Origin of the sequence: Alkalimonas delamerensis (genome assembly GCF_030717955.1) — a bacterium.
GTDB lineage: Bacteria > Pseudomonadota > Gammaproteobacteria > Enterobacterales > Alteromonadaceae > Alkalimonas > Alkalimonas delamerensis.
This window is the reverse complement of the sequence record NZ_JAUZVY010000002.1, coordinates 683,680-741,350: the sequence shown is the minus strand read 5'-3', so window position 1 is coordinate 741,350 and position 57,671 is coordinate 683,680. Positions and strand designations below refer to the sequence as shown.

At 52.6% G+C, this 57,671-nt stretch carries 46 protein-coding genes and 1 tRNA gene (1 of these 47 running past the window's edge); 31 read left to right on the top strand and 16 right to left on the bottom strand.

The window, feature by feature from the left end; all coding sequences use genetic code 11:
- Positions 1-94, top strand: the 3' end of a protein-coding gene (locus tag Q3O59_RS07870; protein WP_305945031.1) for a TIGR01621 family pseudouridine synthase. It extends 608 nt beyond the left edge of the window; the window shows 94 of its 702 coding nt (coding positions 609-702); its start codon lies off the left edge, out of view; it ends in the stop codon at positions 92-94.
- 2 nt (positions 95-96) lie between these two features.
- Positions 97-918 carry a tRNA cyclic N6-threonylcarbamoyladenosine(37) synthase TcdA gene (tcdA, locus tag Q3O59_RS07865; protein ID WP_305945030.1) on the top strand — a complete coding sequence of 274 codons (822 nt, stop codon included), beginning with the start codon at positions 97-99 and terminating at the stop codon, positions 916-918.
- Positions 919-939: 21 nt separating this feature from the next.
- Here the strand turns inward: tcdA and Q3O59_RS07860 are convergent, their stop codons facing one another.
- The 3 genes from Q3O59_RS07860 to gltA all read right to left on the bottom strand — a co-directional run bounded on the left by Q3O59_RS07860 (position 940) and on the right by gltA (position 3,695).
- Entirely contained in the window at positions 940-1,782 is an 843-nt protein-coding gene (locus Q3O59_RS07860) for a phosphotransferase (RefSeq protein WP_305945029.1), read from the bottom strand.
- Positions 1,783-1,850: 68 nt separating this feature from the next.
- Entirely contained in the window at positions 1,851-2,300 is a 450-nt protein-coding gene (locus Q3O59_RS07855) for a SufE family protein (protein WP_305945028.1), read from the bottom strand.
- Between the two features lie 111 nt (positions 2,301-2,411).
- Complete coding sequence (gltA, locus tag Q3O59_RS07850) at positions 2,412-3,695, bottom strand: citrate synthase (protein WP_305945027.1); 1,284 nt, start codon at positions 3,693-3,695, stop codon at positions 2,412-2,414.
- Positions 3,696-4,067: 372 nt separating this feature from the next.
- Between gltA and sdhC the strand changes: the two genes are divergently transcribed.
- The 10 genes from sdhC (at position 4,068) to glnS (ending at position 18,419) form a co-directional block, all read left to right on the top strand.
- Entirely contained in the window at positions 4,068-4,445 is a 378-nt protein-coding gene (gene sdhC, locus Q3O59_RS07845) for a succinate dehydrogenase, cytochrome b556 subunit (RefSeq protein ID WP_305945026.1), read from the top strand.
- Complete coding sequence (gene sdhD, locus Q3O59_RS07840) at positions 4,436-4,783, top strand: succinate dehydrogenase, hydrophobic membrane anchor protein (protein WP_305945025.1); 348 nt, start codon at positions 4,436-4,438, stop codon at positions 4,781-4,783. Before sdhC ends, sdhD begins: the two co-directional genes overlap by 10 nt.
- The gene (sdhA, locus tag Q3O59_RS07835; protein ID WP_305945024.1) at positions 4,784-6,556 is read left to right on the top strand and encodes a succinate dehydrogenase flavoprotein subunit; all 1,773 of its coding nucleotides are present in this window, start codon (positions 4,784-4,786) and stop codon (positions 6,554-6,556) included. It begins immediately after the preceding gene.
- Positions 6,557-6,568: 12 nt separating this feature from the next.
- On the top strand, positions 6,569-7,288 hold the full coding sequence (locus Q3O59_RS07830) for a succinate dehydrogenase iron-sulfur subunit (protein WP_228590679.1): 720 nt from the start codon (positions 6,569-6,571) through the stop codon (positions 7,286-7,288).
- A 111-nt stretch (positions 7,289-7,399) separates the two neighbouring features.
- Positions 7,400-10,225, top strand: coding sequence for a 2-oxoglutarate dehydrogenase E1 component (locus Q3O59_RS07825; protein WP_305945023.1), 2,826 nt, complete (start codon positions 7,400-7,402; stop codon positions 10,223-10,225).
- Positions 10,225-11,754 (top strand): 2-oxoglutarate dehydrogenase complex dihydrolipoyllysine-residue succinyltransferase, encoded by a 1,530-nt coding sequence (odhB, locus tag Q3O59_RS07820; protein ID WP_305945022.1) that lies wholly within the window; start codon positions 10,225-10,227, stop codon positions 11,752-11,754. The genes Q3O59_RS07825 and odhB overlap by 1 nt, the downstream gene beginning before the upstream one ends.
- A 229-nt stretch (positions 11,755-11,983) precedes the next feature.
- Positions 11,984-13,150, top strand: coding sequence for an ADP-forming succinate--CoA ligase subunit beta (gene sucC / locus Q3O59_RS07815; protein WP_228590675.1), 1,167 nt, complete (start codon positions 11,984-11,986; stop codon positions 13,148-13,150).
- Entirely contained in the window at positions 13,150-14,022 is an 873-nt protein-coding gene (gene sucD, locus Q3O59_RS07810) for a succinate--CoA ligase subunit alpha (RefSeq protein WP_228590673.1), read from the top strand. Before sucC ends, sucD begins: the two co-directional genes overlap by 1 nt.
- A gap of 205 nt (positions 14,023-14,227) precedes the next feature.
- Positions 14,228-16,627 (top strand): TonB-dependent receptor, encoded by a 2,400-nt coding sequence (locus Q3O59_RS07805; RefSeq protein ID WP_305945021.1) that lies wholly within the window; start codon positions 14,228-14,230, stop codon positions 16,625-16,627.
- Positions 16,628-16,754: 127 nt separating this feature from the next.
- Positions 16,755-18,419 carry a glutamine--tRNA ligase gene (glnS, locus tag Q3O59_RS07800; RefSeq protein ID WP_305945020.1) on the top strand — a complete coding sequence of 555 codons (1,665 nt, stop codon included), beginning with the start codon at positions 16,755-16,757 and terminating at the stop codon, positions 18,417-18,419.
- A 54-nt stretch (positions 18,420-18,473) separates the two neighbouring features.
- Here the strand turns inward: glnS and Q3O59_RS07795 are convergent, their stop codons facing one another.
- Complete coding sequence (locus Q3O59_RS07795; protein ID WP_305945019.1) at positions 18,474-18,674, bottom strand: DUF3185 family protein; 201 nt, start codon at positions 18,672-18,674, stop codon at positions 18,474-18,476.
- A gap of 184 nt (positions 18,675-18,858) precedes the next feature.
- Between Q3O59_RS07795 and Q3O59_RS07790 the strand changes: the two genes are divergently transcribed.
- The 4 genes from Q3O59_RS07790 to efp are packed head-to-tail and all read left to right on the top strand — an operon-like array spanning position 18,859 to position 21,520.
- On the top strand, positions 18,859-19,401 hold the full coding sequence (locus tag Q3O59_RS07790) for a hypothetical protein (protein WP_305945018.1): 543 nt from the start codon (positions 18,859-18,861) through the stop codon (positions 19,399-19,401).
- Entirely contained in the window at positions 19,401-19,775 is a 375-nt protein-coding gene (locus Q3O59_RS07785; protein ID WP_305945017.1) for a hypothetical protein, read from the top strand. Before Q3O59_RS07790 ends, Q3O59_RS07785 begins: the two co-directional genes overlap by 1 nt.
- Positions 19,776-19,778: 3 nt before the next feature.
- Positions 19,779-20,960, top strand: a complete 1,182-nt coding sequence (earP, locus tag Q3O59_RS07780; RefSeq protein WP_305945016.1) for an elongation factor P maturation arginine rhamnosyltransferase EarP — start codon at positions 19,779-19,781, stop codon at positions 20,958-20,960.
- Positions 20,960-21,520, top strand: coding sequence for an elongation factor P (gene efp, locus Q3O59_RS07775; protein WP_228590685.1), 561 nt, complete (start codon positions 20,960-20,962; stop codon positions 21,518-21,520). Before earP ends, efp begins: the two co-directional genes overlap by 1 nt.
- An 86-nt stretch (positions 21,521-21,606) precedes the next feature.
- Here efp and Q3O59_RS07770 read toward each other — a convergent pair whose 3' ends face one another.
- Together Q3O59_RS07770 and Q3O59_RS07765 are read right to left on the bottom strand one after the other, a co-directional pair.
- Positions 21,607-22,545, bottom strand: coding sequence for a GGDEF domain-containing response regulator (locus tag Q3O59_RS07770; protein WP_305945015.1), 939 nt, complete (start codon positions 22,543-22,545; stop codon positions 21,607-21,609).
- Position 22,546: 1 nt separating this feature from the next.
- A complete protein-coding gene (locus tag Q3O59_RS07765; RefSeq protein ID WP_305945014.1) occupies positions 22,547-29,098 on the bottom strand; it encodes a trifunctional serine/threonine-protein kinase/ATP-binding protein/hybrid sensor histidine kinase/response regulator in 6,552 nt (2,183 codons plus the stop codon).
- A gap of 191 nt (positions 29,099-29,289) precedes the next feature.
- Between Q3O59_RS07765 and Q3O59_RS07760 the strand changes: the two genes are divergently transcribed.
- Positions 29,290-31,524: a TonB-dependent receptor gene (locus tag Q3O59_RS07760; RefSeq protein ID WP_305945013.1), complete on the top strand. Its 2,235-nt coding sequence runs from the start codon at positions 29,290-29,292 to the stop codon at positions 31,522-31,524.
- 8 nt (positions 31,525-31,532) lie between these two features.
- Here the strand turns inward: Q3O59_RS07760 and Q3O59_RS07755 are convergent, their stop codons facing one another.
- From Q3O59_RS07755 to Q3O59_RS07735, 5 genes are all read right to left on the bottom strand, one after another.
- Positions 31,533-32,195: an exonuclease domain-containing protein gene (locus tag Q3O59_RS07755; RefSeq protein WP_305945012.1), complete on the bottom strand. Its 663-nt coding sequence runs from the start codon at positions 32,193-32,195 to the stop codon at positions 31,533-31,535.
- Between the two features lie 2 nt (positions 32,196-32,197).
- On the bottom strand, positions 32,198-34,021 hold the full coding sequence (locus tag Q3O59_RS07750) for a putative nucleotidyltransferase substrate binding domain-containing protein (protein ID WP_305945011.1): 1,824 nt from the start codon (positions 34,019-34,021) through the stop codon (positions 32,198-32,200).
- Positions 34,022-34,089: 68 nt separating this feature from the next.
- Positions 34,090-34,608, bottom strand: coding sequence for a hypothetical protein (locus tag Q3O59_RS07745; protein ID WP_305945010.1), 519 nt, complete (start codon positions 34,606-34,608; stop codon positions 34,090-34,092).
- An 82-nt stretch (positions 34,609-34,690) separates the two neighbouring features.
- Positions 34,691-36,457, bottom strand: coding sequence for a sodium:solute symporter family protein (locus tag Q3O59_RS07740; RefSeq protein ID WP_305945009.1), 1,767 nt, complete (start codon positions 36,455-36,457; stop codon positions 34,691-34,693).
- Positions 36,458-36,460: 3 nt separating this feature from the next.
- A complete protein-coding gene (locus tag Q3O59_RS07735; protein WP_228592474.1) occupies positions 36,461-36,724 on the bottom strand; it encodes a DUF4212 domain-containing protein in 264 nt (87 codons plus the stop codon).
- Between the two features lie 167 nt (positions 36,725-36,891).
- Here Q3O59_RS07735 and Q3O59_RS07730 point away from each other — a divergent pair, with 167 nt between their 5' ends.
- The 9 genes from Q3O59_RS07730 to Q3O59_RS07690 all read left to right on the top strand — a co-directional run bounded on the left by Q3O59_RS07730 (position 36,892) and on the right by Q3O59_RS07690 (position 47,965).
- Complete coding sequence (locus Q3O59_RS07730) at positions 36,892-40,440, top strand: PAS domain-containing hybrid sensor histidine kinase/response regulator (protein ID WP_305945008.1); 3,549 nt, start codon at positions 36,892-36,894, stop codon at positions 40,438-40,440.
- A gap of 86 nt (positions 40,441-40,526) precedes the next feature.
- On the top strand, positions 40,527-41,306 hold the full coding sequence (pabC, locus tag Q3O59_RS07725) for an aminodeoxychorismate lyase (protein WP_305945007.1): 780 nt from the start codon (positions 40,527-40,529) through the stop codon (positions 41,304-41,306).
- Positions 41,291-42,304: an endolytic transglycosylase MltG gene (mltG, locus tag Q3O59_RS07720; protein ID WP_305945006.1), complete on the top strand. Its 1,014-nt coding sequence runs from the start codon at positions 41,291-41,293 to the stop codon at positions 42,302-42,304. The genes pabC and mltG overlap by 16 nt, the downstream gene beginning before the upstream one ends.
- Positions 42,297-42,941 carry a dTMP kinase gene (gene tmk / locus Q3O59_RS07715; RefSeq protein WP_305945005.1) on the top strand — a complete coding sequence of 215 codons (645 nt, stop codon included), beginning with the start codon at positions 42,297-42,299 and terminating at the stop codon, positions 42,939-42,941. Before mltG ends, tmk begins: the two co-directional genes overlap by 8 nt.
- Complete coding sequence (holB, locus tag Q3O59_RS07710) at positions 42,925-43,821, top strand: DNA polymerase III subunit delta' (RefSeq protein ID WP_305945004.1); 897 nt, start codon at positions 42,925-42,927, stop codon at positions 43,819-43,821. The genes tmk and holB overlap by 17 nt, the downstream gene beginning before the upstream one ends.
- Positions 43,822-43,834: 13 nt before the next feature.
- Complete coding sequence (locus Q3O59_RS07705; protein ID WP_228589609.1) at positions 43,835-44,161, top strand: PilZ domain-containing protein; 327 nt, start codon at positions 43,835-43,837, stop codon at positions 44,159-44,161.
- 16 nt (positions 44,162-44,177) lie between these two features.
- Positions 44,178-44,957, top strand: a complete 780-nt coding sequence (locus tag Q3O59_RS07700; RefSeq protein WP_305945003.1) for a TatD family hydrolase — start codon at positions 44,178-44,180, stop codon at positions 44,955-44,957.
- 453 nt (positions 44,958-45,410) lie between these two features.
- Positions 45,411-46,463 (top strand): NAD(P)H-quinone oxidoreductase, encoded by a 1,053-nt coding sequence (locus Q3O59_RS07695; protein ID WP_305945002.1) that lies wholly within the window; start codon positions 45,411-45,413, stop codon positions 46,461-46,463.
- A 23-nt stretch (positions 46,464-46,486) separates the two neighbouring features.
- A complete protein-coding gene (locus Q3O59_RS07690; RefSeq protein WP_305945001.1) occupies positions 46,487-47,965 on the top strand; it encodes a hypothetical protein in 1,479 nt (492 codons plus the stop codon).
- On the opposite strand, the gene Q3O59_RS07685 is transcribed toward Q3O59_RS07690, so the two are convergent.
- Both Q3O59_RS07685 and metG read right to left on the bottom strand, forming a co-directional pair.
- Positions 47,962-49,524 (bottom strand): MFS transporter, encoded by a 1,563-nt coding sequence (locus tag Q3O59_RS07685; protein WP_305945000.1) that lies wholly within the window; start codon positions 49,522-49,524, stop codon positions 47,962-47,964. The genes Q3O59_RS07690 and Q3O59_RS07685 overlap by 4 nt on opposite strands.
- A gap of 22 nt (positions 49,525-49,546) precedes the next feature.
- Complete coding sequence (gene metG / locus Q3O59_RS07680) at positions 49,547-51,604, bottom strand: methionine--tRNA ligase (protein WP_305944999.1); 2,058 nt, start codon at positions 51,602-51,604, stop codon at positions 49,547-49,549.
- Positions 51,605-51,733: 129 nt separating this feature from the next.
- Here metG and apbC point away from each other — a divergent pair, with 129 nt between their 5' ends.
- The 4 genes from apbC (at position 51,734) to Q3O59_RS07660 (ending at position 54,200) form a co-directional block, all read left to right on the top strand.
- On the top strand, positions 51,734-52,657 hold the full coding sequence (apbC, locus tag Q3O59_RS07675; protein ID WP_305944998.1) for an iron-sulfur cluster carrier protein ApbC: 924 nt from the start codon (positions 51,734-51,736) through the stop codon (positions 52,655-52,657).
- A gap of 46 nt (positions 52,658-52,703) precedes the next feature.
- Positions 52,704-53,303 carry a dCTP deaminase gene (dcd, locus tag Q3O59_RS07670; RefSeq protein ID WP_305944997.1) on the top strand — a complete coding sequence of 200 codons (600 nt, stop codon included), beginning with the start codon at positions 52,704-52,706 and terminating at the stop codon, positions 53,301-53,303.
- 166 nt (positions 53,304-53,469) lie between these two features.
- A complete protein-coding gene (locus Q3O59_RS07665) occupies positions 53,470-54,048 on the top strand; it encodes a glutathione S-transferase family protein (RefSeq protein ID WP_305944996.1) in 579 nt (192 codons plus the stop codon).
- Positions 54,049-54,123: 75 nt separating this feature from the next.
- Positions 54,124-54,200, top strand: a tRNA-Pro gene (locus tag Q3O59_RS07660).
- Positions 54,201-54,306: 106 nt separating this feature from the next.
- On the opposite strand, the gene Q3O59_RS07655 is transcribed toward Q3O59_RS07660, so the two are convergent.
- Positions 54,307-55,395, bottom strand: coding sequence for an MJ1255/VC2487 family glycosyltransferase (locus Q3O59_RS07655; protein WP_305944995.1), 1,089 nt, complete (start codon positions 55,393-55,395; stop codon positions 54,307-54,309).
- Between the two features lie 7 nt (positions 55,396-55,402).
- Complete coding sequence (locus Q3O59_RS07650; protein WP_305945128.1) at positions 55,403-55,918, bottom strand: phosphatase PAP2 family protein; 516 nt, start codon at positions 55,916-55,918, stop codon at positions 55,403-55,405.
- Positions 55,919-56,103: 185 nt separating this feature from the next.
- Between Q3O59_RS07650 and Q3O59_RS07645 the strand changes: the two genes are divergently transcribed.
- Positions 56,104-57,246 (top strand): 1-acyl-sn-glycerol-3-phosphate acyltransferase, encoded by a 1,143-nt coding sequence (locus Q3O59_RS07645; protein ID WP_305944994.1) that lies wholly within the window; start codon positions 56,104-56,106, stop codon positions 57,244-57,246.
- Between the two features lie 76 nt (positions 57,247-57,322).
- On the opposite strand, the gene cspE is transcribed toward Q3O59_RS07645, so the two are convergent.
- Positions 57,323-57,532: a transcription antiterminator/RNA stability regulator CspE gene (gene cspE / locus Q3O59_RS07640; RefSeq protein ID WP_091340618.1), complete on the bottom strand. Its 210-nt coding sequence runs from the start codon at positions 57,530-57,532 to the stop codon at positions 57,323-57,325.
- Between the last annotated feature and the right edge of the window lie 139 nt (positions 57,533-57,671).

The following is a 57,671-nucleotide window of genomic DNA, read 5'->3' as shown; positions in this document are numbered from 1 at the left end:
TTTGGCTGCCAGTCCGGCCTTACCTGAGCCATGGTCCAGCCCATGGCAGCTTAGCTGGCCGGGGTATCAGCAACCCAACAGCGATGACAACTGACTATGCAACTGATTGAACAAGCAACTGCAAGCATCGAGATCCGCGACGAGGAGCGTTTTGCTGGCATTGCCCGGCTTTATGGTCGCATTGCTTTGGCGCATTTCCAACAAGCGCATGTTGCGGTGGTGGGAATTGGCGGGGTAGGCAGTTGGGCGGCAGAGGCGCTGGTTCGTTCAGGCATTGGCCGTATTACCCTGATCGATTTGGATGATATCTGTGTCAGCAACACCAATCGTCAGTTGCATACCAGCAGTGCGACCATCGGTCGAGATAAAGTGGAAGTGATGGCAGAACGTTTGCAGGCGATTTGGCCGGATTGTCAGGTGAATGCGGTGTCCGACTTTGTGTCGAAAGACAACCTCAATGAGCTGATCCTACCCGAGCTGGATTATGTGGTGGATGCCATTGATTCAGTAGCGGCTAAGGTCGCTTTAATTGCCCATTGCAAACGACATAAAATACCGGTGATCACCACCGGGGGCGCTGGTGGCCAGACCGACCCGACCCAAATCCAGATTGCGGATTTAACCCAGACCACCCATGATCCCTTATTGGCCAAAGTCCGCAATACCTTGCGTCGTGATTATCACTACAGTCGCAACCCCAAACGCCGTTATGGCATTGATTGTGTTTACTCGACCGAGCAATTGAAGTATCCGAGGCCGGATGGCACTGTCTGTCAGCAAAAGCAGAGCGGTAATGGCCCGATGCGGCTGGATTGCAGTGGTGGTTTTGGCGCTGTGACTGTGGTGACTGCCAGCTTTGGCATGGCGGCCGTGGCGCGGCTGTTGCAAAAGCTGGCAAAAAAAGCCGCCAGGCTTTAATCAAAGACTTTGTTGCTCACGCTAGTCAATATGGTTAGCTAGGGTAAAGCATAAACCAAGGCTGGTGATAATAAGCCAGCGGATCCGACTGCGACGTTTGGCTTGCTCACTGCGAAGGGTACGAAGCATGTAGTAAGCCTGGCGTACATCTTTACCCGCCACAGGAGTCAGCAGCTGGGTCAGACGATACAGCAGCCACATGCTATCCACCAATTGCACACTTTGCTGCCAGACAGCCATCGGTGCCAGCTGCTTGTAGCGGGCAATGGTGTCGGCAATGATAGGACTGTTGGCGGGTAAATAGCGGTACAAGCCATGCACAAACACCAGCAGATCCCGAACTTGACACTGCGCCGGCGTCATCACCCGACCAGGGTCTTCTTCAAAGTCCAAAAAACGAATTTTCTTGCCATCCCAGGCCATATCGCGCAAGGCGGGTCGGCCATGCCAACGTCCTGACTGGTGCAGGGCGGCCAGTGCTTCGGCAGCGGCCAGCAATAATTGCTTTTTCTCTGAGTCTGAAGTGGCAGCTGCAAGCAACCAGGATTTGAGCGAGGGTCCTGCATCGGCTAACGCCAGCCAGTCATCTTCAGCTGCAATTAACTCAGGTACAGGAACATCCAGCGCGCACAGGTAGCGCAAGCGCTTGGCTTCATCGACGATAGCCTCTGGGCCGGCAGCGGCCTGAGTTGGGATAAACAATGGGTTTTTGCTAAACCGCGACAGAAGCTTACCCAGCCAGCTCCAACGTGGCTGCACAAACTCGGCACGCTTTACCCAGACTTTGCGGCCTTCAAACTGGCAGCTAAAAGTTCTGGTTTGGGTGGCATTAATTTGCCGGCGAAGGGAGTCAAAGCGATCCATTTTGACCTGAGTTTAGGGGATGACTGTTCCTAGATTATAGCAGCTTAACTGAACCAAGGCTGAATTTGTTAGCTTTGCTGAATACTTTGCAACCTTTTGATAACAGCAGTTAAGCCTCGAGCTCTGGACTGGCTCAGGTGCTGTGTCAGGTGCAGCCGTTGCAGACAGTGTTCTATATCAGTTGCTTTCAGTTCTTTGGTGGTCATGCCGTTAATCTGACACAACAGCACAGCCAGCAAAGATTTCACGATACGGGCATCGGATTCAAACAGGAAAAAGTGTTGATCGCTGGACTGATTGTGATAGTGCAGCAACCAGGCCCGGCTTTCACAGCCAGCGATCAGCCCGCTGTTCGGTCGGTGTTGCTCTGGTATTTGTGGTAGTCGTTTCGCCTGCTGCATCAGGAAGCGGTAGCGCTCTTGCCACTGACCTGGTTGCATTAACACCGGCAACTCTTGCTGCAGCTGATTCAGTGCTGCTTGCGTGCTGTTGATGGTGTCGGTCAGTTGAAAAGTCATGCAAGCTCCGGCTGCAAAGAAAAAGATCCAAATATACTAACACAACTTTGATTGGGCTCAAGGGATAAAAAAAGCGACCCTAAGGTCGCTTTTTTTAATTAGAACAGTGTATTAACGTTCGTTAATTGCTTTCAAGTCGCGGCTGGCGTGACCGGTGTACAGCTGGCGGGGACGGCCAATTTTGTGGCCTTTTTCGCTGAGCATTTCATCCCAATGCGAAATCCAACCGACGGTACGTGACATCGCAAAGATGACGGTGAACATGCTGGTCGGGATACCGATGGCTTTCAAGATGATGCCGCTGTAGAAATCCACGTTCGGGTACAGCTTTTTCTCGATGAAATACGGATCTTCCAGCGCAATACGCTCCAACTCCATCGCGACATCCAGCAACGGATCTTTGATGTTGAGCTCTTGCAGCACTTCATGGCAGGTTTCCCGCATCACTTTGGCGCGTGGGTCAAAGTTTTTGTAAACGCGGTGACCGAAGCCCATCAGACGGAATGGATCGCTTTTGTCTTTGGCACGGGCGACAAACTCAGGAATACGGTCTACTGAGCCGATTTCCTGCAGCATCTTCAAGCAGGCCTCATTGGCACCGCCATGGGCAGGGCCCCACAAAGAGGCTACACCGGCAGCAATACAGGCGTAAGGGTTGGCACCAGAAGAACCAGCCAGCCGCACTGTGGATGTTGAGGCGTTTTGCTCATGGTCTGCATGCAGCATAAAAATGCGGTCCATGGCTTTGGCCAGTACCGGGCTGACTTTGTAGTCTTCTGCCGGAACCGAGAACATCATGTGCAGGAAGTTTTCAGCGTAGCTCAAGTCATTGCGTGGGTACACAAATGGCTGACCAACGGTGTATTTGTAGGCCATGGCTGAAATGGTCGGCAGCTTAGCAATCAGACGGTGGGCACTGCGTTTACGCTGCTCCGGGTCATTGATGTCCAGATCGGAATGGTAGAAAGACGACAAGGCACCAACCACACCACACAGCATGGCCATTGGGTGGGCATCAACCCGGAAGCCCTGGAAGAAAGAGGCGATTTTCTCATGCACCATGGTATGGCGCGTGATGGTGTTGGCGAACTGATCGTACTGCGGTTGGTTTGGCAGTTCACCTTCCAACAGCAGGTAGCACAGTTCCAGGTAGTTTGATTTTTCAGCCAGTTGCTCAATAGGGTAACCCCGATGCAGCAGCACGCCTTTGTCACCGTCAATGTAGGTTATCTTCGATTCACAAGAACCGGTCGACATAAAACCGGGATCGAAGGTGAAATAACCATGCTGACCCAAGGCGCGAACGTCAATTACGTCGGTGCCGGCCGTACCTGAATAGATAGGCAACTCGAACGATGTGTCATCGATCTGCACGACGGCTTTTTTATCTGCCATTGGATTTCTCCTATTAATTGATTTAAGTATCAGAAGGGGATGCTGCGGCTATTCTAACTGCAAAGCCACCCCAAAAGTCAATTTTAATGCGTTTTTGCACAATAAGTATACGACTCTGGTCGTATTGCAGAACGACATCCTTTATGGCAACGTTCCGCCGCAGGATTTTTTCCTGTAAAACCAAACAAAAATTGTAATAACAAGGCATGAAATATATACTATTGCCGGTGCTGAAACAGTTCACCTTCCTCAGTATTTCTCGCTGAACCATGCCAGGTTTCCGGCAGTATATGCTTGGGGTGATGACTGATTATTCAGTTCTTCAATAATCACAACTAAAGCTCGTGTACGGGCGTCGATGGACAAGAAACTGTGAAAAAGCAAAGACCTGTAAACCTCGACCTGACCACAATTTCACTTCCGGCATCTGCCAAAGCCTCTATCCTGCACCGTGTAACCGGCGTGGCAATGTTTATTGCCCTGATCCTGGTGGTATGGGCCTGGGCCGTCTCACTGTCTTCACCTGAAGGCTTTGAACTGGTGAAATCTGTAATGACCTCTCACTTTGCCAAATTCCTGGCTTGGGGCACCATCACGGTGCTGTTGTATCACCTGATTGGTGGTATCCGCCACATGATTATGGATTTGGGTTACTGGGAAGAGCTGTCTTCCGGCAACACCAGCGCACGTGTTGCTATTGGCCTTTGGGTAGTATTAGCCGTTCTGGCAGGAGGTTGGTTATGGTTTTAAATCAAGCATCCTTAAAACGCGATGGCGTACAGGATTATGTGTCTATTCGTGCAACCGCGACCGTCTTGGGTTTGTACGTTCTCTTTATTCTGGGCTTTTTTCTGGTAACGCCTGAGGTTACCTACGAGGTTTGGGCTGGTCTTTTCTCCCAGCTGTGGATGAAAATTTTTACGCTTCTGGCCTTGCTGGCGGTTGCCATTCATGCCCGCATTGGTTTGTGGCAAGTGGTGACCGATTACATTAAAAGCTCGCGTCTGCGTGCTGTGGTGCAGTTTTTGGTCAGCGTTGTTGCTTTCAGCTACGTTGCTGTTGGCCTCTTTGTGTTGTGGGGTGTGTAAATGAGTATTCCAGTTCGTGAATTTGATGCCATTGTGATTGGTGCTGGTGGTGCCGGCATGCGTGCTGCCCTGCAAATCACCCAGTCCGGCTTAACCTGTGCTCTGTTATCAAAAGTATTTCCAACCCGCTCACACACGGTATCTGCCCAAGGTGGTATTACCGTAGCGTTAGGCAACTCTCACCCAGACAACTGGGAATGGCACATGTTTGATACCGTCAAAGGCTCCGATTACATCGGTGATCAGGACGCCATTGAATACATGTGCAAAACCGGCCCTGAGGCCATTACTGAATTAGAAAACATGGGCTTGCCATTTTCCCGTTTTGAAAACGGCCGGGTCTATCAGCGTCCTTTTGGTGGTCAGTCGAAAAATTTCGGTGGCGAGCAGGCCGCTCGTACTGCCGCTGCGGCGGACCGTACCGGTCATGCCTTGTTGCACCTGCTGTACCAGCAAAACGTTAAGAACCGCACTCAGGTATTCAGTGAGTGGTATGCGCTGGATCTGGTGAAAAACCAGGATGGTGCTGTGGTCGGTTGTACCGCCATTGATATTGAAACCGGTGAAATCGTTTATTTCAAAGCCCGTGCTACTGTACTGGCAACCGGCGGTGCTGGCCGTATTTATGCCTCCACCACCAATGCCCACATCAATACCGGTGATGGTGTTGGTATGGCGCTGCGTGCTGGTGTGCCGCTGCAGGATATGGAAATGTGGCAATTCCACCCAACCGGCATTGCCGGTGCCGGCACCCTGGTGACTGAGGGCTGCCGTGGCGAAGGGGGTTACCTGCTGAATAAAGACGGTGAACGTTTTATGGAGCGTTACGCGCCGAACGCCAAAGACCTGGCGGGTCGTGACGTGGTTGCCCGCTCGATGATGACTGAGATTCGCGAAGGTCGCGGCTGCGATGGTCCTTGGGGCGTGCACATTAAACTGAAGCTGGATCATTTAGGCGAAGAGGTGCTGGAAAGCCGTCTGCCCGGTATTTGTGAGCTGTCACGCACCTTTGCCCACGTCGACCCGGTCAAAGAGCCAATCCCGGTTATTCCGACCTGCCATTACATGATGGGGGGGATTCCAACCAACGTGAATGGTCAGGTTATTAAGCCGACGGCCGATGGCAACGACGCCGTGGTCCCTGGTTTGTTTGCTTGCGGTGAAATTGCTTGTGTCTCGGTGCATGGTGCCAACCGTCTGGGCGGTAACTCCTTGCTGGATCTGGTGGTGTTTGGTCGTGCTACCGGTCTGCATTTGGGCGAGGCGCTGGCGGCAACGTCTGAAGGCCGTGCCGCTTCCGAGTCCGATTTGGATGCTGCCCTGGCGCGTACCCGCCGTTGGGAAGACAGCAAGCCTGGCCAGGGCGAAGACCCGGTGCAAATTAAGAAAGATCTGCAAAACTGCATGCAGCTGAACTTCTCGGTGTTCCGTGAAGGCGAAGCCATGGCGGAAGGTTTGCAAGAGCTGAAAACCATTCGTGAGCGCTTGCAGTTTGCCCGTTTGGATGACAAGAGCTCGGACTTCAACACCCAGCGTATTGAGTGTCTGGAGCTGGATAACCTGATGGAAACGGCGTACTCCACGGCGGTTGCAGCGAACTTCCGGACCGAAAGCCGTGGCGCGCATGCCCGTTTTGACTTCCCGGATCGTGACGATGAAAACTGGTTGTGCCACAGTGTGTACAGCCCGGATACCGAGTCGATGTTTAAGCGGAAAGTCAATCTGGAGCCTAAGTTCCGGGAAGCCTTCCCACCCAAAGCGCGTACTTACTAAGAGGGCCATGCGATGAAGAAGTTAGTATTCTCCGTCTATCGTTACAACCCTGATGTCGATAATGCACCTCGCATGCAGGATTACACGCTGGACAACCCGGAAGGCCGGGACATGATGGTGCTGGATGCACTGTTAAAATTGAAAGAACAGGACCCAACCTTGTCGTTCCGCCGCTCTTGCCGTGAGGGCGTTTGCGGCTCCGATGGCCTGAACATGAACGGCAAGAATGGCCTGGCTTGTATCACTCCGTTGTCGGCTGTTGGCTTAAAGGGTGGCAAAATTGTCATCCGGCCTTTGCCGGGACTGCCTGTGGTGCGCGATCTGGTGGTCGATATGAGCCAGTTCTACACCCAGTACGAGAAAGTGAAGCCCTACTTAATCAACGACAGCAAACTGCCACCCGCAGGTGAGTTTTTGCAGTCGCCGGAAGAGCGGGCTAAGCTGGATGGACTGTACGAGTGCATCTTGTGTGCTTGTTGTTCGACCTCGTGCCCGTCGTTCTGGTGGAATCCGGATAAGTTCATTGGCCCGGCCGGTTTGCTGCATGCTTACCGTTTCCTGGCAGACAGCCGCGATACCGCGACCGAAGAGCGTTTGAACGACCTGGATGATGCCTTTAGCGTATTCCGCTGTCATGGCATTATGAATTGTGTCAACGTTTGTCCGAAAGGCCTGAACCCGACCAAGGCCATTGGCCAGATCAAATCCATGTTGTTAAGCCGGGCGCTGTAAAGCGCCCCTGTTGAGCAAGTAACTGATGCACGCAATCAACGAATGGTACAGAGGCTATACTGTTCGTTTTTTGCCGTTTTTTTCCAGGTGCGCAGAAATAAGGGAAACTAAATGCACGAAGGTGTGATGAAGGCTTGGCTGGAGTCGTCTCATCTGGGCGGTGGCAACATGGCCTATGTTGATGAGCTGTATGAATCCTATTTGGCAGAACCTACCAGCGTAGGGGATGAATGGCGAGAGTTTTTTGCTCAGCTGCCGAAACTTGACGGCGTCGATTTGGAGGTCCGTCACACGGACATCCGACAGCAATTTGCCGAATTGGCCCGCAACAAACACCGTGAAGTCGTGACGGTGCAGGGTGCTCAGGCGGCGGATTCCCGTCAGGTCAAGGTACTGCAACTGATTAACTCCTATCGTTTCCGTGGGCATCAGCATGCCCGGTTGGACCCTCTGGATTTATGGAAACAGCCTCGGGTACGCGATCTGGAACTGTCGTATCACGACTTGTCTGAAGCTGATTACGATACAGAGTTCCATGTTGGATCATTCGCCGGTGGTCCTGAAAAAATGAAACTGGGTGATTTGCACAAGGCACTGGAAAAAACCTACTGCGGTTCCATTGGTGCCGAGTACATGCACATCGTTTCGACCGATGAAAAGCGGTGGATCCAACAGCGGCTTGAGAGCATTCACTCCACACCTTCGTTTGATAAAGAAACCAAGACCCGCATTCTGAAAAACCTGATTGCTGCCGATGGCCTGGAAAAGTACCTGGGTTCGAAGTTTCCGGGTGCCAAGCGCTTTGGCCTGGAAGGTGGCGATGCGATGATCCCAATGCTGAAAACCATGATCCACCGTGCTGGGGAGCAGGGTGCTAAAGATTGTGTGATTGGCATGGCACACCGCGGTCGTTTAAATACCTTAATCAATGTGCTTGGCAAAAATCCATCGGATTTGTTCGATGAGTTTGCCGGCAAATACACTGTGGTGGGTGCTGGCGATGTGAAGTACCACATGGGCTTCTCATCCGACTTTGCCACCGCAGGCGGCAATGTCCACCTGGCTTTGGCCTTTAACCCGTCGCATTTGGAAATTGTGAATCCGGTGGTGATGGGCTCGGTGCGTGCTCGTCTGGATCGCCGTGGTTGCAGCGATGGTACTCAGGCGCTGCCTATCACCATTCATGGTGACTCGGCCTTTGCCGGTCAGGGGGTGGTGGCGGAGACCTTCAATATTTCGCAAACCCGTGCTTTTAAAGTGGGGGGCACCGTTCGCATTGTCATCAACAACCAGGTGGGCTTTACCACTTCAAACCGCGAAGATACCCGCTCCACAGAATACTGTACCGATATCGCTAAGATGGTGCAGGCACCCATCTTCCATGTCAATGGCGACGATCCGGAAGCTGTGGTGCTGGTTTCTCAGCTGGCGGTGGATTACCGCAACACCTTTAAGCGCGATGTGGTCATCGATCTGGTGTGTTACCGCCGCAATGGTCATAACGAAGCCGATGAGCCGAATGCGACTCAGCCGTTGATGTATCAAAAAATCAAAAAACACCCAACGCCGCGTGAGCTTTACGCTGACCAATTGCGTCGTGAAGGCTTGCTGAGCGATGACGATGTCAAAGCCATGATGGATGGCTACCGCGATGCACTCGACAAAGGCGACTGCGTGGTGGATGAGTGGCGTCAGATGGACCACACCAGCTCGGTGGATTGGACCCCATTCTTAAATCACGATTGGGACAGTGCATACGATGCCAGCATGCCACTGGAGCAGTTGGTAGCGCTGGGTGAGCGTGCCATCGATATTCCGGCCAGTCATACGTTGCAGCGCCAGGTTGGCCGGGTGTACGAAGACCGTGCCAAGATGCTGAAAGGCGATAAGAAAATCGATTGGGGTTTTGCTGAAATTCTGGCCTATGCCTCTGTTGTCGATGAAGGCAGCCGTATCCGTATTGTTGGGCAGGACTCTGGGCGTGGTACCTTCTTCCATCGCCATGCGGTGCTGCACAATCAGACCGATGGCAGTACCTATGTGCCACTGGAGCACATCTCAGATAAACAAGGCCCGTTCCAGGTGTACGATTCGGCTTTGTCGGAAGAAGCCGTATTGGCATTTGAGTATGGCTATGCCACCGCTGAGCCACGTGCACTGGTGATCTGGGAAGGCCAGTTCGGTGATTTTGCCAACGGCGCTCAGGTGGTGATTGACCAGTTCCTTAGCTCGGGTGAGCAAAAGTGGGGACGTTTGTGCGGCCTGACTTTGTTGCTGCCGCATGGCTATGAAGGGCAGGGGCCTGAGCACTCGTCAGCCCGTTTGGAGCGTTTCCTACAGCTTTGTGCCGATCACAACATGCAAGTCTGCATACCGACCACACCGGCGCAGGTCTTTAACATGATCCGCCGTCAGCAAGTGCGGCCAATGCGTCGTCCTTTGATTGTGATGTCACCCAAGTCCTTGCTGCGTCATCCGTTGGCCACCTCCACCCTGGAAGAGCTGGCTTCTGGCCGCTACTACAATGTGATTGGTGAAATTGACGACATCAAACCGGCTGATGTGAAGCGGGTGGTGTTCTGCAGTGGTAAAGTGTATTACGAGCTGCTGGAAGAGCGCCGTAAGCGTGAGATCACCGATATCGCCATCATCCGGGTTGAGCAGCTCTACCCATTCCCGCACGATGAAATGGCGCAAATTTTGTCTCAGTACAGCCATGTTACCGACTACGTCTGGTGTCAGGAAGAGCCACAAAACCAGGGCGCCTGGTATTGCAGTCAACACCACTTCCGTCATGCCATTGGTAAAGCTGGTTATCTGACGTACGCTGGTCGTGAAGCTTCGTCTTCACCGGCTGTTGGTTATTTGTCTGTGCACAACAAACAGCAGCAAGCACTGATCAACGATGCTCTGACGCTGAATCACGAGGAAAAGTAATGGCGGATATTAAAGTACCAGTCCTGCCCGAGTCGGTTGCTGATGCAACTGTGGCCAAGTGGCATGTGGCAGAAGGCGATTCGGTCAGTCGCGATCAAATCGTGGTGGACATTGAAACCGATAAAGTGGTGCTGGAAGTCGCGGCTCCGGAAGATGGGGTTATTGAGTCCATCCAGCATCAGGAGGGTGATACCGTCACCGCCGAGCAAGTTTTAGCAACATTGGGTGCTGGTGGTAAAGCCGCTGGCACTGAAAAAACTTCTGCAGCTGGTGAAGATGCACCAGCGCAATCCTCTCAAACTGAACAATCCGCAAAAGGTGAACAAGTGGACATTCAAGTACCTGTACTTCCTGAATCCGTAGCTGATGCAACCATCGCCACCTGGCATGTTAAGCCAGGGGAAGCTGTGACCCGCGACCAGGTCCTGGTCGATATTGAAACCGACAAAGTGGTACTGGAAGTGGTCGCTCAGGCCGATGGTGTGATGGGCGAGATCCTGGAAGATACCGGCGCGACCGTTCAGGCTGAGCAGGTGATTGGTAAGCTGGAAGCCGGTGCGGCCCCAGCCAAGTCTGAAAGCAAATCAGACGCCAAAGCTGAAAGCAAAACAGAAAGCAAAGCCGACGCAGCTGATGAGGGCAGCGACGATGCGCTGAGCCCGTCGGTCCGTCGCCTGATTGCTGAAAAAGGTCTGGATGCCAGCAAAATTAAAGGCAGTGGCAAGAATGGCCGCGTTACCAAAGAAGATGTGGAAAAACACCTGGCTTCTGCTGGTAGCAAAGACGCTGCCAAGCCTGCGGCTGCAGCGCCTGCGCCGGTCAGTGGCGATCGGACTCAGAAGCGCGTACCGATGACGCGGCTGCGTAAAACCATTGCCAACCGCTTGCTGGATGCGAAAAACTCCACCGCCATGCTGACGACTTTCAACGAAGTCAACATGAAGCCAATTATGGATCTGCGCAAGCAGTACCAGGAGGTTTTCGAGAAGCGCCATGGCATTCGCTTAGGCTTTATGTCTTTCTACGTCAAAGCCGTAACCGAAGCTTTGAAGCGCTTCCCGGAAGTCAACGCTTGCATCGACGGTGACGATATCGTTTACCACAACTACTTTGACATCAGCATTGCGGTTTCAACGCCGCGCGGCCTGGTCACGCCGGTACTGCGTGACTGCGACAAGATGAACCTGGCTGAAAGTGAAAAAGCCATCAAAGATTTGGCCATCAAGGGCCGCGATGGCAAATTGTCGATGGATGATCTGCAAGGCGGTAATTTCACCATCACCAACGGTGGTGTTTTTGGTTCCCTGATGTCCACCCCCATCATCAACCCACCACAATCTGCTATCCTTGGTATGCATAAGATCCAGGATCGTGCCATGGTGGTGGATGGCAAGATTGAGATCCTGCCAATGATGTATCTGGCGCTGTCGTACGATCACCGCATCATCGATGGCAAAGAGTCGGTCGGTTTCCTGGTAACCATTAAAGAGTTGCTGGAAGACCCAACCCGTATCTTGCTGGATATCTAACAACCGCAACCGGGTTAAAGCTTGCTTTAACCTTCAGTGGTCATGCGAGCAGTCCCTGGTGACTGCTCGCGTCGTTTTGGCTTGTTATGCCAAAAAAATGCGAAATAATGCTGCAGTCAGACGTATGTAGCATTCCGAATCAGGCAGTGAAGCGCTATACTATGCGCCGATCTGTAGGTCAGGCTGTGCCATTAGGCCAGCTTTCATTCATAAAGAACGGAAAATAGCCATGAATTTGCACGAGTATCAGGCAAAACAGCTGTTCCGCGAGTACGGGTTACCAGTCTCTGAAGGCTTTGCGGAGGAAACTCCTCAGGCTGCTGCTGAAGCTGCAGACCGTATTGGTGGCAATCGCTGGGTCGTTAAAGCACAGGTTCACGCTGGTGGCCGCGGTAAAGCGGGCGGTGTGAAACTGGTTTCTTCCAAAGAAGAAATTCGTAATTTTGCGCAGCACTGGCTGGGCAAAAACCTGGTGACCTACCAAACTGATGAGAAAGGCCAACCGGTCAGCAAAATCCTGGTTGAGTCTTGCACCGATATCGAGAAAGAACTCTATTTGGGTGCTGTGGTCGATCGCTCCAGCCGTCGTATTGTCTTCATGGCATCGACCGAAGGCGGTGTGGACATCGAGAAAGTGGCTGAAGAAACCCCGGAAAAAATTATCAAGGTTGCGGTGGATCCTTTGGTGGGTGCTCAGCCTTTCCAGGCGCGTGAAATTGGTTTCAAGCTGGGCTTAACCCCAGAGCAAATCAAGCAATTCACTAAAATTTACCTGGGTCTGGCACAGATGTTCGTTGATCTGGACATTGCGCTGATCGAAGTGAACCCTCTGGTGATCACCTCTGCTGGCAACCTGCACTGTCTGGATGCCAAGCTGGTCGTTGACAGCAATGCGCTGTACCGTCAGCCAAAGCTGCGTGATTTCCACGATCCATCGCAGGAAGACGAGCGTGAAGCCCGTGCTGCTCAGTGGGAACTGAACTACGTAGCACTCGAAGGCAACATCGGCTGTATGGTGAATGGTGCTGGTTTGGCCATGGGCACCATGGACATCGTCAAGCTGAGCGGCGGTAAGCCGGCTAACTTCCTGGATGTTGGCGGTGGCGCGACCAAAGAGCGTGTTTCTGAAGCCTTTAAAATCATCCTGTCGGATTCTGCTGTGAAAGCTGTGTTCGTCAATATCTTCGGTGGCATTGTGCGCTGTGACATGATCGCAGAAGGCATCATCGGTGCTGTGGAAGAAGTGGGTGTCAATGTGCCTGTAGTGGTTCGCTTAGAAGGCAACAATGCCGATCTGGGCGCGAAGAAGCTGCAAGACAGCGGTCTGAACATCATTGCAGCCAACTCACTGAGCGAAGCGGCTCAGGCTGTCGTTAAAGCTGCAGGAGGCAACTAATGAGCATTCTGATTAACAAAGACACCAAGGTGATCTGTCAGGGTTTCACTGGCAGCCAGGGCACTTTCCACTCCACGCAAGCTATCGAGTACGGTACGCAGATGGTCGGTGGTGTCAGCCCGGGTAAAGGTGGTTCTACCCATCTGGGCCTGCCGGTATTCAACACCGTGCGTGAAGCGGTAGAAGCCACAGGCGCCACTGCGACTGTGATCTACGTGCCAGCACCATTTTGTAAAGATGCCATTGTGGAAGCAGCTGATGCGGGTATTGAGCTGATCGTTTGTATCACTGAAGGTATCCCGACCATCGACATGCTGTTTGCCAAAGAGTACATCGACCGTAAAGGCGTGCGGATGATTGGTCCAAACTGCCCGGGCGTGATCACGCCGGACGAGTGCAAAATCGGCATCATGCCAGGCCATATCCACAAAGCCGGTAAAGTGGGCATCGTGTCCCGCTCTGGTACCCTGACCTATGAAGCGGTCAAGCAAACCACCGACGAAGGCTTTGGCCAGTCGACTTGTGTTGGTATTGGTGGTGACCCAATCCCAGGCTCAAACTTCATCGACATCCTGAAGTTGTTCCAGGACGATCCGAAAACCGAAGCCATCGTGATGATCGGTGAAATCGGTGGTACCGCAGAAGAAGAAGCGGCTGCTTACATCAAAGAGCATGTGACCAAGCCTGTGGTTTCTTACATTGCTGGTGTGACCGCTCCTCCGGGTAAGCGGATGGGCCACGCTGGTGCCATCATTTCTGGTGGTAAAGGCACGGCCGATGATAAGTTCCGCGCGCTGGAAGACGCTGGTGTTAAAACTGTGCGCTCCCTGGCCGATATCGGCAAAGCACTGCGTGAACTGACTGGTTGGTAAGCTGACGCTTTGTTTTAAAAACCCGCTGACTCAGCGGGTTTTTTTGTCACTTTTGTCGGAGTATGTAACCATCACTGAAACAAAAAATTCTCATTGTATAACCCTTGCATAATTTGATGTTCAATATACTATGAGATTGTTGCACCAATGCTTTCAGTGTGACAGTCGGATTATAAATACAAAGAACAGCTACCAGGAACAAGCTATGCACACCTTTCAAAAATCTCTTGTTTACACGGCCCTTGCCGGGGCTATGTCGTTAACCTCTACCTCAGTTTTAATGGCTGATGAAATGGATGCGACAGATGATAATGTTGAAGTGATTACAGTGACTTCGCGCAAGCGGGTTGAAACCATTATTGAAGTTCCAATGAATGTTTCCTCGGTATCAGCGATGGAAATTGCGGACCGTAACCTCATCACTAAAGACGATTTGCAACGGACTTTAGCAGGTGCTGCCTCACCGACCGGCGTGCTGATTTTGCGGGGGCTATCAGGTGGAAACAGTGCAGCCCCGTCGACAACCTCTTCGTTTACTGACGATATCCCATTTAACTTTGTTGATTTGTATGACATCGAAGCGGTTGAGGTGTTACGCGGACCGCAGGGAACTTTATGGGGCTCAAACGCCATTGGTGGAACCATTCGGGTTATTACCAAAAAGCCGATGCTCGATACCTTCGAGTTGAATGCTTCAGTGCAAGCACGTTCAACTAAAAATGTCGATGGCACGAATCTACAGGCCTGGACGGCAATCAACCTGCCTTTGATTGAAGACACGCTTGCCATGCGGGTTACTGCACACAGCAGTCATAAACCCGGTGCTATTGTGAATGCCGGAACCGGTACACAGCGCAAAGTTGAAGATCAATATGTGCGTTCTCAGCTTTTATGGCAACTGAATGACGATACCAGCTTTAACCTCAGTTACTACAATGTGCAGTCCAGCACTGTGGGTACCCGAATTGCTGACTTGTCACGCCCGACTGGCCGCTTGTTTGCCAACACCACAGAGAACCCGGATTCCATCTACGGTTACGATGTTGATTATGGCTTCTCGCCTTGTGCGGAAGGACAAAGCCGAGCTGAGTGCTTTGGAAATGTTTCATCGAATCGTCCCAGCAAGTACATGATTTGGGAGAGTCTGGATGGTTGGTCAAAAAATGAAACCAATCTGTTTTCACTAAGTGCTAACTTTGACAATGTTCTTAATTTTGCAGATGTGACTTATGCAGGCTCTTATCGCCAAAATCGTTCGGACTCGCTGGATAACTGGTCACGCCTTGATATGGCTGATATGGTCAAAACCTGGATCATCAACTATGACAAAACATCTCGTTTGACCCATGAGTTCCGTATCCAGGATATTGGCCAAACAGAAAACCTGAAGTGGACTCTTGGTGCCTTTTATGACAAAGGTTGGCGTGGAAATATTCCAAACAGTCAGTTCCAGTATCATGAAAGTGATCCCCGTAGTATTGCTATTTTCTCTGACTGGAACGACTGGGTTGACTGGGAAGGCTATTGGGGTGAATTAGGTGTGTTTAATGTGGCACAGTTAGGTGAGTACTGGTATGGAGATCCAAGTATAAACTATAACCTGTACTACGATGGTTCTTTCTCAGTCGAAAAGGCGTTGTTTGGTGAGGCCAGTTATACCATTCGGACAGATAACATCGGTAGTTTCGAAGTGACGGCAGGTATTCGTTATTTTGATCTAGAAGATTCTGCCTCTTTTGGTTACTCCGGTATTTGGGAGGCTCGCGAGGGTAGGACTGTTCTCAGTGGTGGGGAAGAGTCTGGTAATCGTAAAAAAGTGAGTGTTGCCTGGTTACCGGATTCTGGCAAAATGTCTGTGTATGCATTGTATTCAGAGGGTTACCGTCCGGGTGGAAACAATGCACCTTTGGCGAATGCTTGCCGTAATGATCCTTTTGCTGAAGGTTACCAAGAGCGTTACACTTCAGATTCCATCGATAATTATGAAATTGGTTTGAAGATGAATACTGGTAATTTCCAGTTTTCATCCGCCATCTATCAGATTAATTGGTCTGATGTATGGGCCAGCGTTTACATGCCCACCTGTGGCTTTAGCTACACGGCGAATGCTGCTAAAGCACGTTCACGTGGTTTTGAGTGGGAAAGTAAGTACAGCTTTGTCAACGATTTAGACTTGGTCTTCAACGCGTCTTACACCGATGCTAAGCTGCTGGATGATGTTCCTTCATTGCAAGCTCAAGCGGGTCAGAATATGACCCAGGTGCCTAAGTACAATGCCTATATCGGGTTGGACAAAGGGTTGAATCTATTTGGCAAGCAAACTTTTGTGCGCCTGGATTTTGAGGCTTATGGAACCTACAACTCACACTTCAACGCGCGCGAAGATGGTGCGGATACATCGGATGCTTATCGGAGAGTCAACCTGTCTGGTCGCATGGAGCTGAATGATAACTTGCGATTAAGTGTCTTTATCAACAATTTATTCGACAACGAAATTGAGTTGTTCCGTCAGGCGCGAACTCGCTCAGGCAGCACAAACAATCTGAATGTGTTGTACGCCGATGAACGTTCAGTAACGATGCGAATTGATTACACTTTCTTCTAAGAAAAGCGTATCTCAATGAAAGGGGCCTGTTAGGCCCCTTTTTCATTCAGGAGCCACTGTTAAGTGCAGGTTTCGCTGTTATAATGAGCCAAATTTTCGTTTGCACCAGAAAAGGATTCAATCAGTTATGGCGGACGTTGATCATCGCCCCAGCAATTTTATTCGTCAAATCATTGATAAAGACTTAGCCAGTGGCAAGCACAGCTCGGTGCATACCCGTTTTCCGCCAGAGCCCAATGGCTTTTTGCACATTGGCCATGCCAAGTCCATCTGCCTGAACTTTGGCATCGCCGCTGATTATCAGGGCAGCTGCAATTTGCGCTTTGACGATACCAACCCGGAAAAAGAGAACATCGACTTTGTGCACTCCATCCAGCAGGATGTGAAATGGCTGGGTTTTGACTGGGAAGAGCCGGTGCATTATTCCTCGGATTATTTCGACCAGTTGTATGGCTTTGCCGTTGAGTTGATAAACAAAGGCCTGGCCTATGTTTGTTACTTAAATGCGGAAGAAATGCGCGAGTACCGTGGCAGCCTCACTAAGCCTGGCAAGCACAGCCCGACCCGTGATACTTCGCCGGCAGAAAACCTCGCTTTGTTTGAGAAAATGCGGGCTGGTGGTTTTAAGGAAGGGGAGTGCTCGCTGCGAGCCAAAATCGACATGGCATCGCCCTTTATTTGCATGCGTGATCCTGTTCTTTACCGAGTGAAGTTTGCCCACCACCACCAAACCGGTGACAAATGGTGCATTTACCCGATGTACGATTTTACCCATTGCATTTCCGATGCGCTGGAAGGTATTACTCATTCCTTGTGTACCCTGGAGTTTCAGGACAACCGCCGTTTGTACGACTGGATCCTGGACAACATCAGCATTGATTGTCACCCGCAGCAAATTGAGTTTTCCCGCCTGAATCTGGAATACACCGTGATGAGCAAGCGCAAGCTGCAAACCCTGGTGGAAAAAGAACTGGTGCAAGGCTGGGATGATCCGCGGATGCCAACCATTGCCGGCTTGCGTCGCCGTGGCTACACCCCGGAGTCCATTCGCGAGTTTGCCAAGCGCATTGGTGTCACCAAGCAAGACAACATCATTGAGATGAGCGCTTTGGAGTCGTGCATTCGGGACGATTTGAATGTGCGGGCACCTCGTGCCATGGCTGTATTGGAGCCGTTAAAAGTAACCATCTGCAATTATCCGGATGATGAATTGCAATGGCTGGACGCGCCCAATCACCCGAACGATGATAGCTTGGGACAGCGGAAAGTGCCGTTTGGCAAGGTGGTTTACATCGATCAGGCTGATTTTCGGGAAGAAGCCAATAAAAAGTACAAACGCTTGGTGACCGGCGGCTGCGTACGTTTGCGCAATGCCTATGTGATTCAGGCCGAAGAAGTTGTTAAAGATGACGATGGCCACATCATTGAGTTGGTCTGCAGCTATTTACCAGAAACCCTGGGTGAAAACCCAGCCGATGGTCGCAAAGTTCGTGGTGTCATCCACTGGGTCGAAGCCAGTCAGGCAGTGGCCGCAGAGTTCCGGGTCTATGATCGCTTATTTAAGGTGGCGAACCCGGCTGCCGAAGAAGACTTTTTGCAGTGTTTGAACCCGGACTCGCTGGTGGTGAAACAAGGTTGGGTCGAGCCATCATTAGCGCAAGCCGAAGCTGGCAAAGCGTATCAGTTTGAGCGCGAGGGCTATTACTGCGCCGACAGCCAGGACTCGACACCAGAGCGCCCGGTATTTAACCGTACCGTTGGCTTACGTGACAGCTGGAACGACGGCGCTTAAAAGACCGCTGCTTTGTCTGGGAAAGGGCCTGCTTGCATGGCCCTTTTTTATTGATTAGCGGCCTTTTCGCAGCAGCAAACCCAAGCCCAGGATGACGGCAATGACACCCAGCACCAAATAAAGCACCGTGTTGTCGGTGGGGTTTCCGGTCAGTACTTCGGTAATTTGCGATGCGGTTGAATGGTACTCGGTGTAGGAAAAATAGAGTAAGATGGCTCCGGCAGCCAAAGCTGCAATTCCAATGATCCGTTGCATAACACCTCGCTTTGTTGATTGAGTTCCATTGTTGAAGGGCCTGTTGACCCTAGTCTTCATAATGCTAGTTGAAAATCAGAAAATTGCTTGGTATTTTCGAAGTTTACGGATTGCGATGGTGGTTATGGCCCCTTGTTGCGGCAGTGACATCAAGGCAACATAGGGCAGCAGCGGGAAACAGAAGATGGCATCGGGACGTGACGAAAAAATAGAGCTGGAGCACGAAGCGGCCCGAATTTTTATGCGGCTGTACGAACGCGACTTTGGCGTTAAAATGCGTCATATCTGGCACAATGAACCGCGCCGGCCAGATGTTTCCTGCTATTACGACGATCAAAAGCTGGATCTGGAAATTGCCCACCTGTACGGCAGTGAAGCTGAAGCCATGCATATCCTTGGACGTGAGCTCAGTCCTCATACCCACCGTGAGCTGCTGCAGTTGATGCGAATGCCGGCGGAGGCCCGGCTGGTGGCCGCATTGAACAGTTTATTGGCCAGTAAGGCTGAAAAACGCTACGACAGCAAGCGTGTCTGGTTGGTGATCCGCAATGCCAACCCCTTGTGGACCCGGGATGAAATGCTGGCACATTTTCCACGACTGCATCTACCGGCCTCCCACCCTTTTGAACAAGTCTGGGTGATTGGCGACATGCTTGGAGAAAGCGGGTTGTTGGCGCTTTACCCTCTCTTACAGCAAGTGCATGACAAGCAAAAGGAAAGGACCTAATGCTGAATTTTTATCACCGGATGGCTACTTTACTGGCACCTGGTTTTTGGTTGGTGTTTGCCGGAGCTATTGCTTCCGCACTGGTGTTTGTTTGGCAGCTGTGGCACAGCAGAGTGCCACATCAAAGCTCGGTGCTGTTCTGGCTACTGCTGATGCTGGTTTGTTTGGCGGCTTTGTTGGTGATTAAATTATTTCGAACACCAGCCCCGCGGATCACCAGCGACATGGGCTTCTGGCAGCGACTGAAAGCCAGGGTGGTGCGGTTGGGCTACTTGCTGCTTGCGCTGATGACCAGCGGTTTGCTGCTTGCCATCGCCGTGCTGGGATTGCGGGTGGGTTTTGGCAGCTTGATGCGCTTGTTGCTTGGAGCCTGATGGATGCGCTGGGATATATTTTGCCGGGTGATCGATAACTTTGGTGATATCGGTGTTTGTTGGCGCCTGGCCAGTCAGTTGCGGCAAGAGTATGGTCTGAATATCCGGCTCTGGGTGGATGATTTAGTCAGTTTTCAGCGTATTTGCAGCGAGGTGCAGCCAGCGTTATCCCATCAAAGCCTGTCCGTTGGCGTCGAAGTGCTGCATTGGACAAAGGATGTTGATGGGCTGGTCGCTGAAGCTGGGAGCGCCCAGGTGGTGATTGAAGCTTTTGCTTGCGAGCTGCCGTCCAGCTACCTCAACGCCATGGTGCAGACCAAAGTGGCGCCCATCTGGCTGAATCTGGATTATTTGTCGGCCGAAGATTGGGTCGAGCAGTGCCATGGTTTGCCTTCACCACATCCTCAGCTGCCGCTGCAGAAGTATTTTTTCTTTCCCGGTTTTACCGACAAAACCGGCGGCTTGCTGCAACGAGCTGAACAACGTTGCCTGCAGCAGCACTGGCTGGCGCACGGTGGCCGGCAGCAGCTGCTGCATCATTTTGGTGTGCCCACGGCTGCGCAGTCCCATCAGCTTATTTGCCTTTTCGCATACAGCCATCCCGATCTGGCTGCTTTGCTAAGGCTTTGGGGACAGCAAACTGAGCCTGTAACTTGCCTGGTACCGGCCGGGGCTTTGGTGGAGCAGTTGCGTCAGCTCTGGCCAGAGCTAATCCACACCGATGTACTGCAACTTGGCCGCTTGCGTTTGCAGCTGTTGCCTTACCTGCCACAACAGCAGTTTGACCAACTGCTTTGGTGCGCCGATGTGAACTTTATTCGCGGTGAAGACTCACTGGTGCAGGCGATTTGGGCGGGTAAGCCCTTTGTTTGGCAGCTGTACCGACAAGATGAAGACCAGCAGCTGACCAAGTTGGCGGCGTTTTGGCAGCGGTTTACCGCTGATATGCCGTCTGAGCTGGAGCAGCGACTGTGGCCTTTGTGGTTGCATTGGAATAACCAACAAGGGGTTGTTGCCGATTGGCAAGCGGTGTTACCGCTATTACCAGATTGGCAGCAGCACTGTACACAATGGCATAGCCGGCTGAACCTGCAGGGGGATCTGGCAAAGAATCTGGTGCGTTTTGTTGAAAATAAATTTATACTAACGCCAAATTTTCCAGGTAAGAAGAAACTACTGTTATGATGAAAACTGCACAAGAATTGCGCGCTGGTCAGGTGATTATGGTCTCTGGCGAGCCAATGGTTATTTTAAAAGCAGAGTACAACAAGTCCGGTCGCAATGCGGCTGTGGTTAAAATGAAGCTAAAAAACCTGCTGAACAGCCAGGGAACTGAAACAGTTTACCGTGCTGATGACAAGTTTGAACAAGTGATTCTGGAAAACAAAGAAGTCACTTATTCTTACTACGCTGATCCTATGTATGTCTTTATGGACGAAGAGTACAACCAGTACGAAGTTGAAGCCGAGAACATGGAAAGCGCCCTGAAGTATTTGGGTGATGGCATGCAGTGTACTTTGGTGTTCTATGGCGAGCGTCCTATTTCGGTAGATTTGCCGACCATCGTCGTGCGGGAAGTGGTCTACACGGAGCCTGCGGCCAAAGGCGATACCACTGGCAAAGTGATGAAGCCCGCTAAGCTGGATACCGGCTTTGAGCTGATGGTGCCAGCCTTTGTCGAAACCGGTGATCGGATTGAAATTGACACCCGGACCGACGAGTACCGCAGCCGGGCTAAAAGCTAAAAGCTAAAAGCTAAAAGCTAAAAGCTAAAAGCTATCGATTAACAACAAGGAGCTTCGGCTCCTTGTTTGTTTTTAAAGCGGCAGATTTACTCTGGGCAATACCAACACAAACGGTTTTTTCCCTGCTGTTTGGCCTGGTACAGCCTATCATCCGCTTGCTTCAGGCAATCCTCCAGCTTGTGTTGTCGGTTCGGCGAGCAACAGATACCCCCAGCGCTTAACGTGATCACATCGCTGACCGGGGAGAACTCATGGGGAATGGCCAGCTGAGCCAAGGCGGCAAAGCAATGCTCAATCAGTTGCTGGCTGCCATGTTCGGTGCTGTCTGGTAGCAGCATGACAAATTCTTCTCCGCCATAACGGGCAATAAAATCATGCGGGCGTTTTAAACTGTCTTTCAGGCAATGGGCAACCTGGTGCAGTACCTTGTCGCCGGCAGCATGACCATAGTGATCGTTGTATTCTTTAAAGTGATCGATGTCCAGCATCACCACACAAAGCTGGCTTTGCTGACGGATGGCGCTGCGCCAATACTGTTCCAGCAGTTGACTGTAGCGACGCCGGTTGGCAATGCCGGTCAGTGGGTCGATGTGGGCCAGTTGCTCCAGCATTTTTCGCTGGCGGGTCAGCTGCAGATGCAGTCGGACCCGGGCCTGCACTATGGCGGCGTGGAAGGGCTTGTAGATGTAATCACAAGCACCAAGGCGTAGCCCTTGTTCTTCATGGCTGCTGTCGTTTAGGGCGGTAATAAAAATAACCGGGATAGCACTGGTCAGACTGTGATGCTTTAATCGTTTAATCAGCTCGAAACCACTGATGCCAGGCATCATCACATCCAGTAAGATCAAGTCTGGCAGGTACTCGGTGGCTTTTCGCAACCCTTGCTCTGCCGAGTGTGCCAAAGTCACATCGACATCCTGACGCAAAATATCTGCCAGAATCTTCAGATTGGTTTTTTGATCATCGATGATCAGCACCCGTTGCCGGTGGTTGACGCCAGACTCCATTGATGTGGCAGAATCCATTTCACTCGGGCTCCAATTGTTGCAACAGGGCTTGCAGCAGCTCGCAAGCCTGCTCAAACTCGATATTGGCTACAGTATGGCTGAGTTCGGCAACTTTTTCAGCATAGACAGACTGCCCCAATTGTTGCTGCAAACGTTCCAGCATCGGTTCAGCCGCCAGATCAGATTGCTGCAGCATCGGCAGCAGAGCTTGCAGTTTCTGCCTGAGCTGTTGATTTCTCAGGACTTGCGAAGCAGCGCTGTTGCTAATACCGAGGCGCTGGTGCAACAAAGCCAGCAGCTGCTCCAATTGCGACAGCAAATCTGGCAGGGCCAGGGTTTGAGGTGGCGTTTGTCGTAGCTGGCTTTCCAACTGCTCACACAGTGCAGCAATGCCAAAAGCACCAATGTAAGCAGCTGCTGCTTTTAGCGAGTGAGCTTCATGCTGCAGGGCTTTGAAGTCTTGCTGCTGCAATTGAAGCCGCATTTTCTGTGGCAACTGCTGGTGTTCGTTGTAAAAAATAGGCAACAAGTTGCTGTAGATGGCCGCCTGGGGTCCGAGGTTTTTCCTGGCCTGCTGCTCATCCAGCAACGGGGGCTCTGTACCCGGGCTGTGGTGTTCAGGTGGGGGCCCGGAGGGAGCCGTCATGGTTTGGCCGGGCAAGAAACGACCAAGAGTCTGATACAGCTGGTCGGGATCGATGGGTTTGGTCAGGTGGGCATTCATCCCGGCATCCAGGCTTTTATCAATATCCTCCTGCAAGGCATGCGCGGTCATGGCGATCACCGGCATCTCGGTGAGCTTTAGCTCCTGACGAATTTTCCGGCTGGCTGTTAAACCATCCATTTCTGGCATTTGAATATCCATCAGTACCAGGTCGTAGTGATGTTGCTGCAGCAGGTCAAGCGCTGCCTGCCCATGCTCAGCGCAGTCGATGTCCGCTTCGGTATCTTGCAAGAAACCGAGTGCAACCTGACGGTTGATCAGGTGGTCTTCTACCAGCAGCAAGCGCTTGCCCTGTAAGTTTGGAACCTCGCTGCCCAACGGCGCTGTTGGCGCCGCTGCACCTTGTTGTTGGTAAAGCAGGGGGCTGATGGCATCCAGCAACATGGAGTAGTTGACCGGCTTTTCCAAAAACTGTTCAATTTTCACATCTTTCATGCTGGCTTTGGCCTGGGCTTTGTCGTAGGCCGATACCATCAATATATGGGGGCTGCGTGATCCCAGCCGCTGCTGAATACTGCGTGCGGTTTCGATGCCATCCATCCCCGGCATGCGCCAGTCCATCAGGATAAAGTCGTAGGGGTGCTGGCTGCTTTCTGCTTGCTCTATGCGCCTTATGGCATCCTGACCATTGCTGCATTGCTCTGCTTGCACACCCAGTTCATCCAGTTGCTTTAGCAAGACCATGCGGGTTAGTGCCATGTCATCCACCACCAGGGCGCGTAGTTGACGCTTTACCAGTGCCTGATATTTTTGCTGTGGCTGGTACTCCGAGGCTTGCAACTCAATGGTAAAGTAAAAGGTGCTGCCATAACCGGCCTCACTCTCCAACCAGATTTCCCCCCCCATCAATTCACAGAGTTGTTTGCAGATGGTGAGGCCAAGGCCAGATCCCCCGTACTTACGGGTGATGGACTCATCGGCCTGGTTGAAGGACTGAAACAGCCGTTTTTGTTGTTGCTCGGTCATGCCGATGCCGGTGTCTGTGACCGAACCGTGCAGTTTGTAGCGCCCGCCTGCTTGAGGGGTGCCATGCAGCATCAGGCAGACGGAGCCGCTTTCGGTAAACTTAATGGCGTTATTGAGTAAATTCACCAACAGCTGCTGGATCCGCAGCGGATCGCCTATCAGTTCGGCTGGGATCTCCGCTGACAAATCGGCCACCAGTTCAAGGCCTTTGCTGTGTGCTTTTAGAGCAGTCATATGGATGGCTTGTTGCACCACATGACTGAGCGAAAATCGATTTTTTTCCAGACTGAGTTTGCCGGCTTCGACTTTCGAGAAATCCAGAATATCGTTGATCAGGCTTAGCAGCATCTCGCCGGAACCTCGAATCTTGCTGAGGTAGTCTTGCTGCTCTGGATCCCGACAGTCTCTGCTCGCCAGTCGGCTGAGGCCAATCACGGCATTGATCGGGGTACGGATTTCATGGCTCATGCGGGCAAGAAATGCCGACTTAGCCTCAGTTGCTGCTTCTGCCTTGATTTTAGCCTGCGCCAGATCCCGGGTGCGGCTGGCAACTTTTTGCTCCAGGTTGCGATTGGCTTCCAGCAGTTGTTGCGACAGCCGGGCGTTGTCAAACAAGATAGCCGTTTGATTGGCTAACAATTGCAGCAGTTGAATGCCTTCCTGACGAAAGACACCGGTCAGAGCCTGATGCTGCAAATACAGCACACCCCGGATCTGATCATGCACCACCATGGGAATGCACAATACAGCTTTGGGGCCTTCGTTGGCTGGTGGGTAAAGGTGGCTGTGGCTGGTGTTATTAATCAGTCGGCTTTGTTTGGTTCGATGCACCAAATTCAACAGTTTTTCTGGCAGTACCGGTGGTGGCTGCACCGTGCTGGCTTGCAGCTCGAGCTTATCTCCATCAGACAGCATCAGCAGACAGCCGTCTTGTGCGCCGGCATTTTCCACCATCAGCTGCAGCATTTGCAGCAGGAATGCCTGCAGATCGATCTCGCCTGCCAGGGTTTCTGCCGCTTTTAACACCGAGGCTAAGTCCAGCTGTTGGTCGGCAGAGCTATCGGCTGCAGCCAGCAGCATCGGATGCTGAGCAAGTTCAGGTGCATCCAACATCATTTGTTGTGTTTTGGCATGGCATTGCCAGTGGTGATAGCACAGCCAGGCACTGGCAGTGTGCTCCCGGGCATAGGCGGGCTGCTGCATTCGCAGCCAATAATCGGCAGCCAGCTCATGTGCCAGCGCAGTATGCTGGGTAAAGCTCTGTGTCTGGCTAAGCTCAATAGCTTGTTGGTACAGCTGCCAGGCGTCGATAGCACCGGTCAGGCAGGCTTGCTCGGCCTGAAGCAGTCGCAATTTATGCAGGTGATTGCTCGGGCAGTGGTTGGCCCAATCGCTTAGCTTGTCAATCGCACTGTGCAGTTGTTGCTCAAGCTGATTTTTCTTATCTGGAGTTAAGCCCTGTTGGTGCAGATAGCGGGCGGCGGTCAGCCCCTGGAAAAAGTAAAACTCAGTTTGGTGGTACAGGGCCAGAGCCACGTCGGCTAAAGGGGCGGCGGCTTGCAGATGCTGTTGTTCGTCACCGCTTCGCATGATGAAGGCTTGCATCAATTTTAGGCAGTGGTAACAAAACAATAAGGTTTTATTCTGTGGTTGCTCAAGTTCGCTTAACTGGGTGGACTCAGAAAAGTCCGGTCCTTCCAACAAAGTGGCCTGAGCAGGGGTATCTTGCATGCTTAGCGTAAACTGTTGCCAGAGCTGACAAAACTGCAGGTTGTAGGGGAACTGTTTCTCGCTTAAAAACTGAATGCTTTGTTCACCAAACAGCTGCACCTGAGCCAGTGGCTCCCCACTTAATACCCGGTAAAAGCTGCCAAAGAGCACGGCATGAGCGGCGTATTCAAGTTGTCCATCCTGCAAGCCTAAATGGTGGCTCTGCTCTAACGCTTGCAGTGACTGCTGGAGCGGCGCTCTCCAGGGTAAAACAGCAGCGGCACGTTGGAATTGCAGCTGAGCACGATACTTCTTGTCAAAACCTGCATCGACTTGCACGGCCAGATCGGCAAACTCCAGGGCTTCACTGTATTGACCAAAGATAGCAATCAGGTGCATGGCGTGTCCGAGGTAGCCTAGCGCAGAGGCACTACTGTGGCCATGCTTCAGAGTGAGAGTGAGCAGATGATAGCTCACCGTCATGTAATGCAGTGGGCTGATGATGTAGGCCACGGTAAACAACATACCGAGAATTTCCATCATTTGCAGTTGCAAAGGGTCCTGGGCTTTTTGTTGTTGCAGCAATTGCCCGATGGTATCCCGTTGATACAGTTGCAACACGCCAGGGTAGAGCGCTACCATTTCTGGCTGAGCAACGATATCAATGCCAAGTGGTTTGAGTTGTTGCTGAGCAAGCTCGTAGGCTTCGGTCAGTTGATTCCTGGCAAAATGAATCAAAATCTGTTGCTGACAGCTGCGTAAACGCTGCAGCGGATCCGAGCTCAGACTATTTAACTCTTCACAACAATGCCAGGCAAGGGCGTACTGCTGTGTCAGATAAGCACTTTGTGCCAGTCCAAGCAAAAGCTCCGCCAATAGTGGGTGCTTGTTGTGCTCGCTGAGCAGATCACAGCCTTGTTGGAAAAAGCGCTGGGCGTTGAAGTACGCATTGCTGCTGAGTGCTTTACGGCCCGCCGTTAAATTAAGCTCTGCCAGGTGTTCGGCAGCAATGTGCCGCAAACTCAGTGGTAAGGCTAAATTAAAATGGTGCAGGTAAGTCAGGACTTCGCTTTGCTGCTCATTGGCGCTTAATCGGCTGAAGTAATGCAGTGCGATTTGCAAGTGCAATGCTAATCGTTCATCCGGGCTGACCAGCTGCAAAGCCGCTTGTTGCAGGCGGTCATGAGCAAAACGCACCGCGTCCAGTTGCTGGCCATCGCTGGTGGTATAAGCAATCAGGATGCCGCTGTTGATGGCTTCGGCCAGTTGCTGTTCGAGCTCTGGCGGTGATAGCTTCGCCAACTGTGCCAGAAGCTGGAAACTGACCCGCTCGCCTAAAATGGCCAACCATTGAAACAGCTGCTGAGTACGGCTGGGGAAACGATGCAAGCGATCAGCTGTGATGCTGGCATGGTTGTCGCTGATACTGAGCTCGGCGATAGCCTTTTGATCCCACTGCCAGCTTCCATCGAGCTGCAATTGCAACAACTTGCTCTGGTAAAGCTTTTGCATTAGTTGCTTCAGGTAAAATGGATTGCCACTGGTTTTTTGCAGCAGCAATTCAGCCAGCGGCTCGAAGGTATCGGCGCTGCCATGCAAGGTGTCGGCAACAAACTGCAAGGTAGCCCGGCTTGATAGCGGCTTTAAATCCAGCTGTTGTTGCTGGATTCGACTTTGCTGGAATTGCTTCAGGGTAAAATGCAGTGGATGCTGATCATCAATTTCATGGTCGCGATAACTGATCAGCAGCAACAAGCGAATGTCAGGTGCTATGTCTGCCAGCTGCTCCAGCCAACGCAGTGTGGCCCGATCGGCCCACTGCACATCATCCAGAAACAGCACCAGACTGTAGTTTGCCTCACTGATGGCGTGCAAAAGTCGGAGCATTAACTGATCAAAGCGGGCCAGCTCGGATGCCGCTGCAAGCGAAGATGGCTCTTTCATTGGCTGATTGTTGCTAGCCAGCAACGACTTCCATTCCGGTACCAGCTCCCACAACAAAGCGCCATCATCGCCCGCTGCTTGTTGCAGCCGTTGTTGCCAGTCTGCCAGGGCTTTAGCTGGTTCTTGCAAGATGGCTTCTGCCAGTTGACCAAGAGCAGAGGTCAGCGCTGAGAAAAAACGATTTTTAAGGTACTGATCGTGCTTGCCTTGTACGAAAAAAGTAGGGTGCCCTAAGGTTGCTGGTGGCAGCTGCTCGATCAGGCTGGTTTTGCCTGAGCCAGAATAACCTCGGACCAGCACCAACTGACTGCGGTTATCGCGAGCCCTCTGATAAGCATCAATCAGTTTTTCAACATCCTGCTCGCGTTCATAAAGTCGCTCGGGAAAAGGCAAAGTCTGCATACCGGAAAAAAGCGCTGGTACAAAAGGCTCGGCGCTTACTGGTTGTTCACAGCGCCTGAGGTCAGATAGCACGGCATCAATTGATTGATAACGGGCATTGGGATCTTTCTGCAATAAGGCATCAATGATACAGGCCAGTCTGCTATCGAGCTCGGCTAATAGTTCGATTAATGGTTGCGGTGTTTTGGCAATATGGGCATGGATCAGTGCCAGCGGCTCTTGCTGCAAAAACGGAAAGTCACCGGCTAAAATGGCATAGCTAAGGACACCCAGTGCATAAAGATCGGCGCGCTGATCCAAGGGGCAGTTGATGCGGCCTGTCGCTTCCGGTGCCAGGGTGCGTAGGCTTGACAGCTCAAGGGTACTTTGGTGCAAGCCTGGCCGTACTGTCTGAATGGTGGATGCCTGTGGGCAGTGGATAAGAAGCGCTTTATCAGCATGGGCAGACCAAAAAATAGCTTCGGCTTTGATTTCTTTCAGGATGTAACCTGCCTGATGGGCTTGTTGAACCAGCCGTGCCAGACTGATAATAGCGGCTAGCGCCTGGATTCGACCTTGTTGCACCTCGTGCTGTACTTGCTGGAAGTTCAGCAAGCCAGATTCAGCCGACAGCACCTCAAACAGCTGATGCGACTCGGTGAAAGTGGCGACTTGCTCAGGTAAAAAATCGGGACGAACCGGTGGCGACTGAGCTGGCTGCTGTTGTTGCGATGTACTCAGTAATAAAACGTGCCCCAGTCCGGTATGAAAGGCTGTGAACAACCGATGCGTCGCACTTAAAGAGGGAAGCTCGTGGACAGCACTAAAATCACTCAGTCGATACATCGGATTCTACCTTTAACACCTTGTTTCAAGCATATAATCATTTACAGCAACAATAAAGGGTACTGCAGAGAATGTCATCGGCACAGACTTTTCATTTGAGTTGTCAATGATACTCCGATAGTATTTTATTTCTAACTTAAGTACTAGCTGAGCCGGCAAATTGCTGCCTGGTACCCTCAGTAGGAACCGCTATGATGATTCGATTTTCTGCCACCGCCGCTGCGGTGGCACTTGGTTGTTATGGGATGGCGACTTCTGTTCATGCCGCCAATGACATGGACTCAGAACTGGATGCAATCGAGCGTATCGAGGTGCATGCGCAGCGCCGGCCACAAGATCTGCACGATGTCTCTGTTGCCGTAACACTGATAGATGGTGAGCAGCTGCAACAGCGTCAGATTAAAGATGCGGTTGAACTGGCCAACCTGGTGCCAAACTTTGTTGCCAGCCAGGCGGCGGCTGAAGGTACGACCCCGGCCTTTACCTTGCGTGGGGTCGGAATGTTTGATTACAACACCTCAACGGTTTCCCCAATCGCCATCTACAGCGATGAGGTGGTCAGTGGTGGTGCCAATTTTATGACCGGTCAGCTGTTTGACCTGGAGCGGGTCGAAGTGCTGCGTGGTCCTCAGGGGACCCTGTTTGGCCGCAATACCACTGGGGGAGCCATATTGCTGCGCTCTCGTTTGCCGGAGTATGAGTTCGGTGGCTATGTCCGAGCCAGCGCCGCAGAGCAACAAAGCTACCGGATTCAGGGCGCTGTTAATGCACCGCTCACTGATACTACTGCCGCACGCTTTGCCTTTAACTGGCAGGATTACCAATACAGCATGAACAATCTGTTTCCTGGTGCCAGTGGTGGTGGCATGGAGCAAGCCAGCTTCCGATTGCTGGTTAGCAGTGAGTGGCAGCAGTGGTCGGTGTTGTGGCGCTTGCATTCGGAACATTGGACTGGGCAGCCTAAGCCTGTGTACAGTGCTGGTGTTTTTCGCAACCTGGAAACGGGGGAGTGGTGCAGTCCGGCCGAGGTGGGTAGCCGTCATTGTGTCGATAACTTTGGGTTTTCGGTGCCCAGCGATGACTTTTGGACCACCAGCGCCAATACCCAGCACAAACGCAACCGCACCGACAGCTGGGGCACTAGCCTGCAACTGGAGCGCGAGCTGAGTGCTGCCCTTAGTCTCAAGTCGATAACCGCTTACAAAAGCTTTAACCGCTTTCACTCCTGGGATGCCGATGGCCCCGGCCAGTTTATTGAAGGAGTGCTTGGCTCGGACAATGACTTTTTCAGTCAGGAACTGACGTTGTTCTGGCAACAGCCAGAGCGTTTCTGGACGGCTGGTTTGTTTTATCTCAACGAGCGACTTGAGCAAAACAATGAGTTGGATCTGTTCCGGGATTTTCGGGCGGTGCCGGCTCTTGCCGATGTGCCTGCCACCTTTATTTACCACAACCAGTTACGCAATGAAGCCATGGCGGCCTATGCACAGCTGGAACAACAACTGAGCCCTGACTGGCAGCTGGTCGCTGGACTGCGTCTGACCGATGAGCAAACCCGTTATCATGCCAATGCGGATTTGGATACGGTGGCATTTTACCTGGCTGATTTGTGGGACCTTGGTGGCAAGGTTGCGGACACCGAGCTCAGCGGCAAGCTGGCCTTATTGCAGCGGTTAAATCCGCGCCACAGTCTGTATTACAGTTATTCACGCGGCTACAAGAGTGGTGGCTACAACGCTGGTTTTTCGACCAGCCCCGAAGAAGCGGCCGACTCAAGCTACGACCCTGAGTATCTGGATGCCTGGGAGCTGGGAAGTCGCTGGCGCTCTTCGGATGCATCCTTGTTGTGGGATCTGGCGCTGTTTTATTACCAGTATCGAGACCAACAAAGTTTTGTCAATATCAGTACGGGCACAGCGCCGTACCATGTGCTGAAAAACGCCGGTGATGGTCGTGTTTTGGGACTGGAGTCTGACTGGCGTTACCGCCCTTTGGTAGCCACCGAGCTGATGCTCAGTTTGGGTTATATTCCGAAGGCCAAGCTAGGGGAGTACCGTGAGGGCGATATTCTGGTGTCCGGTACCCGTTTGCCTTTTACTCCTGAATGGACTCTGGCGGCCAGTTTTACCCATCAACAGCAACTGGCCGGTCAGACACTGGACTGGCAGCTGGGTGTCCGTTATCAGTCGGCCATCTATTTTGATCAGTACGAGGATCCCTATGCCCGCCAGCAAGGCTATGCCCTATGGCATGGCCGGCTTGGTTGGCAGGCAACGCCGGATTTAGAGCTGGCACTTTGGGGAAAAAACCTCTTTAATCAGCGCTATGCAGAGCTGAAGTTCGACTCTGTTGCAGCCCTGGGAGCCTATACCCAGTTGCGCGGGGAGGCTCGCCAACTGGGGCTGGAAGTCCGTTATCAGTTTTAACTGGACAATTACCGCGATAAGCTTTGCAGTTCGCCCAGTGTCATGCTGCTGCTGTGTTGGCGTATCTGGCTAAGCAGCAGCTGGGCACAGGCAAAGGCATCGGCCAGAGCATGGTGCTGGGGGGCCTCGGGCAGTTTGTGGCGCGCCAGGCAACTGTTCAGACGCAGCATGTCTTTGGTCAGCACCTTGCCTTTGTTGTGCAGGCGCTGCCACTCAATCTTCAGGGTATCAATGGCTTTAAACTTTGGGCTTCGGCCAAAGCAGCGCTCGGCGGCTACGGTTAGAAAGGCCAGATCCATCTGGGCATGATGGGCCACCAACACATAGCCGGGGTACTGGCTGAGCAAGCCTTGAACCAGCTCACAAAGCTCAATCCCTTTGAGCAACTGATGATCGTGCAGGCCATGAATGACAGCACTCTGACCAACACCGATTGGCGACTTCACCAGATAATGAGCGCTGTCACCCAGCATGATCTCCTGCTGGCGGATAGGCACCCAGCCTGCACTGACAATGTGATCTTTTTTCGGATCAAGGCCAGTCAACTCCAGATCCAACACCAGGAAATTCACCTCTGAGACGGGGGTTTTTGGCGATGGCATTGGGGTGCTGTCGTAGCTGCGAACGATTTCATTGATGGGCATCGGAGGATTTTTAAACCAGCCAAACATAATCAGAGCTCCCGGCAAAAGCGATACTTCATCTGGCTTTGCGCCTGATTGATCACTTCAAACACATCTTTTAACTGATGGCGCTGCAAGCCAGACAAGACGGCAGGGTCCAGCAGGTTGGAGGCTTCATGCCCCTGGGCGATGTCGTGTTGGTGCTTGTCCCAACGCAGCTGCGCCAGCACATCAAAGGCATCCAGTAAGTTCTGGCTGTCTTTGGCATCCATCACTTTTTGCTGCGCCAGTTGCATTAATCGCTGGCGGGTATTGATGGCACTGATGCCTTTGCTCAGGCTGTAAATGCGGGCCAAATCGGTAATCAGAATCAAGCCGCGTTTTTTTAAATCCAGCCCTTTTTTTTGCTTGCCATCGCGCTCCAGCGTAAAGGTTTTAAAAAAGCCTAACGGGGGCGTGCCTTTTAACGCATTGTGGCTCAGGTGGTACAAAAACACCGCTTTATCGGTGGTGCGGGCCAGAATGTCCTGCTGCAGCGCATTAAACAGACTTTTGCTGCCGTAAATCGGCCGCAAATCAAAAAAGATGCTGGATTTCAGTAAGGCTTCCGGCGTTGGCGTTTGGATCCAGCGGGCAAATTGCTTTGACCAGCCTTTTAAACTAAGACGCAGCTCCGGATTGCTGGCCATAATGTTGCCGGGGCAATAGACGATGCCGCATTCATTGAGGCCGTCGCAGACGATTTTTGCCAGTTGCTCAAAATACTGGGCAATGGCACCTTCCGGCTCTTTTTCCAGCAGCAATGCATTGTCCTGATCGGCATTTAAGCCTTGCTCCATCCGTGCCTGGGAGCCAAAGCCCAGCCAGGTAAAGACGCAGGGTGGGGGACCCAGCCGTTGGATGGCCAGCTTAATCCAGCTTTGTGTCAGAGCGTCGGTAACTGTGGTTAGCACGTGACTGGCTTCGTGTGCCGGCACTTGTTGGCTGCTCAGACTCTGGCTTAAATGCAGAATTTGGCTGGCGCACTGCAAGATGCCATCGTCGCTGTGCTGGCGATGAATTTCGCCAATCAGATAAACCGGGTGATCTTGCTGGGCCCGTATCACATCGGTGGCGGTAATCATGCCAAAAAGTTGCTCATCCCTGAGCACGGGCAAATGATGAATGTTGTGCTGACTCATCAGCTGAACGGCTTCAAACAGGTAGGCATGCAGTTCAATGGTGAACGGCTTGTTGGTCATCACCTCGGCTACCTTGCTCTCTGCTGCCAACCCCTCGGCAACCACCCGGCTGCGTAAGTCCCGGTCGGTAATAATCCCCACCAGCTTCTGTTGCTGTTCCACCAGCAGCGAAGATACCCGGTGCTCTGTCATCATGGCTGCTGCTTGCTGCACCGTCGCATCCGGTGAAATGCTGACCTTGCGCGCTTTGGCCACATCGCTGATTTTTAGCGTAAAGCGGTTGGTTGATTGCGCTTTGTACTGGTGCAACCGGCGGCCAAAGAGGCGCTGAAAGAACAGGTCGATGTTTTTGTACTGATAGCGGACCTGCTGAAAGCCCTCGGCACTGAGCCAGTACACCAGACCATCTTCATCGCAAAGCAGGGTATCCTGATCGCTTAAGTCGGTCAGAAGCTGCTGATAGCCATAAAAATCGCCGCTTTGCAGCTTGGTTAGCAGCTGCTGTTGATCGCTGTACAGTGAAAATACCCCGGTGCGGACAATCATTAAACGATTGCTGTCGGTATTCACTTCTTCACCGCCGCGCACGTAATACACCGACATTTGGCGCGCAAGCTCTTGCAGTTGAGCAGTATCCAGCTCATCAAAGGGCGTGGTTTCGGCCAAAAACTTGGTGACTTCAGTGACTTCCATCGGCGACTCAGGGTTGCTTTTTTACATCTCTAACCATAGCAAGGCAGTCGCCAGCTCACCAGACGACTTTAGTCGAAGTGGCAGGCTTGCAGTAGGGGATCGGAGCTGTCCAGTCGATACCACTCTGCGCTTAAGGGCTCACCCGGTGCAGGCAAGCTAAGGCCAGCATGTTCATCGGCCCGAGCCTGCTGAGTGCAGTGAAGTATAATGGTCAGGCCAATGGCCGACATGCGCCGTTCAAACAGGTAGATGGGCAGCCTAACCAGCTCGGGGTTGTGCTGATTGACTTCGATACTGGCAAAGTCGGCGGCAACAAAGCGCATGGTTTGCGGAACCAGGTAACTCCAGGGGCGCCAGAAGGCAGTTTGTTCGGCGGTACTGACCACCTGCACGCCTTCGGGCAGTAGGCTTTGTTGGTGTGAAAACCAGTGGTACTCGGAGTAAATCTGAAAGGTCAGCATGCCAGCACCTGCTGCAACAGGGATCCACCAGCGAGCCAGCTTGCCCCGACTGATCCAACGGGCGGATAACGCCAGGCCAGCAGCGCCTAAACCAGCAAAAACCGTAGCAACCAATTCCCAAAACATAGATACCTCGTGGATAAAAAAGGGCTTTCCAATCGGAAAGCCCGCTTAACATCAATACTTTAGCACAGTTAGGTGCAAGGCGTTAGTGGCCTGTTGCTGCACCGGCACCACGTGGGTAACGGACGCTTTCAACCAGATCCTGGATATCTTGCGGCGGCTCCTCAGTCAGGTAAGAGACTGCGAAGGCGACCGCAAAGTTGATCATGGCACCGATGGCTCCGAATGACAGTGGGGAGATGCCAAACAACCAGTTGGCTTCCACGTTTGCGAAGGTGGCCGTACCAGGGATAAAGAACCAGCCCAGATACAGGAAGATGTAAACCACGGTGCTGATTAAGCCCGCCAGCATACCGGCAATAGCGCCTTTGCTGTTCACCCGCTTGGAGAAGATCCCCATCATCAGTGCCGGGAAGATAGACGCCGCGGCGATACCAAAGGCCAGTGCTACCACCTGGGCTGCGAAGCCTGGTGGATTCAATCCCAGCCAGGTGGCCACCACGATGGCGACTGCCATGGAAATTCGCGCGGCCAGCAGCTCTCCTTTGTCGCTTATCTTCGGATTGATGGAGCCTTTGATCAAGTCATGGCTAACGGCCGAAGAGATTGCCAGTAACAGACCTGCCGCTGTCGACAAGGCGGCGGCCAGACCGCCAGCGGCAATCAAACCGATGACCCAGCTTGGCAAGTTGGCAATCTCAGGATTGGCCAGCACCAGAATATCGTTGTTCACAGTCAGCTCGTTGCCAGCCCAACCACGCGCTTCAGCGGTTTGCTGGAAAGCAGGCACATCGTTGTACAGCTGGATGCGTCCATCGCCGTTTTTATCGTCGAACCGAATCAGACCGGTGTTTTCCCAGGTACGGATCCAGTCCGGGCGCTCAGCGTAATGCAGCGCTTCAGCGGTAGGACCATCCGGGTAAATGGTGGTCAACAGGTTCAGACGTGCCATGGAAGCCACTGCCGGCGCTGTCAGGTACAGCAGGGCAATGAACACCAGGGCCCAACCGGCGGACCAGCGTGCATCGGCCACTTTGGGCACGGTGAAAAAGCGGATGATGACGTGCGGCAAGCCGGCGGTACCAATCATCAGCGACAGGGTAAACAGCACCATGTTCAATTTGTTATCAACGTCGGCGGTGTAATCCTGGAAGCCCAGTTCACGCACCACTTCATCCAGTTTTTGCAGCAGTGGCATGCCAGACTCGGTGTGAGTGGAGAACAAGCCCAGCGGCGGCAGAGGATTGCCGGTCAGCTGCAATGAGATAAAGACGGCTGGGATGGTGTAAGCGATAATCAACACCACGTACTGTGCCACCTGGGTGTAGGTGATGCCTTTCATGCCGCCCATAACGGCGTACATAAAGACCACCACAGCGGCGATCATCAGGCCGGTATCGTTGCTTACTTCCAAAAAGCGAGAGAAAGCAACGCCTGCGCCGGTCATCTGTCCGATAACGTAAGTAACGGAGGCAATGATCAAACAGGCCACCGCTACCAGGCGTGCGCCCGTGCTGTAAAAACGATCGCCGATAAAATCTGGCACGGTAAACTTGCCAAATTTACGCAGATAAGGGGCCAGCAACATCGCCAGCAACACATAGCCACCGGTCCAGCCCATCAGGAAGCTGGAGTTGGCGTAGCCGCCAGCGGCAATCAAGCCAGCCATGGAAATAAAAGACGCCGCGGACATCCAGTCGGCGGCGGTGGCCATGCCGTTGGTGATGGGGTTGACACCACCGCCGGCCACGTAAAACTCTTTGGTTGAGCCGGCACGGGCCCAGATGGCGATGCCGATGTAAAGTGCAAAGGATGCACCGACAAAAATCAGGTTAATGGCAAACTGGCTCATGGCTTACTCCTCGTCCAGGCCGAATTCTTTATCCAGCTGATTCATTTTCCAGGCATAGAAAAAAATCAGTGCGATAAAGGTCAAAATAGAACCCTGCTGAGCAAACCAGAAGCCCAAATCGGTTCCACCAACAGGAATGCCGCTTAACAGCGGACGAAGTAAAATTCCAAAGCCGTAAGATACCAGGGCCCAAATGACCAGACTGATCCAAATCAGTCGGACATTGGCCTTCCAGTATGCCGCGGCATTTTTTTTATGCTCTACCATGGTTGTGCTCCCCTTGTTGTCATTTGGTACACCTTGGTCGGTTTTAATCTAGCAGCGGCCAGAAATAGCGAAAGCCCGACTTTAGTCGAAGCAAAGCAGCCAAATGGTTGACTTTGATCGGTGTTCGGCCAAGAGTAACAACAGAAAAATAAAAAGGAGGGCGGCTTGTGGCAGCCTGGACCATAGCATTACTGGCCTTGTTGTATGTGGGTGGCTTATTCTGGATTGCCAACTGGGGCGAGCGCCATGCCGACGATCGTCTGATACGAAAGTATGGCGGCCTGATTTACAGCCTGGCTCTGGCGGTTTATTGCACCTCCTGGACCTATTATGGGGCGGTAGGCACGGCGGTGACCCAGGGCTGGGACTACATTCCGATTTACCTGGGACCCATTTTGCTCTTTGTGTTTGCCCAGCCATTTTTGTTTAAACTGCTGTACGTGGCTAAAAAGCACAACGTCACTTCCATTGCAGATTTTATCTCGTCTCGCTATGGCAAACGCCGCAACATCGCCTTGGTGGTGGCGCTCATCTGTCTGGTGGTGGTGGTGCCGTATATTTCGTTGCAATTGAAAGCGGTAGCCAGCTCCTATCAAGTGTTGCTGGGGCAGGATTTTAGTGTCGGTAAAGTTGCCTGGTATCAGGACAGTGCTTTGCTAAGTGCTGTGGCGATGGCTTTCTTTGCCATCTTGTTTGGCACTCGCAAGGTTCATCTGACCGAGCAAAACCGTGGGGTTATGGTGGCCATTGCTTTTGAGTCGGTGGTAAAACTCTTTGCGTTGTTGCTGCTGGCCGGGGTGGTGTACGTGTTTTTCCTCGACACCGAGCACTCTGCTTTGCAGCATTTTATTCATCATGCCAATGAACAGCAGCAAACAGGCGCCGGCACCGGCTGGGTCGGCTTTTTAACCAAAACTCTGTTGGCCACCGCAGCGGTGTTTTTATTGCCGCGTCAGTTTCATGTTGCCTTTGTCGAAAATGTCTCCAATCAGCATTTACGCCATGCCAGACGCTGGTTTTCCGGCTATTTGCTGATGGTGACTCTGGTGGTGATTCCGATTGCAGTGGCAGGGATGTTGATGTTTCCGGACCGCTGGCAGCAGGCCGACAGCTTTGTACTGTTGATCCCAGCCTCAAGCGGCATGGATACCCTCAGTGCTCTGGTGTTTATTGGCGGTTTTTCCGCGGCCACCTCGATGATCATTATTGCTACCCTGGCGTTAAGCACCATGATCAGCAACGATGTGGTTTTGCCAGGCTTGCTACGCCGGGCCAAGCGTCAGGGCATGCAGCACGATTACAGCCTGCTGCTGCTGCTGGTACGTCGCAGCATGATTGTGCTGGTGATGGCGCTGTCCTGGCTCTATTACGTCTTTTTTGCCCGCAATTACGATCTGGCTGAAACGGGTCTGTTGGCCTTTGCCCTGACCATTCAATTGGCCCCGGCTGTGGTCGGGGGCCTGTACTGGCGCCATGGCAATGCTCGTGGCGTTTATGTCGGTTTGGCCATTGGTTTCGCACTTTGGTTCTATACCCTGATGCTGCCGCAGTTGGTCGGCGCAGGGGTGATTCGCAGCGATTTGATGGCCGATGGCCCTTTCGGTTTGGCCTGGTTGCACCCAGAGGCATTGTTTGGTTTGACTACCGACAGTTTGACCCATGGTGTCATCTGGTCCCTGGGGCTGAATATTCTGGCCTATATTCTGGTGTCATTGGCGACCCGGGTGCCGCTCAAAGATCGGTTGCAAGCCGTTGCTTTTGTTAAACCGAACCTGCCGATTGATCATCAGGATACACCGGCCCGACGCATTAAAATCCGCAACTCCGACTTACGAACCTTACTTGAGCGTTTTGTTGGGCTGCACCGTGCTCAGGAGTGCTTGCTTGAGTTTGGTCGCCGTCAGCAACAAGAGCTGGACCCGGACGATCAACCCAGTGTGCGTTTGGTTGAGCACGTTGAACGCGAGCTGGCGGGCGTCATTGGTGCCTCGTCGGCTTCGACCATGGTCAATGCGGTGCTGGAAGGCAAGCAACTCGGCTTTGAAGATGTGGTGACCCTGTTTGACGATACCACCCAGGCCATCCAGTTTTCCCGCAAGATCCTGTTTTCCACCTTGGAGCACCTGAGTCAGGGAGTCAGTGTGGTTGACCGTGATTTGAACCTGGTGGCCTGGAACAAAGCCTACCTTGAAATGTTTGACTACCCGGAGGGGATGATTCGGGTTGGGCGACCAGTGGCGGATATCGTCCGTTTGAATGCCGAGCGCGGACTCTGTGGTCAAGGCGATATTGAGGAGCACGTGCAAAAGCGCATTCAGCACATGCAAAATGGGACTCAACATGTGTTTCAGCGGGTACGACCCGATGGCCAAGTGATTGAAATGCGCGGCAACCCTATTCCCGGGGGGGGCTTTGTCACCAGTTTCACCGACATTACCGACCATGTGCAGGCAGTGCAGGCGCTGGCAGAAGCCAAGCAGCACCTGGAACAGCGGGTGCAGGAGCGCACTCAGACCATCAGTGTGATGAATCAGGAGTTGTTGGCTGAGGTGGAGCGACGAAAACTGACCGAGCAGCAACTGCTGCACGCCAAGGCTGAGGCAGAAGCTGCCAATGCCTCTAAAACCCGCTTTTTAGCCTTGGCCAGTCACGATATTTTGCAGCCGCTCAATGCCGCAAGGTTGTTTACCGCAGCCTTATCGGGGCGACACGATGAAAAACAGCATCAGCACATTGTGCAGCAATTGGATAACTCGTTAAAAGCCACTGAGGAATTGATCTCGACCTTGCTGGAAATTGCCAAACTGGATGATGGCAAGTTGCAACCATCGGTTCAGCCGGTGGCCTTGGGTGAGTTGCTGGAGAACCTGGCGGCAGAATACAGTCTGCTTGCCGACCAAAAAGGCTTGCAGCTAAAAGTGCGCAGCAAGGATGTGCAGGTGTTGTCGGATGCGACTTATCTGCGGCGTATTGTGCAAAACATGCTGTCCAATGCCATTAAATACACGCCCAGTGGCAAGGTGCTGCTGAGCTGCCGACGCCGGGGCGACCAGCTGATGGTGCAGGTCTGGGATACCGGCCCGGGCATTGCCGAGCCCGATTTGGCCCGGATTTTTGACGATTTTTACCGCATCGATGCGACGGCCAAAGGGCAGCAGGGCGTTGGTCTGGGGCTGGCCGTGGTGAGTCGTATGGCCAAAGTGCTGGGGCATCGGGTCAGTGTCCACTCAAGGCCTGGCCATGGCACTGTTTTTAGCCTGACCTTGCCGCTGGTTGTTACAGAGAGCCGCCCATTGGCCGATGACAGCGCCAAACCGCGCAGTGCCTTGTCGGGTTTGCAGGTCATTTGCATTGACGACGATGCCACCAATTTAGAGGCACTTAAAGTCCTGTTGCAGCAATGGCAGATTGAGCAGGTTCGGGGCTTTTACGATGAGCAGGGTTTGTTGGCCTATGCCGCAGAGAATTCAGCGCCGGATGTGCTGCTGATTGATTATCAGCTGGGGCAGCACAGCAATGGCCTTGACTTGTATCAGCAACTGCAAGTGTATTGGCAGGGGGTGCCGGGGATTTTGGTATCGGCTTCACCACAAGCGGATTTGGCTCGTCAGGCGCAGCGGCTTGGACTGTTGTTTCTGGCGAAACCCATCAAGCCGGCAGCTCTGCGAGCCAGCCTGAATCAAATCAACTTATTGAAACGACAGGCTGCTGAATGAATCGGCAGCCAGCAGCCTGGGGTTGGTATTCAGGCGGTGGATAGGGCATACTTCAGGGGTTTTATGCATGCAAAAAGGTAGCTTAGGTGCAAGCAGTCAGCAACCCCGTCCTAACCACCGGGGATCGTAGTTTTCAGTTCGGTGATGGGGTCTTTACCACCATCCTGGTGCGGCACGGCGAGCCTGAGCTCTGGCCGTTGCATTTGGCTCGGCTTCAGCAAGGGGTTGCGCGTCTGGGTATTCGCGAGCCAGATTGGGCAGAGCTTAGCGCGCAAGTACGTGCGGCCATTCAGGCACCGCAACAGGTCATTAAAGTGCTCATTTCCCGAGGCCAGGCGGGGCGGGGCTACAGTCCGGCGGACGTCACGGGTCCAGCCGTCTATTTAACCACCGCCGCTTTGCCCGATTTCAGCCACTGGCAATCGGCTGGGATCCGGCTTGGTTTGGCCCGTTTGCAATTGGGTTGTCAACCCTTGCTGGCTGGGATCAAACACAACAATCGGTTGGAGCAGGTGCTGCTGAAACAAGAACTGGCAAGCACCGACTGGGATGATTTGCTGGTGCTGGATCAGCGTGGTTTTGTCACCGAAGCCATTGCTGCCAATCTGCTTTTTTTTCGTGCTGGCCGCTGGTTTACGCCTCGTCTGGATCAGGCTGGGGTAGCCGGTGTGATGCGGGCCCGCTTGATGATGTGCTGTTCGGTGGAAGAAGTGAACTGGACCCTGGATGAGCTGCAAGGCGTTGAAGCCATCTGTCTTTGCAATGCCTTGACAGCGGTGGTGCCGGTTCGGCAGTTTTTAGACCGTGAACTGGCCATGCCGCCCGTTCATCAGTTGCAACAGGAGCTTCAATGCTACGCCGATTAGTTTTCCTGGCCTTTACCTTGCTTTTGATCGCCGCCTTTTTGGTGTACAGCAAAATGCAGCAACTGGCCAGTCAGCCGCTGCAATTGAGTGAGCCGCTTTTTACCGTGCCAGCCGGTGCCTCGGCACTGGGGCTCTGTCGTCAGTGGCAACGTCAGCAACTGCTGACCGAGCAAGACTGTCATCTGCTGCGGTTAAGCCTGTACCTGCAGCCTGAGTTGGCTGCCGTGCAGGCGGGAACCTACCGGGTCTCACCGCAGCAGTCGGTGATTGAGGTGTTGCAACATTTTGTGCGTGGTGAGGAAGCTCAGTTTGCCTTTACCTGGCGCGAAGGTGAAACGCTGCAACAAACGCTGGAACGTTTAGAGCAGGCAGACTACCTGGTGTTTGATCTGAATGAGCATCAGTTGCTAAGCCTGCTGCAATGGCCGGAGTCCTGGGGAGAGGCACCAGAAAAAGGGGAAGGTTTATTCTTTCCGGATACCTACCATTACACCGCCAACAGCCGGGCCAGTCAGTTACTGAGCCGGGCACATCAACGCTTGTTGCAGCAGCTGGAGCACAGTTGGCACTACCGTAGCCTGGATAACCCGTTGCAAACGCCCTATGAATTGCTAATCATGGCGTCCATTATTGAAAAAGAAGCGGGTCACGAACCAGAAAAACCCTTAGTCAGCTCGGTGTTTGCCAATCGATTACGCAGCAACATGCGGTTGCAAACCGATCCTACAGTGATCTATGGGCTGGAGAATTTCAGCGGTCGTATTACCCGGGCCGATCTGAACAATCCACACCCTTACAATACCTACCGTCACCATGGCCTGCCGCCAGGTCCAATCTCCTCGGTCAGCCGCAGCTCTTTGTTGGCGGCAGCTCAGCCGGCAGAAACCACCTTGTATTACTTTGTCAGCCGTGGCGATGGGACCCATGTGTTTTCCGAAACGCTGCAAGAGCACAATGCAGCGGTGCGACGATATATTTTAGGACAAAACAATGACTAAACAGGGCCGTTTTTTGGTGGTCGAAGGCCTGGAAGGGGCCGGTAAAAGTACTGCTATTCAAACCATTACCGACTGGCTGCAGCAACAAGGCGTGCAGCTTGTCAGCACTCGGGAGCCAGGTGGCACGCCGTTGGCTGAGCAGATCCGTTCCCTGGTCAAAGAGGTGCAAGCTGAGCACCTGACACCGGAAGCGGAGTTGTTGCTGATGTACGCTGCCAGGGTGCAGCTATTGCGTAACGTGATTGAACCTGCACTGGCGCGGGGGGATTGGGTGCTGGCCGATCGGCACGATATGTCATCGCGTGCCTATCAGGGCGGAGGCCGTCAGCTCAGCAGCCAGTTGATCGATGGCATCCGCCAGGCTGTGTTGGGCCCCTGCCGACCTGATCTGACGCTTTATCTGGATATTGATCCGGCCGAGGGCTTGGCCCGGGCTCAGGCGCGGGGCGAATTGGATCGGATCGAGCGCGAGCAGCTGGCTTTTTTTGAGCGAACCCGAGCCGTGTATCTTGCAATTGCTGCAGAAGAGCCGAATGTGGTGGTGATTGATGCTGGCCAGCCACTGGCCGTGGTGCAGCAAAGTATCCTGACGGAACTGGACCATTTTTGGAAAACAACCCATGCTGCCCTGGCTTGAACCAAGTTACCAGCAGCTGAGCAGCTTGCACCAACGTCTACAGTTGCCACATGCTTTGCTGTTAAGCGGTCGCCGGGGGCTGGGCAAACAGCAGCTGGCTGAGGCTGTGGTCCGGCTGTTACTTTGTCAGGCGGGGCCTGCAGAAGCCCCTTGTGGTCGGTGCAAGTCGTGCCAGTTGCAGCAAGCAGGGCATCACCCGGATTTTTGGCAAGATACGGATGCTTCAGAACGCATTGGGGTCGATAGCATTCGTCAGCTCAGCCGCTTCTTTCATGAGCATGCCCAGCAGGGCGGAGCCCGTGTGGCTGTTTTGGAGAGAGTGGAGCGAATGAGTGAGGCAGCGGCCAATGCCCTGTTGAAAACTCTGGAAGAGCCGCCGGCTGGTGGCTACTTGATCTTAACCAGCGATCAGCCTGCCCTGTTGTTGCCAACCATTGTTAGCCGTTGTCAGCAATGGTCATTGACAGTCGCAGATACCAAGGTCGTCGAGTTGTGGTGGCAGCAACAAGGCGGGCAGACTTTGGATAAGTTTTTCGAGCCTTTGTTGCATTCGGCACCACTGGAAGCCTGGCAATGGCAGCAAAGTGGTCAACTTGAGCAAGTGCGCCAAAGCCTGCTACAGTTGGAGCAGTACCTGCAAGGACAAGCTAGCATGCAGCAAACGGTGCAATTACTGGCTAAAACAGAGCAACTGCCTTTGGTGCTTAGTTGGTTTGTGCGAGAGCGGCTGGCTCAGAAGTCCAATGCACAGCCTCAGGGCTACTGGCAGTTTTTGCAGCGGTTTCAGCAATGGTGCCGTGACGAACAACAGCTTTTAGGGCAAAATAAGCAATTGGCTTTGACAGCGCTGCTGATTGAACTGAAACGGTTAAATGCCTGATACGAGGTAGACAATGGAAGAAATCCCTCTGGACTTTATGGATGTCAAAGAGCTGTATCGTTGTTACATGTCTTTTTTAAAACAAGGTGGTCTCTTTGTCCGCACCGCCAAAACCTATAAAATGGGCCAGTCGCTGGCATTGAACGTGACCTTGCCCGATGCGCTGGAGCCTTTGCTGGTATCCGGTAAAGTGGCCTGGATTACCCCGCATGGTGCTCAAAACTCCAGCCCGGCAGGCGTCGGTGTTGCTTTTATTGACGACAAGCACCATCTGAACGATCAAATTATTAAACTGGTTGCCGGCCTGCAAGCCAGCAATGAGATTACCTATACCCTTTAGCTTGACAGGAATTTTCGTGTTTGTAGATTCACATTGCCATCTGGACCGTCTGGAGTGGGACAAACTTCAACTTGAATTACCCGAAGTGATTGAACGAGCACAACAAGCTGGTGTTGAACACATGCTCTGTGTCTCGGTTAGTCTGGCAGAGTTTCCGGCTATGGCGGAGCTGGTGGCACCTTATCCGATGGTTTCGGTATCCTGCGGTGAACATCCGCTCCATCAAACCGCAGCCTTGGATGCAGAGCTGTTGTTGCGCTTGTGTCAGGCTCCCGAGGTGGTTGCTGTTGGTGAGACCGGGCTCGATTTTTATTACGCCGCAGACAGCAAGGCAGTGCAGCAAGAGGCTTTTGCACAGCACATCGAGGTGGCTTGTCAGTTGCGTAAGCCCCTGATTATTCATACCCGTGATGCCCGGGCCGATACCTTGGCGCTGATGCGTGCTGGCCAGGCCAGCCATGCTGGTGGTGTCTTGCACTGTTTCACCGAGAGCTGGGAAATGGCCAAAGCGGCACTGGATATGGGGTTTTACATTTCCATTTCAGGCATCATGACCTTTAAAAACGCGGTGGAGCTGCGCGAAGTGGTGAAAAAACTTCCACTGGATGCTCTGCTGATTGAAACCGACTCACCTTATCTGGCGCCGGTGCCTCAACGCGGCAAGACCAATCAGCCGGCTTATGTGGCGCATGTAGCTGAGGCGATTGCTGAGCTGAAAGGGGTTTCGCTGCAGCAGCTTGCCGCCCAAACCACCGACAACTTTTATCGGCTGTTTTCCGGGGTAAAAACTGCATAAAAAAAGGCCCAGAACTAATCCTGTTCTGGGCTCAGGGGAATGGCTCATCGGGAATGAGCCGTGCGCTATCGAAAACAACTATCAGGGAGAAACTGTTTTCAAGTGTAGTAACTTTGATGCTTTTTTTCCTGCAAGGTTCCTGTAAGGTGTGACAGCATTATCGGAACTTTTTCCCCAGCTTGCTCAGCACTTATCCCCAACTTATCCTCTGAAGCGCTTATTATCCCTTACTTGTTGCTGTTTTCATGACAGCTAATGCTACGATTTTTAATAACTAAATATTTTTCTATTGTGTTTTTTATAGAAAATTAATCTGAAAAAAAATAGCTGTCAGCTCTTGCGCTTCAGTTGATAAAGTGAAATCAAAAACTGCCTGCCTTTCCTAAGCTATTGATTAATTCAACAAAAAAGGTAAGAATGCTTTGTATCACTTTCAGTTGAAAGGAAAGCATCATGCCCTCCTCGTCAACAGTGCTGCAAAACAAGGTCTTAGCACCCAAGATGAAGGTGCTGGCGGTCAGCCAGCCTGGCCCCGATAGTCAGCTGCAACTGGAAGAAGCGCCTTTACCCAGCTTGCTGGATGGGCAGCTGCTGATTGAAGTGCAAGCCGCCGGTGTGAACCGGGCGGATTTAATGCAGCGCAGGGGTTTGTATCCGCCGCAGCCGGGAGAAAGTCCAATTCTTGGGCTGGAGGTCAGTGGCGTGGTGGTTGCGGTGCAAAACTCTGAGTTAGAGCACTGGCTTGGCAAGTCGGTGATGGCACTGGTACCTGGCGGTGGCTATGCTCAGTATGTAAAAGTGCTGGCCAGCCACTGCATGCTGGTTCCTGACGGTTGGAGCTGGCAACAGGCAGCGGCCATGCCAGAGGTTTTTCTGACAGCCTATCAGTTGCTGTTTTCGTTGGGGCACTTGCAAGCCGGTCAGCGTGTCTTGTTGCATGCCGGAGCCAGTGGGGTAGGAACCGCTGCGATCCAGCTTGCGCTGGCACGGGGAGCAGAGGTGGCTGTGACTGTTGGCAGTGATGAAAAAGCTGAATTTTGTCGCAGCCTTGGAGTGAGCTGTGCTATCAGTTACCGTAGTGAAGACTTTGTTCTGCGTATTCAACAACATTGGCCCGATGGTGCCCAACTGATTTTGGATCCGGTGGCTGGCGATTATATTGCAAAAAATGCCCGTATATTGGCGATGGATGCTAAAGTGGTGGTCTATGCTTTGATGGCAGGGCGGCACGCGGAGCTTGATCTGGCGCCTTGGTTTCGCAAAAGGGCGCAATTGATTTGTACCACCTTACGCAACAGATCCGATCATTACAAGAGCAAGCTGGTTGCTTCGTTATGGCAGGATTTTTCCGCTGACTTTAGTCAGGGGCGTATCCAGCCAGTGCTGCATCAGGTCGTGCCCTGGACGGATGCAGAGCAAGCTCACCGGTGGCTGACAGAGAACAAAACCATGGGGAAAGTGGTGTTGCAAATCAAAGACAGTGCATCGACACCACCACTCGTTTAAGACCGAATAAGGAACGGATGTCTATGAACTTGGGAAAAATAGCCAAGTCCAGTTACAGCAAAGCTGTACAAACCCTGATCCATAAAATATACGATCAGACCGAGGTTCAAGACTCTCTTTACGAACAAGCGCTGTTGTACTTCTTAGATGCCGATAAACTGCAGCAGCAACAACGTGCGGCAGAGCAAGAGGCTTTCTTGTACCGCGAGCGCTTGCAGCAGGTCACAGGCTCAGATCAGGCGAAGATAGAGCAACGCTTACAACAGGCGGAGAAGAGCCTGACCAGTATGCAGCAGGGAGTTGAAGAGCTTCGCAACGCACGTCTGAGTCAGTTAAAAGAGCTGTGCTACAGTATTTTAGAAATGGTTGAGGGAGCCGATGCCGATGAAACCAACGCCTTAACGGCCAAGCTCTTGGGCAGCATTCAACTGCTTTCACCGACCGAAGGCAAACAGGTCGCGCGTAGCAATCAAAAAAGCAAGCATCTGTACAAAGCTGTGCTGGCTTTGCGGCTGCTGGATCGCTTGTTGCTGGATCAGCAAATTACCAACAGCTATGTGCTCAAGCGCTATCAGCACAATGAAGGCAAAGAGCTGGAAGTGACGGGGGGCCGAAGCTATCAGCCTTTTCGCGACGATGTACAGATCCCTCTTTTAATGGCTGCACTTATTCAGGACATTGGTCAACAGCACCCTGACGCGCAACGAATTTTACGTGGTGAGGATGGCAATCAGGATGAGTTCCGGGTGTTGGACAACCCTGAGCGGTTGGCCATGCTGCAAACCAATTACAAGGAAAGCCTGAAGTTTTTGACCCAGGCTTTGGGTAAAGATCGCTACATTGGCAACAGTAAGGATGAGCGGGATTGGTTTGAGCGCAATGAGCAAGAAAAACTGGGTTTTATGGTGACCTTGCTGAAGAACTCGATTAAACCTGAGCAAGGCATTGGCAATCTTTTGAAGATACCGCAGATCTACACCTCGGTGGTGTTATCGACCAAGCACAATTACAGCTACGAAAGCTTACCGAAGGTAGGCTTGGTGGTCGACAAAGCGGTGGAGAAGGGCATGTGCAGCAAAGCTGCTGCCGATGCCTTGATGCAAATCACCGGAATTTTTCCGCAGGGCTATGGCATTACCTTCATTCCTAAAGACTCGGATCGGCAGGATCTGGATCGCTACGAGTACGCCATCGTCACTGCTTTGTACCCGCCGCATCCCAATGTACCGGTTTGTCGCATGGTGACACGGAACTTGTCGTACCAAATTTCAACCATGGGTTGCACCATCCGGGTCGAGAACAATTTGTTTTTCCCCCAAGCACGTAAGAAGCTGGAAAAAATTAAGCCTGAACGGTTAAAAGAAATCCTGATGAAGTTGGTCTCCAACTATGAGGAGCGAAAAGACATGGACTTGATCCCCCGCTGCTGGCATCCCGAGGAATACTTTTCTTACGCCCGCAATCAAAATCTGTGGAACAAGGTGATCAACCAGCAGCTTTAATCGGTATTTTGGGGCCCTTGCCGCTGAGCCAATCGGCTGACAATGGTCTCAGTGCTATCCGTCGGCTCAGCGGTTGGCTGCTCTTTGTTTGAATCGCCTTCAGTCTTGGTTGAGCCAGGTTTCGTATTCGAGTCGGGCGTTTCTTCATCGGCGGCTTGTCCGGGCTCTTTGCTCGGCTCTTCGTCCGGCTCTGTTGGGTCGATAGCTGAGGACGGCTGCTCGGCCTGGGCCAGTTCGCTTTGTTCAGTCTGCGGATCGTCGCTGTCATCGGTATCGACGTCGTTATCCAGCATTTGTGCTTGCACCACTTCTTCATCGACTCGGGGATCCAGCGCTGCAGCCAGTGGTGATGAAAACACATCGCTGGATGCCATCACGTAATCATCGGGCTGTTGAGAAGCCACAATGCGGGCAGCTTGCTTTTGGCTGTAGTTGACGCGCTGCAACCGCAAAAACAGCAAAAAGCTGCACAGCCCCATAAAACCATACAACATAAAGTTGCCAAGCAGCTGCATCAAGGCGGATGCCAGCAAGGGACCAAGGCAGGCACCGATGCCAAAGGTCAACAGGATAACCGCCGATAACGAGACCCGCTCATCTTGCTCGGCATGCTGATTGGCAAGGGCCGTTGCTATCGGGTAGAGCGTAAAAGCTAAAAAGCCAAAGCAAAAGGTGGCCAGCAGCAAAATATGGCCAGACAGTGGCAAGATGGCAATGAGCAGCACCACTAGTGTGAGTAAGGCGCTGTTGGTGCGGAGTAAGCGACTGCGTGGGATCCGATCCGACAGTTTTCCCATCGGCCATTGTGCCACCAGACCGGCGATAATGGTGACCGCCATAAAAAGAGCCACCTGCTCATTGGCAAGACCGGTGTTGCTGACATAGGCAGGCGCCAGACCATAAAAGGCACCGACAATGATCCCCGCCACCGTGATGGTGGTCAGTGATTGCGGCATCCGTTGCCAAAAGGCGCTGATTTGTAACGGTGCAGGGTGCAACGGCGCAGGGTGGATGCGCCGGGTAATGCCTATCGGCACAATCGATAAAGCAAAACCAATGGCAACCAGCAGCAGAGGCTCCAGCCCCAGCTCGGGGAAAGAGCCAATGATCAGCTGGCCTGCCACCATACCGAAGTAAGACACAATCATGTAGCTGGCAAAAACAGCACCGCGTTGGTGGTTATCGGCTTGCTCGTTGAGCCAGCTTTCCAGCACCATGTACTGGCACATCATGCCCATGCCCACCAAAAAGCGCAGCAACAACCAAAAAGTGAGATCCGGCACCAGACCATGACCAAGTGCTGAAGCGGTGACCAGGCCGGTGCTGGCGACAAAGGCGCGAATATGGCCAACACGGGCAATCAGTTTGTGCCCAACTTTTGAGCCCAGCACCAATCCGAGGTAGTACAGCGACATCAGGCCACCAATCCAGAGCTGGTTGACCTGCTCTTTGGCCAGATAAAGCCCCAGATAGGTGGTGAGCAAACCGGCGCCTAACACCATTAGAAAGGTGGAGAAATACAGGGATGAGAAAGCCCTGAAAGGTCCGGTTTGCTGCATGACGCCTCCGTGTTGTGATGGCTTATTTCACCCGCATACCTGGAGTGGCACCGCTGTCCGGTGACAAAATAAACAAGTCGCTGCCACCTGGGCCTGCTGCCAGCACCATGCCTTCGGACAGGCCAAAACGCATTTTCCGTGGTGCCAGGTTGGCCACCATCACGGTGTGACGACCGACCAGATCGGCGGGGTCGTAGGCCGATTTAATGCCGGCAAAGACCTGGCGGGTTTCGTTGCCAATATCAAGCTCCAGTCGAATCAACTTGTCGGCACCTTCCACAGGCTCGGCCAGCACAATGCGGGCAATGCGTAAATCTATTTTAGCAAAGTCATCAATGCTGATGGTGTCGGCTATCGGATCCAGCGTCTTCGTTGCTGAATCAGCCGCTGAACTCTGCGTTGACGGCTTGGCTGAGTTTGCTTGCGCGGACTGGGATTGCAGGTTTTCTTTCGATGCCTCCAGCATGGCGGCAACCTTCGCCGGATCCACCCGTTGCATCAACGCCTTGAATGGCTCGATGCGGTGGTTTAGCAAGGGCTGCTGGTAGTTGTGCCAGCCAAAGTTATCTTGCAAAAACTGCTGTGCCTGGCCGGTCATCGTCGGCAGAATCGGGCTTAAGTAGTGCATCAAGACCCGAAACAAGTTCAAGCCCATCGAGCAGACAGCATGGGCTTCGGCCTGTTTGCTTTCGTCTTTGACCAGCACCCAAGGCGCTTTGGCATCGATGTACTGGTTGGCTTTATCGGCCAGCGCCATGATCTCACGTACCGCTCTGGCGTAATCGCGGCTTTCGTAGTGGTTGGCAATGCGCTCACCGGCTGCGGTGAATTCCTGAAACAGCTCGGGCTCTGCCAGGCTGTCGGCCAGGGTTGCATCGAAGCGCTTGGTGATAAAGCCGGCACAGCGACTGGCAATGTTGACCACTTTGCCGACCAGATCGGCATTTACTTTCTGCACAAAGTCATCCAGATTCAAATCCAGATCGGTGATGGCAGCGCTAAGCTTGGATGCAAAGTAATAGCGCAGGTATTCCGGGTTTAACTGCTCAAGATAGCTTCTGGCTTTGATAAAGGTGCCTTTGGACTTGGACATCTTGGCGCCATTGACGGTGACAAAGCCATGGGCAAAAACTGCGTTGGGTTTGCGAAAGCCCGCGCCCTCCAGCATGGCCGGCCAAAACAAGCTGTGGAAGTAAATGATGTCTTTGCCGATAAAGTGGTACACCTCGGCACTGGAGTCCTTGGCCCAAAAAGCATCAAAGTCCAGTCCCCGCTGTTTGCACAAGGCTTTAAAGCTGGCCAGGTAGCCAATGGGTGCATCCAGCCAGACGTAGAAGAATTTGCCGGGTGCTCCCGGGATTTCAAAGCCAAAGTAGGGCGCATCCCGGCTGATATCCCACATTTGCAGGCCATCGGTAAACCACTCTTGCAGTTTGTTGGCCATTTCTTCTTGCAAGGAACCGCTGCGGGTCCAGTCTTTTAGCATTTGTTCAAAGGCCGGCAAGTCAAAAAAGAAATGCTCGCTGTCTTTGAGCACCGGGGTGGCCCCGGAAATAACCGAGCGTGGGTTTTTCACGTCGGTGGGGCTGTAGGTAGCACCACAGACATCGCAGCTGTCGCCATTTTGATCCAGAGCACCGCATTTCGGGCAATCGCCTTTGACAAAGCGATCGGGCAGAAACATCTGCTTTTCCGGATCGAACAGCTGACTGATGGTTTTGCGTTTAATGTGACCTGCAGCATCCAGTCTTTGATAAATCAGGTTCGCCAGTTCCTGGTTCTCCGGGCTATGGGTGGAGTGGTACTGGTCAAATTCAATGGCAAAGTCTTTGAAATCCGCCTGATGCTCGATGCTGGTCTGGGCAATCATTTGCTCTGGCGACAGACCTTGTTGCTGCGCCTTCAGCATGATGGGGGTACCGTGCGCATCGTCGGCACAGACATAATAACAATCATGGCCACGGCCTTTTTGAAAGCGTGACCAGATATCGGTCTGAATGTACTCCAGCAGGTGCCCAAGGTGGATCGGGCCATTGGCATAAGGCAAAGCACTGGTGATCAGGATCTGACGTTTCGACATCAATGAGAACTCTTGGCAAAATACAGGAAAAAGAATGCAGGGATGATACAATACCTGCGGCCGGATCGCATCCATCCTGACCCGACTTCGATACAATTAAGCGCATTCTTTTGCAGGGACATCGACACCATGCTGAATTGGTTTTCATCCAAGGGCTCAGACAGCCGCACCACGGCGTCATCCTCCAGCCTTTCGCCGTCTGATACGTCGGCAGCTGAAGCACCGGCTGCAAACTACATTTTCCAGCAGGTTCGTCGCCTGGTATTGGTAGCCTCTGGTAAGGGGGGCGTGGGAAAGTCCACCACTGCCGTGAATCTGGCGATGGCGCTGCAGGCTCAGGGGCTGCGGGCCGGGATTCTGGATGCCGATATCTACGGCCCTTCGATTCCTACGATGCTGGGTCTGGCAGATGCCAAGGCCCAGAGCCGCGATGGCAAGCGCATGCAGCCGCTGGAGCAAGCCGGTCTGGTGGTGCAATCCATCGGTTTTCTGGTCTCGCCTGAAAAAGCCACCGTCTGGCGCGGCCCGATGGCCAGCCAAGCCTTGCTGCAACTGATTCATGAAACACAGTGGCCAGAGCTGGATGTGCTGATTGTGGATATGCCGCCCGGTACCGGCGATATTCAGCTGACGCTGGCGCAAAAACTAAGCGTGAGCGGCGCGGTCATTGTAACGACGCCGCAGGATGTGGCCTTGCTGGATGCACAAAAAGCCATTGCCATGTTCCAGCAGGTGCAGATCCCGGTACTCGGCCTAGTGGAAAATATGAGTTACTATCAGTGCCCGGCCTGTGGGCACGAGGATCCGGTTTTTGGTCAGGATGGCGGGGCAGCATTGGCCGCTCGTTATCAGTTGCCGGTGTTGGCGCAGTTACCACTTAACAGCCGGATCCGGCTTTGTGCCGATCAGGGCCTGCCGATTTTATTGAGTGACGACCCGGCCGATGATGCGTTGTGTGAGCCGTACTTGCAGATGGCAGAGCAGCTGATGCATCAGTTGTCTGCTGTTGCGGCCAGCGACAAGGGCCCCACCATTGTGATGACAGACGATTAATGACAATAACAACTGGCAGCTTTAGCCAAACCTATGGAAAGCAAGCATGAGATTATGTGATCGTGATATTGAGCGTTATCTGGATGAGAACCGGATCCGCATAGAGCCCCGGCCAGCCAAAGACATGATCAGCGGTGTCAGTGTGGATATCCGTCTGGGCAACAAGTTTCGGGTGTTCCAGGCGCATGCCGCACCTTACATTGATTTAAGCGGTCCAAGAGCCGATGTCGACCGGGCCCTGAACTCGGTGATGAGCGATGAGATTGACATTGACGATGATGGCGTCTTTATCTTGCACCCCTCCGAGCTGGCGCTGGCCATGACGCTGGAGTCTGTCAGCTTGCCGGCGGATATTGTCGGTTGGCTGGATGGACGCTCTTCGCTGGCGCGGTTGGGCTTAATGGTGCATGTCACAGCCCACCGCATCGATCCGGGTTGGTCGGGCAACATTGTGTTGGAGTTTTACAACAGCGGTAAGCTGCCATTGGCCCTCAGGCCCAAGATGAAAATTGGTGCCCTCAACTTTGAATTAATGACCGGGGAAGCCGAGCGCCCATACAACAAGCGGGACGATGCCAAGTACAAGCAGCAGACTGGGGCTGTGGCCAGCCGGATCGGAGAGGACGACAAAGGAAGCCGGTTGTAAAACCGGGTGCCGGAAAATAAAAAGCCCATGCAGAGCATGGGCCAAAAGATAAGCAATAAAGCAAAAATGAAGCGCGATGATTATGCAATAAAACTGCATAGTCTGGCAAGAGCCTGCTGGTGAATTTCTTTCACTTTTTGGCCTTTTTTTGCAACAAGGAGTTCCAATGAAACTTTTTGGTTCTATTCCATCGCCATATGTCCGCCGGATCCGTCTGCTGCTGGCTGACAGCGCCTATGAGTTTGTTAATCTGAATATTTTCTCCGAACAGGATCGTGCTACTTTAGTGCGGCTGAACCCCACTCGAAAAATCCCGATGCTGTTGGATGGCGACCAGGTGATTTTTGATTCGGGCTTAATTTACCGGTACCTCAGTGAAAAACTCGGTCGGCCATTGCTGAGCTGGGCGCAGGAGAATCAGGTGGTGCTGATCAATGCGGTCAATGACTCTTTGGTCGAGCTGTTGCTTTGCCAGCGCTCGGGCTTGGATACCAGTGATGACAAACTGTTTTTTAACTTGCAGCGGGAGCGGGTGGCTGAAGTGCTGGCGGTGCTGGAGCAACAGGCTGCACAGCAACACTTTAGCGACTGGAATTACGCAGCAATCTGTTTGTACAGCCTGCTCGACTGGATTGATTTTCGACAGCTGTGGTCATTGGAGCCTTTCCCGACGTTGCAGCAGTTTGTCGCCGCCAACCAACATCAAGCTGGCGTGGCGTTGAGCGATCCCAGGAAAGGCAGCTGACACTGCCTAAAATTGCTGCAGTTGAACGCGCCAGCATTGATTTTGCGCCAATAATCCGTATGATAAGCGCTAAGTCGGTACGTGGCGCAGCTTGGTAGCGCACTGTCATGGGGTGTCAGGGGTCGGAGGTTCAAATCCTCTCGTACCGACCAACAAAACAACCTGTTTTTTAACAGGTTTTTTTGTGCCTACGATTTGGGTGCGGAGTAGGGCGCACCAAATCCGCCCTAACTCCGCACCAAGTAAGTCCAGCCGGTTTTAAACTTTTTCGACGAAAGACTCATGGCTTGGCGGATTGCCAGGCAGTCGGGTCGCTTTGGGAAACTGGCTTTGTTGCCACAGCAGCTGGCGCAGTGTGTCCGTTGTATCCCAGTTGCCATCCAAAATCCATTGCGCCAATGCCTCGGCTACCTTCGGGTACTGTACCTGACCTGCACTTTTGGTTTGCAACCATTGGATAATGGTTTGAGCATTCAGCTCTGTCATGGCGGTTGCCAGTCCCAGCTGACGCAGAGTTTCCACATTGCTTTGTTGTTCGAACTGGCCTTGCAGCGGCTTTAGCAACAGTTTTTTTCCCAGGGACAAGGCCTCTGATGGCAACTCAAAGCCGCCGTTGGCAATGACGCCTTCACAGCGCTGCAAATGCCGTTGAAAATTTTGATGTGATAAGGGGTGCAGGCTGAGGTTGTCGGCAATTTCATGTTCTTTTTGCTCCGGGTGATAGCAAACAAAGCGCTGGTTTTTAATGCGCTGCAACAAGCCTCTGATCTGAGGCAGGCTTTCAAAGGGCAGGTACACCAGAACATAAGGCTCGGTTGCAATGGAATCGGAGTCCAGTTGGTGGACGATGGGTGGCAGAATGGGCTGCTGAAAGTGATGCCAGTGCAAGCCGATGGCGTAATCGACCGGTGCAAAGTACTGCATCACCAGTTTATCCAGTTGGGTCATGCCTACTTTGGGTACCTGATAGCGAAAGGCATTTTGGTGACTGATACCAATGCAGGGGATTTTTTGCCGACGCGCTGCCCAGGCACTGATGGGTTCAAAGTCATTGATGACGGCATCGTAGTCGGATAAATCCAGTTGCTTTATATCTCGCAGCAACTGGATTGGGTGGCTGTTCAGCACCGTTTTTACCGGGCGAACCCGGCCTTGCTCGGTTAGAAAGGTCAGTCCTTGCCGGCTTTGGTAATCGCCAAAATCAGCCATTGAAAAATACTGTTCGGCTGGTCGGCCGGAAAACAGATAGTCCACCTGTACGGGCTGCTTTTTTAGTGCCTGTGCCATGGCTCTGGCCCGGGCGATATGGCCATTGCCGGTTCCCTGCACACCGTAAAGTAGTTTCATAAAACTCCTAGGTTAAGAGAGACAGAGCAATCTGTGCACAGGCCATGCCCAGCAGCGCTCCAATCAATACGTCGGTCATAAAGTGCACGCCCAGTAAGATCCGGGATAAACCGATTAAGGCGGCCCAGCACAGCGCCAGCAGATAAAACTCCGGATAAAACTGACCGATGAGCGTTGCCATTAAAAAGGCCGCTGCAGTATGACCAGAAGGTAAGCTATAACGATCACTTGGGGTGATAAAGCAGGTGAGAAATTCGCACAGTTCTTTCGGACGTCGACGGCGAAAGCTGTTCTTGGCTAACCAATAGATTGGCAAGTGAATACTAAAAGCCAGCAGCCCGGCTTGCAGTAAGCGGTGACTGTCAAGCCACCAGCTGAGTATGCCCAGCAGCAGGTAAAGGTGGCCGTCACCGGTACGGGACACAAGCTTGCTGACGCTGGCCACCTGGCGATTAAAGCGGTGCCGCAGGCAAAACAGCGAAAAGGCTAAATCTAATTCTGCTATGGGTTGTATGGCTCGCATTTCAGATCCTCCATTTGAGCACACAGCACAGAATGCAAAATCAGCATAGTTGGACAGAATGACAGTATGATGACAGTGCAGGGCAGATTTTACGTTGAAAAACCCTACAAAAAAGAAGGAGGTGCTAGCCAATATCGCCAGAGTCGGTAGAATAGGAGGCTTTGATTCATGACTGAAGTAATCGCATGACAGAGATTGAACAGGATCCATTTGCTGATATCCGGCCTTACCACGACGATGAGGTTGCTGGCGCTATTGCCGGCTTGATTGCCGATCAAGAGTTTATCAATGCTATTTTGCACTACCGTTTTCCGCATTTATCCGGCCCCTTGGGCTGGCTGTTGTCACCTTTGGTGAAAGTGGCGCTGAAACGGCGTTGGTCCAGCTTGAAAAGCGTGCGCGATGTGCAGCTGCAAGTGGCGGCATTTATGAAAAAAACCATTGCTACCACCACCAGCGGGCTTAGCTACTCCGGGGTCGAGCAACTGCAACAGGATCAAGCCTATTTGTTTATCTCCAACCACCGGGATATTGCGATGGATCCAGCCATGGTGAATTGGTGCCTGCACAAGTACGGCATGAACACGGCCCGGATTGCGATTGGCGATAATTTGCTGAAAAAAGCCTGCGTCACCGCCCTGATGCGGTTGAATAAAAGCTTTATTGTCCGCCGCTCGGCCAAAGGCCCGCGTGAAATGCTGAAAGCCTTGGGTCAGCTGTCGGCCTACATTCATCACTCGCTGGGCACCGAAAAGCAATCGATTTGGATTGCCCAACGTGAAGGCCGGGCGAAAGATGGCAACGATTACACCGATGCCGCCATGCTAAAAATGCTGTACATGGAAGGCCGACGCCAGGGCTTGAGTTTTGCAGAAGACATTGGCCAGTTGCACATTGTGCCGGTGACCATCAGCTACGAGCTGGACCCATGCGACAAAGCCAAAGTGCGTGAGCTGGTGCAAAAGCAAACCGAAGGACGCTATGTCAAAGGCGAGTTCGAAGACATTGACAGCATTATTCAGGGCATAACCGGCTTAAAAGGGCGGGTGCATGTTGCTTTTGGTAAGATGATCCAGCCGAATGTCGACTCAGCCGATGAGTTGGCGGCAGCGCTGGATGCAGAGATTTACCGCAATTACCGTTTGTTTCCAATCAACTACCTGGCGGCTGGGGTCGAGCACGATAGCATTGGTGCGCAAGACAGAGCCGACTGGCAAGCCAAGCTGGCAGAACACACGGAGGCTGAACAGCACTGGCTGAAGACCATGTACGGCGCTCCTGTGTTGAAACAGCAACAGCAGGCGGATAAAGACGCAGCTCAGCACTGAGTTGCGTGGCCGGGCCGAATTGCAGGCAACAAAAAAGGACACCGCGGTGTCCTTTTTAGATCGAAGTAAGTCAGCCTTACAGCGGAGTTACGTTCGCAGCTTGAGGACCTTTCTGGCCTTGCTCGATTTCGAAAGAAACGCGCTGGCCTTCAGTCAGAGTTTTGTAACCATCGCTCATGATAGCGCGGTAGTGAACAAATGCATCAGCGCCACCGTTATCTGGAGTGATGAAACCAAAACCTTTGTCAGCGTTGAACCATTTAACGATACCAGTTGATTTAGACATGTGATGTCTCCTGAAAAAATAAAAATTTAAGTGTGTAACGCATGATGCGTTGGTAGCCGGCAAAAATGTTACTTATGTGGCCAACCAGCGTGAATCTTCAGGGACATGACTTACTATGAAGCTGTGCTGCGAAGTGTTC

Coding starts and splice junctions, on each gene's coding strand:
- tcdA (WP_305945030.1), top strand. CDS start 97: ATGCAACTGATTGAACAAGCAACTGCAAGCATCGAGATCCGCGACGAG.
- Q3O59_RS07860 (WP_305945029.1), bottom strand. CDS start 1,782: ATGGATCGCTTTGACTCCCTTCGCCGGCAAATTAATGCCACCCAAACC.
- Q3O59_RS07855 (WP_305945028.1), bottom strand. CDS start 2,300: ATGACTTTTCAACTGACCGACACCATCAACAGCACGCAAGCAGCACTG.
- gltA (WP_305945027.1), bottom strand. CDS start 3,695: ATGGCAGATAAAAAAGCCGTCGTGCAGATCGATGACACATCGTTCGAG.
- sdhD (WP_305945025.1), top strand. CDS start 4,436: ATGGTTTTAAATCAAGCATCCTTAAAACGCGATGGCGTACAGGATTAT.
- sdhA (WP_305945024.1), top strand. CDS start 4,784: ATGAGTATTCCAGTTCGTGAATTTGATGCCATTGTGATTGGTGCTGGT.
- Q3O59_RS07830 (WP_228590679.1), top strand. CDS start 6,569: ATGAAGAAGTTAGTATTCTCCGTCTATCGTTACAACCCTGATGTCGAT.
- Q3O59_RS07825 (WP_305945023.1), top strand. CDS start 7,400: ATGCACGAAGGTGTGATGAAGGCTTGGCTGGAGTCGTCTCATCTGGGC.
- odhB (WP_305945022.1), top strand. CDS start 10,225: ATGGCGGATATTAAAGTACCAGTCCTGCCCGAGTCGGTTGCTGATGCA.
- sucC (WP_228590675.1), top strand. CDS start 11,984: ATGAATTTGCACGAGTATCAGGCAAAACAGCTGTTCCGCGAGTACGGG.
- sucD (WP_228590673.1), top strand. CDS start 13,150: ATGAGCATTCTGATTAACAAAGACACCAAGGTGATCTGTCAGGGTTTC.
- Q3O59_RS07805 (WP_305945021.1), top strand. CDS start 14,228: ATGCACACCTTTCAAAAATCTCTTGTTTACACGGCCCTTGCCGGGGCT.
- glnS (WP_305945020.1), top strand. CDS start 16,755: ATGGCGGACGTTGATCATCGCCCCAGCAATTTTATTCGTCAAATCATT.
- Q3O59_RS07795 (WP_305945019.1), bottom strand. CDS start 18,674: ATGCAACGGATCATTGGAATTGCAGCTTTGGCTGCCGGAGCCATCTTA.
- Q3O59_RS07790 (WP_305945018.1), top strand. CDS start 18,859: ATGGCATCGGGACGTGACGAAAAAATAGAGCTGGAGCACGAAGCGGCC.
- Q3O59_RS07785 (WP_305945017.1), top strand. CDS start 19,401: ATGCTGAATTTTTATCACCGGATGGCTACTTTACTGGCACCTGGTTTT.
- earP (WP_305945016.1), top strand. CDS start 19,779: ATGCGCTGGGATATATTTTGCCGGGTGATCGATAACTTTGGTGATATC.
- efp (WP_228590685.1), top strand. CDS start 20,960: ATGAAAACTGCACAAGAATTGCGCGCTGGTCAGGTGATTATGGTCTCT.
- Q3O59_RS07770 (WP_305945015.1), bottom strand. CDS start 22,545: ATGGATTCTGCCACATCAATGGAGTCTGGCGTCAACCACCGGCAACGG.
- Q3O59_RS07765 (WP_305945014.1), bottom strand. CDS start 29,098: ATGTATCGACTGAGTGATTTTAGTGCTGTCCACGAGCTTCCCTCTTTA.
- Q3O59_RS07760 (WP_305945013.1), top strand. CDS start 29,290: ATGATGATTCGATTTTCTGCCACCGCCGCTGCGGTGGCACTTGGTTGT.
- Q3O59_RS07755 (WP_305945012.1), bottom strand. CDS start 32,195: ATGTTTGGCTGGTTTAAAAATCCTCCGATGCCCATCAATGAAATCGTT.
- Q3O59_RS07750 (WP_305945011.1), bottom strand. CDS start 34,021: ATGGAAGTCACTGAAGTCACCAAGTTTTTGGCCGAAACCACGCCCTTT.
- Q3O59_RS07745 (WP_305945010.1), bottom strand. CDS start 34,608: ATGTTTTGGGAATTGGTTGCTACGGTTTTTGCTGGTTTAGGCGCTGCT.
- Q3O59_RS07740 (WP_305945009.1), bottom strand. CDS start 36,457: ATGAGCCAGTTTGCCATTAACCTGATTTTTGTCGGTGCATCCTTTGCA.
- Q3O59_RS07735 (WP_228592474.1), bottom strand. CDS start 36,724: ATGGTAGAGCATAAAAAAAATGCCGCGGCATACTGGAAGGCCAATGTC.
- mltG (WP_305945006.1), top strand. CDS start 41,291: ATGCTACGCCGATTAGTTTTCCTGGCCTTTACCTTGCTTTTGATCGCC.
- tmk (WP_305945005.1), top strand. CDS start 42,297: ATGACTAAACAGGGCCGTTTTTTGGTGGTCGAAGGCCTGGAAGGGGCC.
- holB (WP_305945004.1), top strand. CDS start 42,925: ATGCTGCCCTGGCTTGAACCAAGTTACCAGCAGCTGAGCAGCTTGCAC.
- Q3O59_RS07705 (WP_228589609.1), top strand. CDS start 43,835: ATGGAAGAAATCCCTCTGGACTTTATGGATGTCAAAGAGCTGTATCGT.
- Q3O59_RS07695 (WP_305945002.1), top strand. CDS start 45,411: ATGCCCTCCTCGTCAACAGTGCTGCAAAACAAGGTCTTAGCACCCAAG.
- Q3O59_RS07690 (WP_305945001.1), top strand. CDS start 46,487: ATGAACTTGGGAAAAATAGCCAAGTCCAGTTACAGCAAAGCTGTACAA.
- Q3O59_RS07685 (WP_305945000.1), bottom strand. CDS start 49,524: ATGCAGCAAACCGGACCTTTCAGGGCTTTCTCATCCCTGTATTTCTCC.
- metG (WP_305944999.1), bottom strand. CDS start 51,604: ATGTCGAAACGTCAGATCCTGATCACCAGTGCTTTGCCTTATGCCAAT.
- apbC (WP_305944998.1), top strand. CDS start 51,734: ATGCTGAATTGGTTTTCATCCAAGGGCTCAGACAGCCGCACCACGGCG.
- dcd (WP_305944997.1), top strand. CDS start 52,704: ATGAGATTATGTGATCGTGATATTGAGCGTTATCTGGATGAGAACCGG.
- Q3O59_RS07665 (WP_305944996.1), top strand. CDS start 53,470: ATGAAACTTTTTGGTTCTATTCCATCGCCATATGTCCGCCGGATCCGT.
- Q3O59_RS07655 (WP_305944995.1), bottom strand. CDS start 55,395: ATGAAACTACTTTACGGTGTGCAGGGAACCGGCAATGGCCATATCGCC.
- Q3O59_RS07650 (WP_305945128.1), bottom strand. CDS start 55,918: ATGCGAGCCATACAACCCATAGCAGAATTAGATTTAGCCTTTTCGCTG.
- Q3O59_RS07645 (WP_305944994.1), top strand. CDS start 56,104: ATGACAGAGATTGAACAGGATCCATTTGCTGATATCCGGCCTTACCAC.
- cspE (WP_091340618.1), bottom strand. CDS start 57,532: ATGTCTAAATCAACTGGTATCGTTAAATGGTTCAACGCTGACAAAGGT.